62 protein-coding genes and 1 pseudogene (1 of these 63 running past the window's edge) are annotated in these 54818 nt (G+C 67.9%); 51 read left to right on the top strand and 12 right to left on the bottom strand.

Features of this window, described 5'->3' with window-relative positions; translation table 11 throughout:
- Positions 1–948, bottom strand: partial view of a putative bifunctional diguanylate cyclase/phosphodiesterase gene (locus EOD42_RS19580; RefSeq protein ID WP_127789272.1) — the beginning only. Its footprint begins 1518 nt before the window's first position; the window shows 948 of its 2466 coding nt (coding positions 1–948); the start codon lies at positions 946–948; its stop codon lies beyond the left edge, outside the window.
- A gap of 332 nt (positions 949–1280) precedes the next feature.
- Here EOD42_RS19580 and rplK point away from each other — a divergent pair, with 332 nt between their 5' ends.
- The 36 genes from rplK (at position 1281) to rplQ (ending at position 28812) form a co-directional block, all read left to right on the top strand.
- Positions 1281–1715 carry a 50S ribosomal protein L11 gene (rplK, locus tag EOD42_RS19575; RefSeq protein ID WP_127789271.1) on the top strand — a complete coding sequence of 145 codons (435 nt, stop codon included), beginning with the start codon at positions 1281–1283 and terminating at the stop codon, positions 1713–1715.
- A 4-nt stretch (positions 1716–1719) separates the two neighbouring features.
- Entirely contained in the window at positions 1720–2418 is a 699-nt protein-coding gene (gene rplA / locus EOD42_RS19570) for a 50S ribosomal protein L1 (protein ID WP_127789270.1), read from the top strand.
- Between the two features lie 300 nt (positions 2419–2718).
- Entirely contained in the window at positions 2719–3234 is a 516-nt protein-coding gene (rplJ, locus tag EOD42_RS19565) for a 50S ribosomal protein L10 (RefSeq protein ID WP_127789269.1), read from the top strand.
- Positions 3235–3324: 90 nt separating this feature from the next.
- On the top strand, positions 3325–3705 hold the full coding sequence (gene rplL / locus EOD42_RS19560; RefSeq protein WP_127789268.1) for a 50S ribosomal protein L7/L12: 381 nt from the start codon (positions 3325–3327) through the stop codon (positions 3703–3705).
- A 155-nt stretch (positions 3706–3860) separates the two neighbouring features.
- Positions 3861–8048: a DNA-directed RNA polymerase subunit beta gene (gene rpoB / locus EOD42_RS19555; protein WP_127789267.1), complete on the top strand. Its 4188-nt coding sequence runs from the start codon at positions 3861–3863 to the stop codon at positions 8046–8048.
- A gap of 94 nt (positions 8049–8142) precedes the next feature.
- Entirely contained in the window at positions 8143–12411 is a 4269-nt protein-coding gene (gene rpoC / locus EOD42_RS19550) for a DNA-directed RNA polymerase subunit beta' (protein ID WP_127789266.1), read from the top strand.
- Positions 12412–12722: 311 nt separating this feature from the next.
- Entirely contained in the window at positions 12723–13094 is a 372-nt protein-coding gene (rpsL, locus tag EOD42_RS19545; protein WP_127789265.1) for a 30S ribosomal protein S12, read from the top strand.
- Positions 13095–13106: 12 nt separating this feature from the next.
- On the top strand, positions 13107–13583 hold the full coding sequence (gene rpsG, locus EOD42_RS19540) for a 30S ribosomal protein S7 (protein WP_127789264.1): 477 nt from the start codon (positions 13107–13109) through the stop codon (positions 13581–13583).
- 26 nt (positions 13584–13609) lie between these two features.
- Positions 13610–14797: an elongation factor Tu gene (gene tuf, locus EOD42_RS19535; RefSeq protein WP_127787070.1), complete on the top strand. Its 1188-nt coding sequence runs from the start codon at positions 13610–13612 to the stop codon at positions 14795–14797.
- A 13-nt stretch (positions 14798–14810) separates the two neighbouring features.
- Positions 14811–15119 (top strand): 30S ribosomal protein S10, encoded by a 309-nt coding sequence (rpsJ, locus tag EOD42_RS19530; RefSeq protein ID WP_127789263.1) that lies wholly within the window; start codon positions 14811–14813, stop codon positions 15117–15119.
- Positions 15120–15132: 13 nt separating this feature from the next.
- The gene (rplC, locus tag EOD42_RS19525) at positions 15133–15816 is read left to right on the top strand and encodes a 50S ribosomal protein L3 (protein WP_127789262.1); all 684 of its coding nucleotides are present in this window, start codon (positions 15133–15135) and stop codon (positions 15814–15816) included.
- Positions 15817–15826: 10 nt separating this feature from the next.
- Entirely contained in the window at positions 15827–16441 is a 615-nt protein-coding gene (gene rplD, locus EOD42_RS19520; RefSeq protein ID WP_127789261.1) for a 50S ribosomal protein L4, read from the top strand.
- 32 nt (positions 16442–16473) lie between these two features.
- Entirely contained in the window at positions 16474–16770 is a 297-nt protein-coding gene (locus tag EOD42_RS19515; protein ID WP_206020412.1) for a 50S ribosomal protein L23, read from the top strand.
- Between the two features lie 4 nt (positions 16771–16774).
- On the top strand, positions 16775–17608 hold the full coding sequence (gene rplB / locus EOD42_RS19510; protein ID WP_127789259.1) for a 50S ribosomal protein L2: 834 nt from the start codon (positions 16775–16777) through the stop codon (positions 17606–17608).
- 5 nt (positions 17609–17613) lie between these two features.
- Positions 17614–17892 carry a 30S ribosomal protein S19 gene (gene rpsS / locus EOD42_RS19505; RefSeq protein WP_127789258.1) on the top strand — a complete coding sequence of 93 codons (279 nt, stop codon included), beginning with the start codon at positions 17614–17616 and terminating at the stop codon, positions 17890–17892.
- Between the two features lies 1 nt (position 17893).
- Complete coding sequence (gene rplV, locus EOD42_RS19500) at positions 17894–18283, top strand: 50S ribosomal protein L22 (protein WP_127789257.1); 390 nt, start codon at positions 17894–17896, stop codon at positions 18281–18283.
- A gap of 3 nt (positions 18284–18286) precedes the next feature.
- The gene (rpsC, locus tag EOD42_RS19495; protein ID WP_127789256.1) at positions 18287–18964 is read left to right on the top strand and encodes a 30S ribosomal protein S3; all 678 of its coding nucleotides are present in this window, start codon (positions 18287–18289) and stop codon (positions 18962–18964) included.
- A gap of 12 nt (positions 18965–18976) precedes the next feature.
- Entirely contained in the window at positions 18977–19399 is a 423-nt protein-coding gene (gene rplP / locus EOD42_RS19490; protein WP_127789255.1) for a 50S ribosomal protein L16, read from the top strand.
- 4 nt (positions 19400–19403) lie between these two features.
- Positions 19404–19610: a 50S ribosomal protein L29 gene (gene rpmC, locus EOD42_RS19485; protein ID WP_127789254.1), complete on the top strand. Its 207-nt coding sequence runs from the start codon at positions 19404–19406 to the stop codon at positions 19608–19610.
- A 19-nt stretch (positions 19611–19629) separates the two neighbouring features.
- Positions 19630–19923: a 30S ribosomal protein S17 gene (gene rpsQ, locus EOD42_RS19480; RefSeq protein ID WP_127789253.1), complete on the top strand. Its 294-nt coding sequence runs from the start codon at positions 19630–19632 to the stop codon at positions 19921–19923.
- Entirely contained in the window at positions 19920–20288 is a 369-nt protein-coding gene (gene rplN, locus EOD42_RS19475) for a 50S ribosomal protein L14 (RefSeq protein WP_127789252.1), read from the top strand. Before rpsQ ends, rplN begins: the two co-directional genes overlap by 4 nt.
- A gap of 2 nt (positions 20289–20290) precedes the next feature.
- Positions 20291–20611, top strand: coding sequence for a 50S ribosomal protein L24 (gene rplX, locus EOD42_RS19470; RefSeq protein ID WP_127789251.1), 321 nt, complete (start codon positions 20291–20293; stop codon positions 20609–20611).
- Complete coding sequence (rplE, locus tag EOD42_RS19465) at positions 20608–21276, top strand: 50S ribosomal protein L5 (RefSeq protein ID WP_127789250.1); 669 nt, start codon at positions 20608–20610, stop codon at positions 21274–21276. Before rplX ends, rplE begins: the two co-directional genes overlap by 4 nt.
- 57 nt (positions 21277–21333) lie before the next feature.
- On the top strand, positions 21334–21639 hold the full coding sequence (gene rpsN, locus EOD42_RS19460; RefSeq protein ID WP_127789249.1) for a 30S ribosomal protein S14: 306 nt from the start codon (positions 21334–21336) through the stop codon (positions 21637–21639).
- A gap of 11 nt (positions 21640–21650) precedes the next feature.
- Complete coding sequence (rpsH, locus tag EOD42_RS19455; protein WP_127789248.1) at positions 21651–22049, top strand: 30S ribosomal protein S8; 399 nt, start codon at positions 21651–21653, stop codon at positions 22047–22049.
- Between the two features lie 13 nt (positions 22050–22062).
- Positions 22063–22596 (top strand): 50S ribosomal protein L6, encoded by a 534-nt coding sequence (gene rplF / locus EOD42_RS19450; RefSeq protein ID WP_127789247.1) that lies wholly within the window; start codon positions 22063–22065, stop codon positions 22594–22596.
- Positions 22596–22958 carry a 50S ribosomal protein L18 gene (rplR, locus tag EOD42_RS19445; protein ID WP_127789246.1) on the top strand — a complete coding sequence of 121 codons (363 nt, stop codon included), beginning with the start codon at positions 22596–22598 and terminating at the stop codon, positions 22956–22958. Before rplF ends, rplR begins: the two co-directional genes overlap by 1 nt.
- An 11-nt stretch (positions 22959–22969) precedes the next feature.
- On the top strand, positions 22970–23605 hold the full coding sequence (gene rpsE, locus EOD42_RS19440) for a 30S ribosomal protein S5 (RefSeq protein WP_127789245.1): 636 nt from the start codon (positions 22970–22972) through the stop codon (positions 23603–23605).
- On the top strand, positions 23598–23786 hold the full coding sequence (gene rpmD / locus EOD42_RS19435) for a 50S ribosomal protein L30 (protein ID WP_127789244.1): 189 nt from the start codon (positions 23598–23600) through the stop codon (positions 23784–23786). Before rpsE ends, rpmD begins: the two co-directional genes overlap by 8 nt.
- Before the next feature lies 1 nt (position 23787).
- On the top strand, positions 23788–24270 hold the full coding sequence (rplO, locus tag EOD42_RS19430; RefSeq protein ID WP_127789243.1) for a 50S ribosomal protein L15: 483 nt from the start codon (positions 23788–23790) through the stop codon (positions 24268–24270).
- 101 nt (positions 24271–24371) lie between these two features.
- On the top strand, positions 24372–25727 hold the full coding sequence (gene secY, locus EOD42_RS19425; RefSeq protein ID WP_127789242.1) for a preprotein translocase subunit SecY: 1356 nt from the start codon (positions 24372–24374) through the stop codon (positions 25725–25727).
- Entirely contained in the window at positions 25727–26374 is a 648-nt protein-coding gene (locus tag EOD42_RS19420) for an adenylate kinase (protein WP_127789241.1), read from the top strand. Before secY ends, EOD42_RS19420 begins: the two co-directional genes overlap by 1 nt.
- 151 nt (positions 26375–26525) lie before the next feature.
- Positions 26526–26903, top strand: a complete 378-nt coding sequence (rpsM, locus tag EOD42_RS19415; RefSeq protein ID WP_127789240.1) for a 30S ribosomal protein S13 — start codon at positions 26526–26528, stop codon at positions 26901–26903.
- Position 26904: 1 nt separating this feature from the next.
- Positions 26905–27300, top strand: coding sequence for a 30S ribosomal protein S11 (gene rpsK / locus EOD42_RS19410; RefSeq protein ID WP_127789239.1), 396 nt, complete (start codon positions 26905–26907; stop codon positions 27298–27300).
- A gap of 56 nt (positions 27301–27356) precedes the next feature.
- On the top strand, positions 27357–28373 hold the full coding sequence (locus EOD42_RS19405) for a DNA-directed RNA polymerase subunit alpha (protein ID WP_127789238.1): 1017 nt from the start codon (positions 27357–27359) through the stop codon (positions 28371–28373).
- Positions 28374–28392: 19 nt separating this feature from the next.
- Positions 28393–28812: a 50S ribosomal protein L17 gene (rplQ, locus tag EOD42_RS19400; RefSeq protein WP_127789237.1), complete on the top strand. Its 420-nt coding sequence runs from the start codon at positions 28393–28395 to the stop codon at positions 28810–28812.
- 58 nt (positions 28813–28870) lie between these two features.
- Here rplQ and EOD42_RS19395 read toward each other — a convergent pair whose 3' ends face one another.
- Complete coding sequence (locus EOD42_RS19395) at positions 28871–29854, bottom strand: LLM class flavin-dependent oxidoreductase (protein ID WP_127789236.1); 984 nt, start codon at positions 29852–29854, stop codon at positions 28871–28873.
- Positions 29855–30100: 246 nt separating this feature from the next.
- Here EOD42_RS19395 and EOD42_RS19390 point away from each other — a divergent pair, with 246 nt between their 5' ends.
- Positions 30101–31291, top strand: a complete 1191-nt coding sequence (locus EOD42_RS19390) for an HlyD family secretion protein (protein WP_127789235.1) — start codon at positions 30101–30103, stop codon at positions 31289–31291.
- A gap of 6 nt (positions 31292–31297) precedes the next feature.
- Complete coding sequence (locus tag EOD42_RS19385; protein ID WP_127789234.1) at positions 31298–33256, top strand: glycosyltransferase; 1959 nt, start codon at positions 31298–31300, stop codon at positions 33254–33256.
- Between the two features lie 259 nt (positions 33257–33515).
- Here the strand turns inward: EOD42_RS19385 and EOD42_RS19380 are convergent, their stop codons facing one another.
- Both EOD42_RS19380 and trxB read right to left on the bottom strand, forming a co-directional pair.
- Entirely contained in the window at positions 33516–34412 is an 897-nt protein-coding gene (locus EOD42_RS19380; protein WP_127789233.1) for a LysR family transcriptional regulator, read from the bottom strand.
- Positions 34412–35380 (bottom strand): thioredoxin-disulfide reductase, encoded by a 969-nt coding sequence (trxB, locus tag EOD42_RS19375; protein ID WP_127789232.1) that lies wholly within the window; start codon positions 35378–35380, stop codon positions 34412–34414. Before trxB ends, EOD42_RS19380 begins: the two co-directional genes overlap by 1 nt.
- A gap of 203 nt (positions 35381–35583) precedes the next feature.
- Here trxB and EOD42_RS19370 point away from each other — a divergent pair, with 203 nt between their 5' ends.
- Positions 35584–36072 (top strand): Lrp/AsnC family transcriptional regulator, encoded by a 489-nt coding sequence (locus tag EOD42_RS19370; RefSeq protein ID WP_127789231.1) that lies wholly within the window; start codon positions 35584–35586, stop codon positions 36070–36072.
- Positions 36073–36087: 15 nt separating this feature from the next.
- Here the strand turns inward: EOD42_RS19370 and EOD42_RS19365 are convergent, their stop codons facing one another.
- From EOD42_RS19365 to efp, 3 genes are all read right to left on the bottom strand, one after another.
- Entirely contained in the window at positions 36088–36654 is a 567-nt protein-coding gene (locus tag EOD42_RS19365; protein WP_127789230.1) for a hypothetical protein, read from the bottom strand.
- On the bottom strand, positions 36654–37508 hold the full coding sequence (locus tag EOD42_RS19360; RefSeq protein ID WP_206020411.1) for an inositol monophosphatase family protein: 855 nt from the start codon (positions 37506–37508) through the stop codon (positions 36654–36656). Before EOD42_RS19360 ends, EOD42_RS19365 begins: the two co-directional genes overlap by 1 nt.
- A 173-nt stretch (positions 37509–37681) precedes the next feature.
- Positions 37682–38251, bottom strand: a complete 570-nt coding sequence (efp, locus tag EOD42_RS19355) for an elongation factor P (RefSeq protein WP_127789229.1) — start codon at positions 38249–38251, stop codon at positions 37682–37684.
- A gap of 305 nt (positions 38252–38556) precedes the next feature.
- On the opposite strand from efp, the gene EOD42_RS19350 reads away from it, so the two are divergent.
- The 6 genes from EOD42_RS19350 to EOD42_RS19325 all read left to right on the top strand — a co-directional run bounded on the left by EOD42_RS19350 (position 38557) and on the right by EOD42_RS19325 (position 44247).
- Positions 38557–40026: a DUF4214 domain-containing protein gene (locus tag EOD42_RS19350; protein ID WP_127789228.1), complete on the top strand. Its 1470-nt coding sequence runs from the start codon at positions 38557–38559 to the stop codon at positions 40024–40026.
- Between the two features lie 42 nt (positions 40027–40068).
- Complete coding sequence (locus EOD42_RS19345; RefSeq protein ID WP_240655220.1) at positions 40069–41166, top strand: glycosyltransferase family 4 protein; 1098 nt, start codon at positions 40069–40071, stop codon at positions 41164–41166.
- 26 nt (positions 41167–41192) lie between these two features.
- Complete coding sequence (locus EOD42_RS19340) at positions 41193–41723, top strand: sigma-70 family RNA polymerase sigma factor (protein WP_127789226.1); 531 nt, start codon at positions 41193–41195, stop codon at positions 41721–41723.
- Positions 41720–42382: an anti-sigma factor gene (locus EOD42_RS19335; protein ID WP_127789225.1), complete on the top strand. Its 663-nt coding sequence runs from the start codon at positions 41720–41722 to the stop codon at positions 42380–42382. Before EOD42_RS19340 ends, EOD42_RS19335 begins: the two co-directional genes overlap by 4 nt.
- A gap of 92 nt (positions 42383–42474) precedes the next feature.
- A complete protein-coding gene (locus EOD42_RS19330) occupies positions 42475–43245 on the top strand; it encodes a DUF4394 domain-containing protein (RefSeq protein ID WP_127789224.1) in 771 nt (256 codons plus the stop codon).
- Between the two features lie 108 nt (positions 43246–43353).
- Entirely contained in the window at positions 43354–44247 is an 894-nt protein-coding gene (locus tag EOD42_RS19325; protein ID WP_240655219.1) for a glycosyltransferase family 9 protein, read from the top strand.
- Positions 44248–44318: 71 nt separating this feature from the next.
- Here the strand turns inward: EOD42_RS19325 and EOD42_RS19320 are convergent, their stop codons facing one another.
- The 5 genes from EOD42_RS19320 to EOD42_RS19300 form a co-directional block, all read right to left on the bottom strand.
- A complete protein-coding gene (locus EOD42_RS19320; protein ID WP_127789222.1) occupies positions 44319–45632 on the bottom strand; it encodes an MFS family transporter in 1314 nt (437 codons plus the stop codon).
- Positions 45633–45743: 111 nt separating this feature from the next.
- The gene (locus tag EOD42_RS19315) at positions 45744–46535 is read right to left on the bottom strand and encodes an ABC transporter permease subunit (RefSeq protein ID WP_240655218.1); all 792 of its coding nucleotides are present in this window, start codon (positions 46533–46535) and stop codon (positions 45744–45746) included.
- Positions 46514–47344 (bottom strand): ABC transporter permease, encoded by an 831-nt coding sequence (locus EOD42_RS26545; protein WP_276318161.1) that lies wholly within the window; start codon positions 47342–47344, stop codon positions 46514–46516. The genes EOD42_RS19315 and EOD42_RS26545 overlap by 22 nt, the downstream gene beginning before the upstream one ends.
- Positions 47341–48273 carry an ABC transporter ATP-binding protein gene (locus EOD42_RS19305; RefSeq protein ID WP_127789221.1) on the bottom strand — a complete coding sequence of 311 codons (933 nt, stop codon included), beginning with the start codon at positions 48271–48273 and terminating at the stop codon, positions 47341–47343. The genes EOD42_RS26545 and EOD42_RS19305 overlap by 4 nt, the downstream gene beginning before the upstream one ends.
- Positions 48270–49358: an extracellular solute-binding protein gene (locus EOD42_RS19300; RefSeq protein ID WP_127789220.1), complete on the bottom strand. Its 1089-nt coding sequence runs from the start codon at positions 49356–49358 to the stop codon at positions 48270–48272. Before EOD42_RS19300 ends, EOD42_RS19305 begins: the two co-directional genes overlap by 4 nt.
- 215 nt (positions 49359–49573) lie before the next feature.
- On the opposite strand from EOD42_RS19300, the gene EOD42_RS19295 reads away from it, so the two are divergent.
- From EOD42_RS19295 to EOD42_RS19270, 6 genes and pseudogenes are all read left to right on the top strand, one after another.
- Positions 49574–50236, top strand: a complete 663-nt coding sequence (locus EOD42_RS19295; protein ID WP_127789219.1) for a hypothetical protein — start codon at positions 49574–49576, stop codon at positions 50234–50236.
- 39 nt (positions 50237–50275) lie between these two features.
- Positions 50276–52843: a glycosyl hydrolase family 28-related protein gene (locus EOD42_RS19290; RefSeq protein ID WP_127789218.1), complete on the top strand. Its 2568-nt coding sequence runs from the start codon at positions 50276–50278 to the stop codon at positions 52841–52843.
- Between the two features lie 29 nt (positions 52844–52872).
- Positions 52873–53187 carry a hypothetical protein gene (locus EOD42_RS19285; RefSeq protein ID WP_127789217.1) on the top strand — a complete coding sequence of 105 codons (315 nt, stop codon included), beginning with the start codon at positions 52873–52875 and terminating at the stop codon, positions 53185–53187.
- Positions 53188–53209: 22 nt separating this feature from the next.
- Entirely contained in the window at positions 53210–53584 is a 375-nt protein-coding gene (locus tag EOD42_RS19280) for a phage tail fiber protein (RefSeq protein ID WP_127789216.1), read from the top strand.
- Between the two features lie 3 nt (positions 53585–53587).
- Complete coding sequence (locus EOD42_RS19275; RefSeq protein WP_127789215.1) at positions 53588–54130, top strand: DUF1194 domain-containing protein; 543 nt, start codon at positions 53588–53590, stop codon at positions 54128–54130.
- A 144-nt stretch (positions 54131–54274) separates the two neighbouring features.
- Positions 54275–54818 (top strand): annotated as a pseudogene (locus EOD42_RS19270) (hypothetical protein); the annotation flags it as partial.

Below are 54818 nucleotides of genomic sequence, written 5' to 3'. Positions count from 1 at the left end.
CAGCACGGACAGCACGATGGCGCCGACGGCCAGGTTGCCGGGGCGGTCCACATCCGCCTGGGGCCACAGCAGCAGCACGCCCAGGTCGCTGCCGGGAATGTTCAGGTGGCGATAGAGCGTGATGAAGCGGTTGCCGGCCAGGACCATGGGGCGCGCCTCGGTCTCGGACGGGCCGCGCCACTGGCGGAACAGCGAATCGGGATTGACGGTGATGGTGCCGGCGACCAGCCCATCCGACGAGACGAGAAGCAGGTCACGGCGGGACAGCTTGGCCAGGTCGCTGACGAACTGCGCGTTCACGCGCCGTACCAGGGAAATCCAGCCAACATGCTCGCTGTCGGACATCACGGGCGCATTGCCCGCCAGCAGGAAGCTGCCCGGCGCGCGGGGGTCGTCGATGACGCGCGTGAAGGCCTGGGCGTCGGGCTCCCCGGCGGTGGTCATCGGGCCGATCAGATCCTCGCGGAAGCGCCCGCGGGCGGCATCGCCCATGGTGCTGGCCAGCACGGAGCCATCGACCCTGATGGCCTCCACCTCCTCGATCATGCTGCCCACGCTCTGCAGGCTGCGCCGGGTGCGGTCGATCATCTCCAGCGCCGGCTGGTCCTCACCGCCGGCCAGCGCCCTGCCCATCGAGCTGCGGTCGGCCGCGGCCGCCGCGTACAAGGCAAGGGAATCGGCCATGTCATGCAGCAGGGCGACGGCGCCGTCGGCATCGTGGCTGAGGTTGAGCCGGGCTTCCTGCAAGGCGTTGCGCTGCACGAAGCCGGCGCTGAGGGTGCCGGCCATGAGCGCGGCCAGCAGCGGCGGCAGCAGCCCGCCGACCAGCAGGGCGGTACGGAGCCTGACGGAGGGCAGCCATGCACCGAGCCCGCGCTTTGCCGCAGGCTGGCTGGACCGGGCGACATCTGGCTCGGCCGACATGTCCCTCGGGTCGGGCGGGCTCATGAAGCAGGCTCCGGCTATGGCTGGCGCCCCTGAAGTATAGGCCTGGGGTCTAGCGCCCAGTTAAACCTTTTGCGATCAAAGTGCGCCGCAAAAGATTCCGTGATAATCATGGGCGGATTTCCAGCTTCCCGTCACGCGGCATGACGCGACAGGGGTGGACAGCCCCTCCGAAAGGGTCTAGAGCGGCGCCCCGCCGGGAATGCACCCGGCGCCCCATCAGTGGCATTCACTGGGGAACGCGGGAGACGAGGCCGGGTCCGTCAGGATCTGGCCCATGTCGCATGGACCGCGGGCCTCGAGGATTTTGTCCCGGGTTACGTTGAGGATAGATCATGGCCAAAAAGATTATTGGCTACATCAAGCTGCAGATCCCCGCGGGCAAGGCGAATCCGTCCCCGCCGGTCGGCCCGGCGCTGGGTCAGCGCGGCCTGAACATCATGCAGTTCGTGAAGGAATTCAACGCGGCGACGCAGCAGATGGAGCCGGGCACCCCGACCCCCGTCGTCATCACCGCGTTCTCCGACCGTACCTTCTCCTTCGTCACGAAGACGCCGCCGAACACCTACTTCCTGCTGAAGGCCGCGAAGATCGACAAGGGCAGCACCACCCCGGGCAAGGGCCCGAATGTGGGCCGCGTGACCAAGTCTCAGCTGGCGGAAATCGCCAAGGTGAAGATGAAGGACATGAACTGCACGACGATCGAGTCCGCCGTGCGCCAGCTGGCCGGGTCCGCCCGCGCCATGGGCGTCACCGTGGTGGAGGGCTGAGACCATGGCGAAGCTGACGAAGCGCGCGAAGGCCCTGGCGGCCACTGTCGAAGAGAACAAGCTGTACGGCCTCGATGAGGCGATCGCGCTGGTGAAGGCCAATGCGAAGGCGAAGTTCGACGAGACGATCGAGATCTCGATGAACCTGGGCGTCGACCCCCGCCATGCGGACCAGATGGTGCGCGGCGTGGTCGGCCTGCCGAACGGCACCGGCAAGACCGTGCGCGTGGGCGTGTTCGCCCGCGGCCCGAAGGCCGAGGAAGCCAAGGCTGCCGGTGCCGACGTGGTCGGCGCCGAGGAGCTGGCGGCCGCCGTGCAGGAAGGCAAGATCGACTTCGATCGCTGCATCGCGACCCCGGACATGATGGCCCTGGTCGGCCGTCTGGGTAAGATCCTGGGCCCGCGCAACCTGATGCCGAACCCCCGCCTGGGCACCGTGACCATGGACGTCAAGGGCGCCGTGACGGCGGCCAAGGCCGGCCAGGTCGAGTTCCGCGCCGAGAAGGCCGGTATCGTGCACGCCGGCATCGGCAAGGCTTCCTTCGACGCCGCCAAGCTGGTCGAGAACGCGAAGTCCTTCGTGGACGCGATCCAGAAGGCCCGCCCGGCGGGTGCCAAGGGCACCTACGTCAAGAAGGTGGCGGTCTCCTCCACCCAGGGCGCTGGCGTGAAGGTCGACGTGTCGACCATCGGCGCGGCCTGAAACAAGATGCGTGCCACCTGAACAGGGTGGCCGAGCAGGGGGCCGGCTCGCCGGCCTCCGAACCTGTCTGAGAACGCATGCGGGGCATGGCCCCTTGATGGATGGACACCCATCCGCAGGCGGGAGGCGGGGCGCCAAGGTATGCCGGTACTGCCGGCTTGGCTTGGGTTCCGGCTTTTACTGAGACAGGCGAACCATGGGCCGTGGTGGGAAACCAACGCGGCCCGCGTGTGAACCGGCCGGTTCATCGCGGTTTGCCGAAAGGCGGCGCGGTGCCCCGGCCACCATCGGAGACGACACGTGGATAGGACGGAAAAGCGTAACTTCGTTACGTCGCTCGCCGCGATCTTCGCGGACACGTCCTTCGTTCTGGTGGCTCGCAATGACGGTCTGACGGTTCAGGCCGTCGACAAGTTGCGGCGCCAGATGAAGGACGCGGGCGCGACGTACAAGGTCGCGAAGAACCGCCTGGCCGTGCGCGCACTTGATGGCACCCGCTTCCAGGCCATTTCTCCCCTGCTGAAGGGCCCGACCGCGCTTGCGTGGTCCGCGGACCCGGTGGCGGTGGCGAAGACGGCCGTGGAGTTCGCCAAGGGGAACGACAAGTTCGTGATCCTCGGCGGGGCACTCGGCACCCAGAGCCTGACGCTTGATGGCGTCAAGGCCCTCGCCGAACTGCCTTCGCTGGATACGCTGCGCGCGCAGCTGGTTGGTCTCATCCAGACCCCGGCTTCTCGCATCGCCTCGGTGCTTCAGGCACCTGGCGGGCAGCTGGCGCGGGTGTTCAAGGCTTACGCCGACAAGGACGCCGCATAGTCCGGAACTACTCTTGCACCCGGTTGAGGGCGATCTTCGCCGGCCGGGTTGTCAAAACCAAGTCAAGCCCTTATCTCAAGGAATACGAAAATGGCCGATCTCGTTAAGCTGGTGGACGAGCTGTCCAGCCTGACCGTTCTCGAAGCTGCCGAGCTGTCCAAGCTGCTCGAAGAGAAGTGGGGCGTTTCCGCCGCCGCTCCCGTGGCCGTGGCTGCTGCCCCGGCTGCTGGTGGCGCTGCCGCCCCGGCTGCCGAAGCGCAGACCGAGTTCACCGTCATCCTGGCCGACGCTGGCGACAAGAAGATCAACGTCATCAAGGAAGTCCGCGCCATCACGGGCCTGGGCCTGAAGGAAGCCAAGGACCTGGTCGAGGGCGCGCCCAAGACCATCAAGGAGTCGGTGTCCAAGGACGAAGCCGACAAGATCAAGAAGGTGCTGGAAGAGAACGGCGCCAAGGTCGAGGTCAAGTGATCTCGTGGCCCGGCCTTCGGGCCGGGCCGCAGTATTTACTACGGGGAGCGGGCGAGGACCACGGGGTCCTCGTCCCTCTCTGCGTTTCAGGGGGCCTTCGGGCCTGATAGGTCATCAGCCCTACCGGGCTGGTCATTTGAGGAAGCTGGACAGGCATGAACGCTATCTCCAAGCCGTTCAAGGGCAGCAAGCGCATCCGTCGTAGCTTTGGGCGTCTGCCCGAAGTGGCGCCGATGCCCAACCTGATCGATGTGCAGCGCTCCTCCTATGCGCAGTTCCTGCAGATGGATACGCCGCCGGACAAGCGCACGCCGACCGGCCTGCAGGAAGTGTTCAAATCCGTTTTCCCCATCGATGACTTCGGTGGCCGCGGCCGGCTGGAATTCGTCCAGTACGAGCTGGAGGAGCCGAAGTATGACGTGGAAGAGTGCATTCAGCGCGGCCTGACCTTCGCGGCGCCCCTGAAGCTGCGCCTGCGTCTGATCGTGTGGGATATCGACGAGGACACCGGCAGCCGCTCCGTCCGCGATATCAAGGAGCAGGACGTCTACATGGGCGACATGCCCCTGATGACGGACAACGGCACCTTCATCGTGAACGGCACCGAGCGCGTCATTGTCTCCCAGATGCACCGCAGCCCGGGCGTGTTCTTCGACCACGACAAGGGCAAGACGCACAGCAGCGGCAAGTACCTGTTCGCCGCGCGCGTCATCCCCTATCGCGGTTCCTGGCTGGACTTCGAGTTCGACGCCAAGGACATCTGCTACGTCCGCATCGACCGCAAGCGCAAGCTGCCGGCCTCCACCCTGCTGCTGGCGCTGGACAGCGCCGCGACCGAGGCGAAGCGCGCCGACGCCGCCGCCCAGGGCCGTGAGCTGGAGCCGGGCGAGATCCGCGGCATGGACGCCGAGGAAATCCTGAACGCCTTCTACGGCCAGGTGACCTTCACGCGCAGCCCGAAGGGCTGGGCCCGCCCCTATGACCCCGAGGCGTTCCGCGGCCTGAAGCTGATGGAAGCGCTGGTCGACGCCAAGACGGGCGCCATCGTGGCCGAGAAGGACGCGAAGCTGACCCCGCGCGCCGCCCGCAAGATCGCCGAGGGCGGCACCACCGAGGTGCTGGTCGGCCGTGCGGACCTGCTGGGCCGCTTCATGGCCGAGGACCTGGTGAACTACGAGACCGGCGAGATCTGGGCCGAGGCCGGCGAGGAGCTCACCGAAGCCCGCCTGACCTCGATCGAGGATGCCGGCATCGACAGCCTGCCGACGCTGGCCATCGACCAGTCCGTCGGCCCCTGGCTGCGCAACACGCTGATGGTGGACAAGAACACCGGCCGCGACGACGCGCTGATGGACATCTATCGCGTGATGCGCCCGGGTGAGCCGCCGACGCCGGAGACGGCCGAGACGCTGTTCAAGGGCCTGTTCTTCGATCTGGAGCGCTACGACCTGTCCTCGGTCGGCCGCGTGAAGATGAACATGCGTCTGGGCTTCAGCAACGACGAGGTGGCCGACACCATCCGCACGCTGCGCAAGGACGACATCATCACCACCCTGCGCATCCTTCTTGAGCTGAAGGACGGCAAGGGCTCGGTCGACGACATCGACAACCTCGGCAACCGCCGCGTGCGTTCGGTCGGCGAGCTGATGGAAAATCAGTACCGCCTGGGCCTGCTGCGCATGGAGCGCGCGATCAAGGAGCGCATGGGGTCGGTCGATATCGACACCGTGATGCCGCATGACCTGATCAACGCGAAGCCTGCCGCGGCCGCCGTGCGTGAGTTCTTCGGCTCCTCGCAGCTGTCCCAGTTCATGGACCAGACCAACCCGCTGTCCGAAGTGACGCACAAGCGCCGCCTCTCGGCGCTTGGCCCGGGCGGTCTGACGCGTGAGCGCGCGGGCTTCGAGGTTCGTGACGTTCACCCGACCCACTATGGCCGCATCTGCCCGATCGAGACGCCGGAAGGCCCGAACATCGGTCTGATCAACAGCCTGGCCACCTTCGCCCGCGTGAACAAGTACGGCTTCATCGAGACGCCGTACCGCCTGGTGAAGGACGGCAAGATCGTCGGCGAGCCGCGCTACCTCTCCGCCATGGAGGAGGAGAAGCTGATCGTCGCCCAGGCCGATGCCGAGGTCGACGCCGCGACCGGTGAGTTCAAGTCCGAGCTGGTCTCGGTGCGTCAGTCTGGCGACTTCCGCCTGGTGCCGCCCGAGCAGGTGACGGCCATCGACGTCTCGCCGAAGCAGCTGGTCTCCGTCGCCGCCGCGCTGATCCCGTTCCTTGAGAACGACGACGCCAACCGCGCGCTAATGGGCTCCAACATGCAGCGCCAGGCGGTGCCGCTGGTGAAGTCCGACGCGCCGCTGGTCGGCACGGGCATGGAAGCGGCCGTGGCGCAGGACTCCGGCGCCGCGATCTCGGCCAAGCGCGAGGGCGTGGTCGACCAGATCGACGGCGCGCGCATTGTGGTGCGGGCGACGGGCGGTGACGGCCAGACCATCGGCGTGGACATCTATCGCCTGCGCAAGTTCCAGCGCTCCAACCAGTCCACCTGCATCAACCAGCGCCCGCTGGTGAAGGTGGGTGACCGCGTCTCCGCCGGCGACATCATCGCCGACGGCCCGAGCACGGAGCTGGGCGAGCTGGCGCTGGGCCGGAACGTGCTCGTCGCGTTCATGCCTTGGAACGGCTACAACTTCGAGGACTCCATCCTCATCAGCGAGCGTATCGCCCGCGACGACGTCTTCACCTCGATCCACATCGAGGAGTTCGAGGTCAGCGCCCGCGACACCAAGCTGGGCCAGGAGGAAATCACCCGCGACATCCCCAACGTCGGTGAGGAAGCCCTGCGCAACCTCGACGAGGCGGGCATCGTCTATGTGGGTGCCGAGGTGCAGCCGGGCGACATCCTGGTCGGCAAGGTGACGCCGAAGGGCGAAAGCCCGATGACCCCGGAAGAGAAGCTGCTGCGCGCCATCTTCGGCGAGAAGGCTTCCGACGTCCGCGACAGCTCGCTCCGTCTGCCCCCGGGCACCACGGGCACCATCGTGGATGTGCGCGTGTTCAACCGCCGCGGCGTCGACAAGGACGAGCGCGCCATGGCGATCGAGCGCGCCGAGGTCGAGCGTCTGGCCAAGGACCGCGACGACGAGAAGGGCATCCTGGAGCGCAACTTCTTCGGCCGTCTGCGTGAGCGCCTGATCAACCGGAAGGCTTCCGGCGGCTTCAAGGCGATCAAGCCCGGCACGCCCCTGACCGACGATGTGCTGGAGCAGTTCGCCCCGGCCACCTGGCGCCAGATCGGCGTGCAGGACGACGCGGTGATGGCCGAGATCGAGGCCATGAAGCGCGAGTTCGACGCCGCGGTCGAGAAGCTGCAGAAGCGCTTCGAGAGCAAGGTCGAGAAGCTGCAGCGCGGCGACGAGCTGCCGCCCGGCGTGATGAAGCAGGTCAAGGTGTTCGTGGCGGTGAAGCGCAAGCTGCAGCCGGGCGACAAGATGGCCGGCCGTCACGGCAACAAGGGTGTCGTCTCTCGCGTGGTCCCGCTGGAGGACATGCCGTTCCTTGAGGACGGCACCCAGATGGACCTGGTGCTGAACCCGCTGGGCGTGCCCTCGCGCATGAACATCGGTCAGATCCTTGAGACGCACCTGGGCTGGGCCTGCGCGACCCTCGGCCGTCATGTCGGTGAGCTGGTGGAGGAATACCGCCGCCACTCCGGCGTGCGCGAGGAACTGCTGGCCAAGCTGAAGGACGTCTACGGCGAGGAGATCTTCGAGCGCGACATCGCGCCGATGAGCGAGGATCAGCTGTTCGAGCTGGGCGATAACCTGAAGAAGGGCATCCCCATCGCGACGCCGGTGTTCGACGGTGCCCGCATCAGCGACATCGAGGGCATGCTGGGCAAGGCCGGGCTGCACAGCTCGGGCCAGATGCAGCTGATCGATGGCCGCACGGGTGAGCCGTTCGAGCGCAAGACCACGGTCGGCTACATCTACATGCTGAAGCTGCACCACCTGGTCGACGACAAGATCCACGCCCGCTCGATCGGCCCCTACTCGCTCGTCACGCAGCAGCCGCTGGGTGGTAAGGCGCAGTTCGGTGGCCAGCGCTTCGGCGAAATGGAGGTCTGGGCCCTGGAGGCCTATGGTGCCGCCTATACGCTGCAGGAAATGCTCACGGTGAAGTCGGACGACGTGGCCGGCCGCACGAAGGTCTACGAGGCCATCGTCCGCGACCAGGACAGCTTCGAGGCCGGCATCCCCGAAAGCTTCAACGTGCTGGTCAAGGAACTGAAGAGCCTGGGCCTGAACGTCGAGCTCGAGACCGGCAACGAGTGATTCCTGACAGGCCGGCGCATCGGATGCGCCGGCCGCGACTACCCTTTTCACCGCCCCGGGTTGTTCCCCAGGGCAGGATGGAGCTGAGAGCGCCATGAATGAACTGATGAAGATTCTGGGCCAGACGGGCCAGTCGGTTAGCTTCGATCAGATCAAGATCACCATCGCCTCTCCCGAGCAGGTGCGCAGCTGGTCCTACGGCGAGATCAAGAAGCCCGAGACCATCAACTACCGCACCTTCAAGCCGGAACGTGACGGCCTGTTCTGCGCGCGCATCTTTGGTCCGATCAAGGACTACGAGTGCCTGTGCGGCAAGTACAAGCGCATGAAGTTCCGCGGCATCGTCTGCGAGAAGTGCGGCGTCGAGGTCACGCTGGCCAAGGTGCGCCGTGAGCGCATGGGCCACATTGAGCTCGCCTCGCCCGTGGCGCACATCTGGTTCCTGAAGTCCCTGCCGTCCCGCGTCGGCCTGATGGTCGACATGACGCTGAAGGACCTGGAGAAGGTCCTGTACTTCGAGTCCTATGTGGTGCTCGAGCCGGGCCTGACCGACCTCAAGCTGCATCAGCTGGTTAGCGAGGACCAGTACCAGAACAAGCTGGACGAGTTCGGCGAGGACGCCTTCACGGTCGGCATCGGCGCCGAGGCGGTGAAGCAGATCCTGACCGGCTGCGACCTGGACAAGGACGCGGTGCGCCTGCGCGCCGAGCTGAAGGAGACCACCTCCGAGGCCAAGCGCAAGAAGCTCGTGAAGCGCCTGAAGCTGATCGAGGCCTTCCTCGAGAGCGGTTCGCGCCCCGAGTGGATGATCATGGACGTCGTGCCCGTGATCCCGCCCGAGCTGCGCCCGCTGGTGCCGCTGGACGGTGGCCGCTTCGCGACCTCTGACCTGAACGACCTGTATCGTCGCGTCATCAACCGCAACAACCGTCTGAAGCGGCTGATCGAGCTGCGCGCGCCGGACATCATCGTGCGCAACGAAAAGCGCATGCTGCAGGAAGCCGTCGACGCGCTGTTCGACAACGGCCGCCGCGGCCGCGCCATCACGGGTGCCAACAAGCGCCCGCTGAAGTCGCTGTCCGACATGCTGAAGGGCAAGCAGGGCCGCTTCCGTCAGAACCTGCTCGGCAAGCGCGTCGACTACTCCGGCCGCTCGGTCATCGTGGTCGGCCCCGAGATGAAGCTGCACCAGTGTGGCCTGCCGAAGAAGATGGCGCTCGAGCTGTTCAAGCCGTTCATCTACTCCAAGCTCGAGAAGTACGGTCACGCCACCACCATCAAGGCCGCGAAGCGGATGGTGGAAAAGGAGCGTCCCGAGGTGTGGGACATCCTGGAGGAAGTGATCCGCGAGCATCCCGTGATGCTGAACCGCGCGCCGACGCTGCACCGCCTGGGCATCCAGGCCTTCGAGCCGACGCTGGTCGAAGGCAAGGCGATCCAGCTGCACCCGCTGGTCTGCACCGCCTTCAACGCGGACTTCGACGGTGACCAGATGGCCGTGCACGTCCCGCTGAGCCTTGAGGCCCAGCTGGAAGCGCGTGTGCTGATGATGTCGACCAACAACATCCTCAGCCCCGCGAACGGCAAGCCGATCATCGTGCCGTCCCAGGACATCGTGCTGGGCCTGTACTTCCTCAGCCTCGACACGCCCGAGTTCAACGTGGCCAAGACCCGCATCGAAGAAGTGAAGGCGCTCGTCGCCTCCGCGACCGAGAAGGGCGGCAAGGGCCTGTCCGAGGACGAGATCGAGGCGCTGAACTACCGCCCGCAGATCTATCGCGGCATGGGTGAGGTGGAGCAGGCGCTGGCCGCCGGCGTCATCCGCGTCCACAGCGCGATCCTGGCGCGCGTGCCGGCCCCGCGCATGGTGGGTGATGCCACCATGGACACGGTGCTGACCACGCCGGGCCGCCTGATGATGGGCAACCTGCTGCCCAAGGATCCCCGCACGCCCTACAGCCTGGTCAACCGCCTGCTGACCAAGAAGAACGTCTCCGACGTCATCGACACCGTCTACCGCCATTGCGGCCAGAAGGAATCGGTGATCTTCGCTGACCGCCTGATGGGCCTGGGCTTCCGCCAGGCGGCGCGTGCCGGCATCTCCTTCGGCAAGGACGACATGGTGATCCCGCCCGAGAAGGCGGAGCTGATCGCCAAGACCAAGTCCGAGGTGAAGGAGTTCGAGCAGCAGTACCTCGACGGCCTGATCACCTCCGGTGAGCGCTACAACAAGGTGGTCGACGCCTGGTCGCGCTGCACCGACGCCGTGGCCTCGGCCATGATGAAGGAGATCTCCCGTCAGGAGGTCGGCAAGACGACGAACTCCATCTGGATGATGTCGCATTCCGGTGCGCGTGGTTCGCCGACGCAGATGCGTCAGCTGGCCGGCATGCGCGGCCTGATGGCCAAGCCCTCCGGCGAGATCATCGAGCAGCCGATCATCTCGAACTTCAAGGAAGGCCTGACCGTGCTGGAGTACTTCAACTCCACCCACGGTGCCCGTAAGGGCCTGGCCGACACGGCGCTCAAGACGGCGAACTCGGGTTACCTGACCCGCCGTCTGGTGGACGTGGCGCAGGACAGCATCATCGTCATCCCCGATTGCGGCACGGAAAAGGGCATCACCGTCCGCGCCGTGATGGATGGCGGCGAGGTCGTGAGCCCGCTGTCCGAGCGTATCCTGGGCCGCACCATGCAGCGCGACGTGATCGACCCGGCGACGGGCGAGGTGCTGCTGGCCCAGGGCGAGCTGGTCGAGGAAGCCGATGCCGAGCGCATCGAGAAGGCCGGCGTGGAGGAGACCTACATCCGCTCCGTGCTGACCTGCGACGCGCGTACCGGTGTCTGCGCCAAGTGCTATGGCCGTGACCTGGCGCGCGGCACGCCCGTCAACGCCGGTGAGGCCGTGGGCGTGATCGCGGCCCAGTCGATCGGTGAGCCCGGCACGCAGCTGACGATGCGCACCTTCCACATCGGTGGCGCCGCGCAGCGTGGTGCCGAGCAGTCGGCCGTGGAGGCGACCGCGGATGCCGCGGCACGCATCTACAACCTGAACATCGTGGTGAACTCCTCGGGCACCCCGGTGGTCATGAGCCGTAACTGCGAAATCGCGCTGGTCGACGCCAACAACCGTGAGCGTGCCCGCTTCCGCGTGCCCTACGGCGCGAAGATGCTGATCAAGGAAGGCGACCAGGTCACGCGCGGCCAGAAGCTGGCCGAATGGGACCCGTTCACCCTTCCGATCCTCACGGAAACCTCCGGTACCGTGGAATACGCCGACCTGATCGAAGGCGTGACCATGGTGGAGCGCACCGACGACGTGACCGGCATGTCCAGCAAGGTGGTGGTGGACTACAAGTCCAACGCCAAGGGCGCCGATCTGCGCCCGCGCCTGCTGCTGAAGGACAGCAACGGCAGCCTGCTGAAGCGCGTGACGGGTGGCGACGCCATCTACTTCCTCACGCCCGACACGGTGCTGTCGGCCGACAACGGCATGCAGGTCTCGGCCGGTGACGTGGTGGCCCGCCTGCCGCGCGAATCGTCCAAGACCCGCGACATCACGGGCGGTCTGCCGCGCGTGGCGGAGCTGTTCGAGGCCCGTCGTCCGAAGGATGCCGCGATCATCAGCGAGATCGATGGCCGCGTCGAATTCGGCAAGGACTACAAGGCCAAGCGCCGCATCATCGTGAAGGCCGACGCCCAGGGCGACGAGCCGGGGATCGAGCGCGAGTACCTGGTGCCCAAGGGCAAGCACGTGTCCGTGCAGGAAGGCGACTACGTCAAGGCGGGTGACCCGCTGGTGGACGGCCCCCGCGTTCCGCACGACATCCTGCGGGTTCTGGGCGTCGAGGCTCTCGCGAACTACCTCGTGAACGAGATCCAGGACGTCTATCGACTCCAGGGCGTGAAGATCAACGACAAGCACATCGAGGTGATCGTTCGCCAGATGCTGCAGAAGGTCGAGATCCTGGATCCGGGCGACACCACCTACCTGATCGGGGAGCAGGTGGACCGCATCGAGTTCGAGATCGAGAACGAGAAGCGGATCTTCGCCAAGGAACGTCCTGCCCGCGCCGAGCCGGTGCTGCAGGGCATCACCAAGGCGTCGCTGCAGACGCAGTCCTTCATCTCTGCCGCGTCGTTCCAGGAGACGACCCGCGTGCTGACCGAGGCCGCCACGGCGGGCAAGGTCGACGTGCTGCAGGGCCTGAAGGAGAACGTGATCGTGGGCCGTCTGATCCCCGCCGGCACGGGTTCGGTGATGAACCGCCTGCGTGCCCTCGCGGCCCAGCGCGACAAGGGCCAGCTGCCGGCGTCGCAGGGGGCGATTCCCGCCCCCGAATCGCCCGCCGCAGCGGAGTGAGGGGAGGGGCTCCGGCCCCTTTTTCCCGTGTATTTTCAATGGGGCGGTGCAGCATTGCAAAGGCTGCACCGCCCCATTCCGTTTTATGAGGAGGCTTCGCTTGACTCATGGGCCCGGTGCCCGTAGTTAGCGGCCCTCGGCCGGGCTGGATCGAAAGATTTGGGCCCGGGGTGTTTTTCAATCGCTGCGCTGCCGGCGCCGCCTCCCGATGGTTGGGGGGCTGAGGCCGGTAGCGGGTCGAATGCCCCGCTGGGTGCGCAGAAGCGCGACCGGGCGGGGTGATCGGCTTTCTGGAGACCTGAAGGGGCGTCATGCCGACGATCAACCAGCTCATCGCGGGTTCGCGAGAGCCCCGCGCCAGCCGGAACAAGGTTCCCGCGCTGCAGGGCTGCCCGCAGAAGCGCGGCGTGTGCACGCGCGTTTACACCACGACGCCGAAGAAGCCGAACTCGGCTCTTCGTAAGGTCGCGAAGGTGCGCCTGACCAATGGCTTCGAGGTGGTGAGCTACATCCCCGGCGAGGGCCACAACCTTCAGGAACACTCCGTGGTGCTGATCCGCGGCGGCCGCGTGAAGGACCTTCCGGGCGTCCGTTACCACATCCTCCGCGGCGTGCTCGACACGCAGGGCCTGCCGAAGCGTCGCAAGCGGCGTTCGCTGTACGGCGCCAAGCGGCCGAAGTAAGGAGTTCCAGCGATGTCGCGTCGCCATAGCGCCGAGAAGCGCGAAGTTCTGCCGGACCCGAAGTTCGGTGATATCGTCCTCAGCCGTTTCATGAACGTGCTGATGTATGACGGTAAGAAGTCCACCGCCGAAGGGATCGTGTACAGCGCCCTCGACGGTATCAAGAAGCGTCTCGGCCAGAACGCCGATCCGCTGCGCCTGTTCCATGAGGCGCTGGATAACGTGAAGCCTGCCGTCGAAGTGCGTTCGCGCCGCGTCGGTGGTGCCACTTACCAGGTTCCCGTCGAAGTCCGCACGGATCGCCGCCAGGCTCTGGCCATCCGCTGGATCATCGACAGCGCCCGGAAGCGTGGCGAGAACACGATGGAAGAGCGCCTCTCGGCGGAACTGCTGGACGCGGCGAACAACCGCGGCACGGCCGTGAAGAAGCGCGAAGACACGCACCGGATGGCGGAGGCGAACAAGGCCTTCAGCCACTATCGCTGGTAAGACACGAGAGCTGACGGAACAGAACGATGGCTAAGGCTAAATTCGAGCGGAACAAGCCGCACTGCAACATCGGCACGATCGGCCACGTGGACCATGGCAAGACGTCGCTGACGGCGGCGATCACCAAGGTGCTGGCGAAGTCCGGTGGTGCGTCCTTCACGGCGTATGACCAGATCGACAAGGCGCCGGAAGAGCGCGCCCGCGGCATCACGATCTCGACGGCGCACGTCGAGTACGAGACCGCGAACCGCCACTACGCGCACGTCGACTGCCCCGGCCACGCCGACTACGTGAAGAACATGATCACGGGCGCGGCGCAGATGGACGGCGCGATCCTGGTGGTGTCCGCGGCCGACGGCCCGATGCCCCAGACGCGTGAGCACATCCTGCTGGCCCGCCAGGTCGGCGTGCCCGCGCTGGTGGTGTTCCTGAACAAGATGGACATGGCGGACCCCGACCTGGTCGAGCTGGTGGAGATGGAGGTGCGCGAGCTCCTGTCGTCCTACAAGTTCCCGGGCGACGACATCCCCGTGATCAAGGGTTCCGCCCTGTGCGCCCTGGAAGACAAGCAGCCGGAAATCGGCGAGCAGGCGATCCTGGAGCTGATGGCGGCGGTTGACGCCTACATCCCGCAGCCGGAGCGTCCGAAGGACCGTCCGTTCCTGATGCCGATCGAGGACGTGTTCTCGATCTCCGGCCGTGGCACCGTGGTGACCGGTCGCGTCGAGCGCGGCATCATCCGCGTGGGCGAGGAAGTCGAGATCGTGGGCCTGAAGGACACGGTGAAGACGACGGTGACCGGCGTTGAGATGTTCCGCAAGCTGCTGGACAGCGGCGAGGCGGGCGACAACATCGGTGCGCTGCTGCGCGGCACGAAGCGTGAAGACGTGGAGCGCGGCCAGGTTCTGGCGGCGCCGGGTTCGATCACGCCGCACACGCAGTTCAAGGCCGAGGCGTACATCCTGACGAAGGAAGAGGGCGGCCGCCATACGCCGTTCTTCACCAACTACCGTCCGCAGTTCTACTTCCGCACGACTGACGTGACGGGCGTGGTGACGCTGCCGGAAGGCGTCGAGATGGTGATGCCGGGTGACAACGTGTCGATGGACGTGCAGCTGATCGCGCCGATCGCGATGGATGAGGGCCTGCGCTTCGCGATCCGCGAAGGTGGCCGCACCGTCGGCGCCGGCGTGGTGGCCTCCATCGCGAAGTAAGGCCACGACGCAAATGGACAGCCAGAATATCCGCATTCGCCTCAAGGCGTTCGATCACCGCGTGCTGGATGGCAGCACGCGGGAGATCGTGAACACCGCGAAGCGGACCGGTGCGCAGGTGCGCGGGCCCATCCCGCTGCCCACGCAGATCGAGCGGTTCACCGTGAACCGTTCTCCGCACGTGGACAAGAAGAGCCGCGAACAGTTCGAGATCCGGACTCATCGCCGTCTTCTGGACATCGTCGACCCCACCCCGCAGACCGTGGACGCGCTGATGAAGCTCGACCTGGCCTCCGGTGTGGACGTCGAGATCAAGATCTGAGGGACGAGACGCCATGGCCCACTACGGCCGAACTGGGCTGATCGCCCGCAAGCTGGGGATGACCCGGCTTTTCCAGGAAGACGGCACGACGGTGCCCGTCACGGTCCTGCACGTTGATGACGTCCGCGTCATCGCGCAGCGCACGGCCGAGACGGATGGCTACGAGGCCCTGCAGTTGGGCATCGGCAACGCCAAGCCGAAGAACGTCTCCAAGCCCAACAAGGGCCACTTCGCCAAGGCTGGTGCCGAGGCGCCGATGAAGCTCGTGGAATTCCGCGTGGCCAGCGATGCGCTGGTGGCGGCGGGCACGAAGCTGACCGCGGCGCACTTCGTCTCCGGGCAGCGCGTGGACGTTGTCGGCATCACCAAGGGCAAGAGCTTTGCCGGCGCCATGAAGCGCTGGAACTTCTCGGGCCTGGAAGCGACGCACGGCGTGTCCATCAGCCATCGTTCGCATGGTTCGACCGGTAACCGTCAGGATCCGGGCAAGACCTTCAAGAACAAGAAGATGGCCGGTCACCTCGGTGTCGAGCGTGTGACCACCCAGAACCTGACGGTTGCTGGCGTGGACGCGGAGAAGGGCCTTCTGCTCATCAAGGGTGCCATTCCGGGCGCCAAGGGTGGCTACGTGCTGGTGAGCGACGCTGTGAAGCGCGCCCGTCCGGCCGAGGCGCCCTACCCGGCGGCGGTGGCCTGAGGATACGACGATGCAAGTGAAGGTCATCACCCTCGACAACGCCCCCGCGGGCGAGATCGAACTGCCGGACGAGCTGTTCGCAGCCGCTCCGCGCGCCGACATCCTGGCGCGCGTGGTGCACTGGCAGCTGGCCAAGCGCCGTGCCGGCACCCACAAGGCCAAGGGCATGGGCGAGGTCTCCGGGACCACCAAGAAGCCCTACAAGCAGAAGGGCACGGGTAACGCCCGTCAGGGCTCGCTGCGCGCTCCGCAGTACCGCACCGGTGGCGTCGTCCACGGTCCGGTGGTGCGCGACCACGGCTACTCGCTGAACAAGAAGGTGCGCCGTCTCGGCCTCATCTCCGCGCTCAGCCAGAAGCAGGCCGAAGGCAAGCTCGTGGTGCTGGACGAGGCCGGTGCCATCGCCAAGACCGCCGAAATGGCGAAGAAGGCGAAGGCCCTGGGCTGGAAGTCCGCTCTCGTGGTGGACGCCGCGGTGAACCCCGAGTTCGACCGCGCCCTGCGCAACATCCCCGGCATGCAGGCCCTGCCGACCATCGGCGCGAATGTCTATGACATTCTGAAGCACGATGTTCTGGCCGTGACGCGCGCCGGCGTTGAAGCCCTGAAGGAGCGCCTGGCATGAGCACCGTCTCCAAGCCTGCAGCCCCCGCGCCGCTGTCGCGGGAGAAGCAGTACCTGACGATCCTCGCCCCGGTGATCACGGAGAAGGCCACGGCCCTCTCCGAGAAGAACCAGGTGGTGTTCAAGGTCGCGATGGACGCTGACAAGCGCTCGATCAAGCAGGCTGTCGAAGGCCTGTTCGGCGTGTCCGTCACCGCGGTGAACACGATCGTCGTCAAGGGCAAGTCGAAGCGCTTCAAGGGTCGCCCCGGCCAGCGTTCCGACTGGAAGAAGGCTGTGGTGTCCCTGGCCGAAGGCCAGAGCATCGACCTGACCACGGGACTGGCGTAAAACCATGGCGTTGAAGCATTTTAATCCGGTCACGCCGAGCCTCCGCGGCACGGTTCTGATCAGCCGGGCTGAGCTCTACAAGGGCAAGCCGGTCAAGACGCTCACCGAGGGCCAGCACAGCCACGGTGGCCGCAACAACACGGGTCGCACCGTGGTGCGGTTCCGTGGCGGCGGGCACAAGCAGGCCTACCGCGTGGTGGACTTCAAGCGCCGCAAGTTCGGCGTGTCCGCGACGGTTGAGCGTCTGGAGTATGACCCGAACCGCACGTCCTTCATCGCACTGGTGAAGTACGCCGACGGTGAGCTGTCCTACATCATCGCGCCGCAGCGCCTGAAGGTGGGTGACGTCGTCATCGCCGACGAGCGCGTGGACATCAAGCCGGGCAATGCCGCGCCGCTGGGCAACATCCCCGTGGGCACGATCGTGCACAACATCGAGCTGAAGCCCGGTGCGGGTGCGAAGCTCGTGCGCTCTGCCGGCACCTTCGCCCAGCTCGTGGGCAAGGACAGCGGTTTCGCCCAGCTGAAGCTCTCCTCCGGTGAGCTGCGCCTGGTGCGTGGCGAGTGCATGGCCAGCATCGGTGCGGTGTCCAACCCGGACAACAGCAACCAGCAGATCGGCAAGGCCGGCCGTAAGCGTTGGATGGGCTTCCGCCCGCACAACCGCGGCGTGACCATGAACCCCGTCGACCACCCGCATGGTGGTGGTGAGGGCCGTACCTCTGGTGGCCGTCACCCGGTTACCCCGTGGGGCAAGCCGACCAAGGGTGCGAAGACCCGTAACAACAAGCGGACCGACGGGCTCATTGTTCGCCGCCGCAACGCGACGAAGGGCTGAGGGCGATGCCGCGCAGCGTATGGAAGGGGCCGTTTGTCGACGGCTACCTGCTGAAGAAGGCGGAGGCCGCCCGGGCCTCCACCCGCAACGAGGTGATTCGCATCTGGACGCGTCGCAGCACGGTGCTGCCGCAGTTCGTCGGTCTCACCTTCGGTGTCTACAACGGCAAGAAGTTCCTGCCGGTGCAGGTGACCGAGAACATGGTCGGACACAAGTTCGGCGAGTTCTCGCCCACCCGTACCTTCGGTGGGCACTCGGCGGACAAGAAGGCGAAGCGGGGCTAAAATGAGCAAGCCGCAGCATCCCCGGGGTCTCCCCGACAACGAGGCGGAAGCGATCACCCGCAACATCCGGGTCAGCCCTCGCAAGCTGAACCTGGTGGCGCAGATGATCCGCGGCCTGCCCGCGCAGAATGCCGTCGCCACGCTGACCTTCAGCAAGCGCCGCATCGCGCAGACCGTGAAGAAGACGCTCGAGAGCGCCATCGCGAACGCGGAAAACAACCACCAGCTGGACGTTGACCGTCTGGTGGTGGCCCGCGCCGAGGTCGGCCGGGCGATGGTGATGAAGCGCTTCCACGCGCGCGGCCGCGGCCGTGCGTCGACTGTGGAGAAGTGGTTCAGCCATCTGAAGATCGTGGTCGCCGAGCAGGCGGTCAAGCAGGAGGCCGCGTAACCTATGGGTCACAAAGTCAATCCGATCGGCCTCAGGCTCGGTATCAACCGTACCTGGGACAGCCGTTGGTTCGCCGGCCGGGACTATTCCTCCCTGCTGCACTCTGACGTGAAGCTTCGCGAGACGCTGCACACCCGCCTGAAGGGCGCCGGCGTGTCGAAGATCGTGATCGAGCGTCCGGCGAAGAAGCCCCGAGTGACGATCCACGCTGCCCGTCCGGGCGTCGTGATCGGCAAGAAGGGTGCGGACATCGAGGTTCTGCGCAAGGACCTGGCGAAGCTCGCCGGGGCCGAGGTTTCGCTGAACATCCTCGAGATCCGTAAGCCCGAGCTGGACGCGACCCTGGTCGCCGAGAGCATCGCGCAGCAGCTGGAGCGCCGCGTGGCCTTCCGTCGCGCCATGAAGCGCGCCGTGCAGTCCGCGATGCGCCTGGGTGCGCTCGGCATCCGGATCAACTGCTCCGGCCGTCTGGGCGGTGCGGAAATCGCCCGCATGGAATGGTACCGTGAGGGCCGCGTGCCTCTGCACACGCTCCGCGCGGACATCGATTACGGGATCGGCACCGCGAAGACCACCTACGGCACCTGCGGTGTCAAGGTGTGGATCTTCAAGGGTGAGATCATGGCGCATGACCCGCTGGCGCAGGATAAGCGCGCCGCGGAGCAGGCCCCGCAGCGCTGAGGGATGTGAACAATGCTTCAGCCGAAGCGTACGACGTATCGCAAGGCCCATAAGGGCCGCATCAAGGGCGTGGCGAAGGGCGGGTTCTCCCTGTCCTTCGGGGGCTTCGGCCTCAAGGCCCTGGAGCCTGAGCGCGTGACCGCGCGGCAGATCGAGGCGGCTCGCCGCGCGATCACCCGCGCCATGAAGCGCCAGGGTCGCGTGTGGATCCGGATCTTCCCGGACCTGCCCGTCTCCACCAAGCCCGCCGAAGTCCGCATGGGCTCCGGTAAGGGTGCGCCGGAGTACTGGGTGGCCCGCGTGAAGCCCGGCCGCATCATGTTCGAGATCGACGGCGTGAGCCCCGAGACGGCGCGTGAAGCGCTGGACCTCGGCGCCGCCAAGCTGCCGATCAAGACGAAGATCGTGGCGCGTCTGGGCGCCGCAGAGGCGTAAGAAAATGACCAAGGCAACTGACCTGCGTGTCAAGAGCACGGATGAGCTGGCAGCCATGCTGCTGGATCTGCGGAAGGAGCAGTTCAATCTGCGCTTCCAGCGTGCTACTGGCCAGCTCGAAGGTACGGGTCGCATCAAGGCGGTGCGGCGCGATATCGCTCGTGTGAAGACTCTCCAGGCCGAGCGCTCCCGCGCGGCCGCCAAAGCCTAAGGAAGAGGAGACCCCGGCTATGCCGAAGCGCGTCCTCACCGGGCGGGTAGTGAGCGACAAGACCGACAAGACGATCACCGTCTTGGTCGAGCGTCGCGTCATGCATCCGCTCTACAAGAAGTTCATCCGGCGCTCCAAGAAGTACGCCGCGCATGATGACGCCAACCTGGCCAAGGAAGGCGACCTCGTGACGATCGAGGAGTGCCGTCCCATCAGCAAGCGCAAGAGCTGGCTGCTGATCGCGCGCAACGGCGATGCCGTTGAGCGTCCGGCCGGTTTCGAGCTGCCTGCGACTGAAGGGGCTGCCGCATGATTTCCGTCGAGTCCAATCTGGAGGTCGCCGACAACTCCGGCGCCCGCCGCGTTCAGTGCATCAAGGTGCTGGGCGGTTCCAAGCGGAAGGTGGCTTCGGTCGGCGACATCATCGTCGTGGCCGTGCAGGAAGCGATTCCCCGCGGTAAGGTGAAGAAGGGTGAAGTGCAGCGCGCCGTGATCGTGCGCACGGCCTATCCCGTTCGCCGCGCCGATGGCAGCGCCATCCGCTTCGACAAGAACGCCGCCGTCCTGCTGAACAAGCAGAACGAGCCGATCGGCACGCGTATCTTTGGCCCGGTGGTCCGTGAACTTCGTGCGAAGAAGTTCATGAAGATCATCAGCCTGGCGCCGGAGGTGCTGTAACCATGGCCGCCAAGATCAAGAAGGGCGACAAGGTTCAGGTCCTGACGGGTCGCGACAAGGGCAAGCGCGGCGAAGTGCTGCGCGTGTTCCCGGAAGAGAACCGTGCGCTGGTCCAGGGCATCCACATCGCGAAGCGTCATCAGAAGCCCGCGGGCATGGCGCAGCCGGGTGGCATCATCCAGAAAGAGGCTCCCATCGACCTCTCCAACCTGGCGCTGATCGACCCGAAGTCGGACAAGCCCGTGCGGGTTGGTTTCAAGGTCCTGGAAGACGGCCGCAAGGTCCGCGTCTCCAAGGCCTCGGGTGAGGTGCTCGACGCATGAGCGGGACGAAGAAGGGGGCCGCTCCGGCGGCCAAGGGCGGCAAGCCCGGCGCGCCGACCGAAGGTGGTCGCGGTCAGTACAACGTTCCGGCGGCGCCTGGCGCTGCGGCCGCGAGCGTTGGCGAGACCCGTCTGGCCAAGGTCTACCGCGAGCAGATCCGCGAGAAGCTGACGACCGAATTCGGGTTCAAGAACCCGATGGAAGTGCCGAAGCTGACGAAGATCGTGATCAACATGGGCGTTGGCGAAGCCGCCGGCGACCAGAAGAAGCTGGACGCCGCCGTGGCCGACCTGGCCCTGATCGCTGGTCAGAAGCCGGTCCGCACGCGCGCCAAGAAGGCCATCGCGGGTTTCAAGATCCGTGAAGGCCAGGCGATCGGCACCAAGGTCACGCTGCGCCACTCGCGCATGTACGAATTCCTGGACCGCCTGGTCACCATCGCGCTGCCGCGCGTTCGTGACTTCCGCGGCATCCCGGGCAACCGTGGTTTCGATGGTCGGGGTAACTACACCTTCGGCCTGAAGGAACAGATCGTGTTCCCCGAGATCGCCTACGACAAGGTGGATCAGGTTCGCGGCATGGACATCACGTTCGTGACGACGGCCAAGACCGATAAGGAAGCGAAGGCGCTGCTGACGCACTTCGAGCTTCCTTTCCAGAAGTAAGTTTTTTGGAAAACCTCCCCGCTTCGGCGGGGAAAGGTTCCGGAGGATAGAACCGAAATGGCGAAGACTTCGTCCATCGAGAAGAACAACCGGCGCGCCCAGCTCGCCGCGACGCACGCCAAGAAGCGTGCGGCGCTGAAGTCTGTGGTGATGGATCGCGAACTGCCCATCGAGGACCGCTTTGAGGCCTCGCTGAAGCTCGCGCAGCTGCCGCGCAACGGGGCGAAGGTGCGTGTGCGCCTGCGCTGCGAAGTGACGGGCCGGCCGCGCGGCAACTACCGCAAGTTCAAGCTCTGCCGCAACATGCTGCGCGAAATGGCGAACACCGGGCAGCTGCCCGGTGTCGTTAAGGCGAGCTGGTAAGGAATAGTCGCATGTCCATGTCCGATCCGCTCGGGGATATGCTCACCCGCATCCGTAACGCTCAGCATGCGCGCCAGTCGCGTTGCGTGGCTCCGGCCAGCCAGCTGAAGGCGGATGTGCTCGATGTTCTGAAGCGCGAAGGCTATATCCGGGCCTGGCGCAAGACGGACGTCCGCACCGGTGTGTCCCAGCTCGACATCGAGCTGAAGTACGCCGAGGGTGAGCCCGCCATCAAGGAGATTGCGCGCGTGTCGAAGCCCGGCCGCCGCGTCTATTCGAAGATCAAGGAGCTGCCGAAGTTCTACAACGGCCTCGGCATCCAGATCCTGTCCACGCCCAAGGGCGTGATGAGCGACGTCGAAGCGCGCGCTGCCAATGTTGGCGGCGAAGTGCTCGCGCGCGTGTTCTGAGGGAGGGGTAAGCATGTCGCGCGTCGGCAAATACCCCGTGCCTGTCCCGGCTGGCGTTACCGTGGCCCTGCAGGGCCGCACGCTGGTGGCGAAGGGCAAGCTCGGCGAACTCACGCTCCCGCTCACCGACGAGGTGGATGTGGAGATCGCTCCCGGCTCCGTGGCCGTGAAGCCCAAGGGCGACGACCGTCGCAGCCGCACCCTGTGGGGCACGACCCGCAGCCTGGTGAACGGCATGGTGACGGGCGTTTCCGCCGGCTTCTCCAAGTCGATGGAAATCAACGGCACGGGTTACCGCGCCGCTGTCCAGGGCAATGATCTGGTGCTGAACCTCGGTTACAGCCATGAGATCCGTTACCCGGTGCCGAAGGGCATCAAGATCACCTGCGAGAAGCCGACCGCCATCAAGGTGGAAGGCATCGACAAGCAGCAGGTTGGTCAGGTTGCCGCCGAGATCCGTGGCTTCCGCGGCCCCGAGCCCTATAAGGGCAAGGGCGTGAAGTACGACAACGAGACCATCCTCCGGAAGGAGGGTAAGAAGAAGTAATGGCCCAGAAGCTCTCTCTGGAAGATCGCCGCCGCCAGCGCCTCCGCTATCAGCTCAAGCTGAAGAGCGGTGGCCGCCCGCGCCTGTCGGTGTATCGCTCCGGCAAGCACATCTATGCGCAGGTCATCGACGACAAGGCCGGCCACACCGTGGCCGCCGCCTCCTCGATCGAGAAGGACATGCGCGGTTCGCTGAAGACCGGCGCGGACAAGGACGCGGCGACCGCCGTGGGCAAGCTCGTCGCCGAGCGCGCCCTGGCTGCCGGTGTCACCGCGGTCGTGTTCGACCGTGGGCCCTACCTGTATCATGGCCGCGTCAAGGCGCTGGCGGAGGCTGCCCGTGAGGGCGGTCTCTCCTTCTAAGGAACACCGACATGGCACGTGAACCGCGCAGTGGCGGCGAGCCGGGCGATCAGGAGAACCGGCGTGGTCGGGGTCGTGGCCGCGGCCGCGATGAGAACCGTCAGCCTGAGCGTCAGGAAGGCGATGACCTGAAGGACAAGCTGGTCACGATCAACCGCGTCGCCAAGGTGGTGAAGGGTGGCCGTCGCTTCTCCTTCGCCGCTCTGGTGGTCGTGGGTGACCAGAAGGGCCGTGTGGGCTGGGGTGCGGGCAAGGCCCGCGAGGTGCCGGAAGCCATCCGCAAGGCGACGGAGCGTGCGAAGCGCACGATGATCCGCGTGCCGATGCGTGAGGGCCGGACCCTGCATCATGATGTGATCGGCGATTTCGGTGCCGGCCGCGTCATCCTGCGCGCCGCCCCGCAGGGTACCGGCATCATTGCCGGTGGCCCGATGCGCGCGGTGTTCGAGAGCCTGGGCATCGGCGACGTCGTCGCCAAGTGCACCGGCACGACGAACCCGCACAACATGGTCAAGGCCACTTTTGCCGCGCTCGAGCGCGTCACTTCCCCTCGCGCTGTGGCGACCCGCCGCGGCAAGAAGGTGAGCGACATCCTCGGCGGCGCCGGCAAGAAGGGCGAAGAGGGTGCGGAGGCCGTCAATGGCTGAAGAGACCGGTAAGGTGAAGGTGCGGCAGGTGGGTTCCCCCATCGGCCGCAAGCCCGGCCAGCGCGAGACGCTGATCGGCCTCGGCCTGAACAAGATGAACCGCGTGAGCGAACTCGAGGACACCCCCGCCGTGCGTGGGATGATCCGCAAGGTCGCGCACCTGGTGAAGGTGGAGAGCTGACATGAAGCTCAACGAGATCCGCGACAACGAGGGTGCGCGCAACAAGTTCAAGCGCATCGGTCGTGGCATCGGTTCCGGCAAGGGCAAGACCGGTGGCCGCGGCGTGAAGGGTCAGAAGGCCCGCACCGGCGTGTCGCTGAACGGCTTCGAGGGCGGTCAGCTCCCGATCTACCGTCGTCTGCCCAAGCGCGGCTTCGTGAACCCGTTCCGCAAGGAATACGCGCCGCTGAACCTCGGCGCGCTGGACAAGGCGATCGAAGAGGGCCGTCTGCCCGCCGACCAGGCGCTGACGGAAGACCATCTGCGCGCTTCCGGCATCGTGCGCACGGGGGCCAAGCTGGCCGGCGTGCGTCTGCTGGGCCAGGGCCAGATCACCCGTGCGGTGAACATCACGGTCTCCGGCGCTTCGGCGACGGCCGTGGCGGCCATCCAGGCCGCTGGTGGCACCGTGACCGTGATCGGCGCGGAAGCTACCGAAGCTTGATGTCTGCCCCCCGCGCTTTTTCGCGGTGGGTGGTGTAATAGGGGCGGCGCCCGGGATTCTCTCGGGCGCCGTAACTTTGCGGATTAGGGAAGTGGGGACGCATGGCGTCAGCGGCTGAACAACTGGCGGGCAGTCTGAACCTGGGCGTTCTGGCCAAGGCGACGGAGCTGAAGAACCGCATCTGGTTCACGCTCGGTGCGCTCATCGTTTACCGAATCGGCAGCTACATCCCGGTCCCCGGCGTGGACGCGGCCGTGATGGGTGAGATGCTGGGCCAGCATGGCGGCGGCATCCTGGGCATGTTCGACATGTTCACCGGCGGCGCGCTGGGCCGCATGACGGTGTTCGCCCTGAACATCATGCCCTACATCTCCGCCAGCATCATCATTCAGCTTCTGACCACCGCCATCCCGTCCTGGGAGTCCCTCAAGAAAGAGGGCGAGTCGGGCCGGAAGAAGCTGAACCAGTACACGCGCTATCTGACGCTCGTGATCGCCATTGTGCAGGCCTACGGCATCGCTGTGGGACTCGAGGGCATCCGGGGCAATACGGGCTCGGCCGTGGCCGATCCTGGCGTGTTCTTCCGATTTTCCTGCGTGGTCTCGCTGGTCGGCGGCACCATGTTCCTGATGTGGCTGGGTGAGCAGATCACCTCGCGCGGTGTGGGCAACGGCACCTCGCTGATCATCTTCGCGGGTATCGTCGCGAATCTGCCCTCCGCGCTGGTCAGCACGCTGGAGCTGGGCCGCACCGGCGCGCTCTCGACCTTCTTCATCATCTTCTTCCTGGCGGCGGCGCTGGCCGTGATCGCGCTGGTGGTCTTCGTGGAGCGCGCGCAGCGCCGCATCCCGGTCCAGTACCCCAAGCGCCAGGTCGGCAACCGCATGTTCGGTGGCGAGGCCACCCATCTGCCGCTGAAGATCAACACCGCCGGCGTGATCCCGCCGATCTTCGCCTCCTCGCTGCTGCTGCTGCCGGCGACCATCGCGGGCTTCTCCCAGCAGGCCACGGCCGACACCTGGCTGGAGTGGATCGCCGCCCAGCTCGCGCACGGCCGCCCGGCCTATATGCTGCTGTACATGGCGCTGATCATCTTCTTCGCCTTCTTCTACACGGCCGTCGTGTTCAACCCGCAGGAGACCGCGGAGAACCTGAAGAAGAACGGCGGCTTCGTCCCCGGCATCCGGCCTGGTGCGAATACGGCGGAGTATTTCGACCGCGTGCTGACGCGCCTGACCGTGATCGGTGCGATCTATCTCTGCGTGGTCTGCCTCATCCCGGAGATCCTGATCTCCAACTACGGCGTGCCCTTCTACTTCGGCGGCACCTCGTTGCTGATCCTGGTGACGGTGACCATGGATACGGTCGCCCAGGTGCAGTCGCACCTCTTCCAGCACCAGTACGAAGGCCTCATCAAGAAGGCGCGGCTTGGCGGCCGCGGACAGGGGAAGCGTTGATGAACCTCATTCTCATGGGCCCGCCGGGCGCGGGGAAGGGTACCCAGGCCAAGCGGCTTGAGGAGACCTTCGGCATCGTCCAGATCTCGACCGGCGACATGCTGCGCGCCGAGGTCAAGGCGGGCACCCCCATCGGCCTGGAAGCCAAGGCGATCATGGAGCGTGGTGAGCTGGTGCCCGACGCCATCATCACCGCCATGCTGGCCAAGCGCGTCGAGCAGCCGGATGCCGCCAAGGGTTTCATCCTGGACGGCTTCCCGCGCACCGTGCCGCAGGCCGAGTCGCTGGATGCCATGCTCAAGGAGAAGGGCATCCAGATCGATCACGTGATCGAGCTGAAGGTCGATGATGCGGCGCTGGTCGAGCGCATCTCGGGCCGTTTCACCTGTGCGAAGTGCGGCGAGGGGTATCACGATACCTTCAAGCCCACGGCCAAGCCCGGCGTCTGTGACGCCTGCGGCAGCACCGAGTTTACCCGCCGGGCGGACGACAAGGCTGAGACCGTCGCCGCCCGCCTGGCGGCCTATCACCGGCAGACAGCCCCCTTGCTTCCGTTCTACGGCGCGCAGGGCAAGCTGAAGGCCGTCGACGGCATGGCAGAAATGAACCAGGTCACCGAGGAACTCTCGGCCCTGCTCAGGAACTGACATGCAGTTGACTCTTTTCCCCCACGGGTGTAGTGCGCCGCCTTCCTCCGGCAGCGATGCTCTGGCGTCGTTTCGTCGCGTGAACCCGTTTACTCATGGTTGGTGCCGTGCCCACGGCCACCGCCGCCCGAACTGAGACAGGAGCAGGACAGTGGCGCGTATTGCCGGCGTGAATATCCCCACGAATAAGCGGGTCGAGATTTCACTGCGCTACATCTACGGAATCGGTCCGAAGAACGCGAAGGACATTTGCGAGTCTCTGGAGATCGCTTCCGAGAAGCGCGTGAATCAGCTGACCGACGACGAGATCCTGAAGATCCGTGAGCTGATCGACCGTGACTACCGCGTTGAGGGTGACCTCCGCCGTGAAGTCGCGATGAACATCAAGCGTCTGATGGACATGGCCTGCTACCGCGGCCTGCGTCATCGCCGCGGCCTGCCGGTCCGCGGTCAGCGCACCCACACGAACGCCCGCACCCGCAAGGGCAAGGCCGTGGCCGTTGCCGGCAAGAAGAAGGTGACCAAGTAATATGGCGCGCCCCGCAACCTCCTCCCGCCCTCGCAAGAAGGAGCGGAAGAACATCTCCTCTGGCGTCGCGCATGTGCTGGCCACGTTCAACAACACGATCGTGACCATCACCGACGCCCAGGGCAACGCGATCTCCTGGTCCTCCTCGGGCACGCAGGGCTTCAAGGGTTCTCGCAAGAGCACCCCGTACGCCGCCCAGATGGCCGCCGAGGACGCGGGCCGGAAGGCGCGCGAGCATGGCATGGAGACGCTCGAGATCATGGTGAGCGGCCCCGGTTCGGGCCGTGAGAGCGCGCTGCGCGCCCTGCAGTCCGTGGGCTTCTACGTGACCGCCATCCGTGACGTGACGCCCATCCCGCACAACGGTTGCCGTCCCCGCAAGCGCCGCCGCGTCTGACCATCACTGGTCAGGCTTGGCCGCTACAGGCCGCGCAACCTTTCGGAGATACCGCAGTGCTGGACCGCAATTGGCGCTCCCTGATCCGGCCGGAACGGCTGGACGTGGAGCCGGGGCAGGACCCCACCCGTACCGCCACCATCATCGCCGAGCCGCTCGAGCGCGGCTTCGGCATGACGCTGGGCAACGCGCTGCGTCGCGTGCTGCTGTCCTCCCTGCAGGGCGCGGCCGTGACCGGCATCCGCATCGACGGCGTGCTGCATGAGTTCAGCAGCATCCCCGGCGTGCGTGAGGACGTGACCGACATCGTCCTCAATGTGAAGCAGCTGGCCATCCGCATGCAGGTGGACGGCCCGAAGCGCATCACGCTCACGGCCAAGGGCCCGGGCGAGGTGACGGCTGCGCAGATCCAGACCACCGCCGACATCGAGGTCGCGAACCCCGAGCTGGTGCTGTGCACGCTGGATGAGGGCGCGACGCTCAACATCGAGTTCACGGTCCAGGGCGGCCGCGGCTACGTGCCGGCCTCCCAGAACCGCCCCGAGGATGCGCCGATCGGCTACATCCCGGTGGACGCGATCTACTCCCCGGTGCGCCGCGTGGCCTACCGCGTGGAGCCCACCCGCGTCGGCCAGCAGACGGACTATGACCGTCTGGTGCTGGACGTGGAGACGAACGGCACGGTGGCGCCGGATGACGCGGTGGCTGTGGCTGCCCGCATCCTGCAGGACCAGCTGCAGCTGTTCATCAACTTCGACGAGCCGCGTGAGCGCGAGACGGCGAAGGTCGAGGACGACCTGCCGTTCAACCGCAACCTGCTGCGCAAGGTTGATGAGCTGGAGCTGTCGGTCCGCAGCGCGAACTGCCTGAAGAACGACAACATCGTCTACATCGGCGACCTGGTTCAGAAGACGGAGCAGGAAATGCTCCGGACCCCGAACTTCGGCCGCAAGTCCCTGAACGAGATCAAGGAAGTTCTCGCGTCGATGGGTCTGGGCCTCGGCATGTCCGTGGCCGGCTGGCCCCCCGAGAACATCGAAGACCTCGCCCGAAAGATCGAAGAGCCCTTCTGACGGGCCTAAGGAGAGTATTATGCGTCACGGTATGGGCAACCGGAAGCTGAGCGTCACCTCGGAGCACCGCATCGCGATGTTCCGCAACATGGCGACCAGCCTTCTGAAGCACGAGCAGATCACCACGACTCTGCCGAAGGCCAAGGAACTGCGTCCCTACGTCGAGCGGATCATCACGCTGGGCAAGCGCGGTGGGCTGCACGCTCGCCGTCAGGCTTACGCGCAGATCCGCGACCAGGCGATCGTCGAGAAGCTGTTCACCACCATTGCGGACCGCTACAAGGCCCGCAACGGCGGCTACACCCGCGTGCTGAAGGCCGGTGTCCGCTACGGTGACGCCGCTTCCATGGCGGTGATCGAGCTGGTGGAGCGCGACGTGGCCGCCAAGGGCCAGGACAGCGGTCCGAAGCCGGAGGCCGCGGAAGCGGAAGCGGCGTAAGCCGCTGCGCCTGTGCGCGTGATCAGGGCGGCGGGGAAACCCGGCCGCCCTTTTTGCGTCAGGTGGCCAGTTGCGCCAGCAGCTCGAAGGAGCGCTTGCGGGCCTGGTGGTCCCAGATCTGGGCGGTCACCATCATTTCATCGGCGCCTGTCCGCTCGGCCAGTTCCCGCATGCCCTGGCGCACCGTATCCGGGCTACCGACCACGGAGCATGAGAGCGCGTTCTCCAGCATCGAGCGCGCATAGGGATCCAGCCCTTCCTCATAGCCCTCTCTAGGGGGCGGCAACTTCCCGGGCTGGCCCGTGCGCAGCCGCACGAAGGCTTGCTGAAGGGAGCTGAACAGCAGGCGTGCCTCGGCATCGGTGTCGGCCGCGAAGACATTCACCCCGATCATCACGCGCGGGGCGTCCAGATGGGCAGAGGGGCGGAAGCGCTGCCGGTACAGGCCTATCGCCTGGTGCATCTGCGTGGGCGCGAAATGGCTGGCGAAGGCATAGGGGAGCCCGAAGGCTGCGGCCAGCTGTGCGCCATAGGTGCTTGAGCCCAGGATCCACACGGGAACCTTCAGGCCGGCGCCCGGCACGGCCCGCACCGCCTGCTCCGGCTTGGCCTCGTCGAAATAGGCCATCACCTCCATCACGTCGCGCGGGAAGTCGTCTACATCGCCGGCCAGGTTGCGCCGCATGGCCTGGGCGGTGCGCTGGTCGGTACCGGGGGCTCGGCCCAACCCCAGCTCGATCCGCCCGGGGTGCAGGGCGGCCAGCGTGCCGAACTGCTCCGCCACCATCAACGGGGCATGGTTGGGCAGCATGATGCCGCCGGCGCCCAGTGTGATGCTGCTTGTGCCGGCCGCCACATGGGCGAGCGCGACGGCGGTGGCCGCGCTGGCGATGCCGGGCATGTTGTGGTGCTCCGCCATCCAGTAGCGGCGATAGCCCAGTGCCTCGGCATGGCGGGCCAGGTCCAGCGAATTGTGCAGGGCCTGCCCGGCATCGCTGCCTTCGGGCACGGGTGAGAGGTCGAGGATCGAGAGAGGAAGCATTCTGGGCATATGGGCGGGATCACCGGCCTGTGAAGCCATGCCGTGGAAGCGAAAATTTCGCCCCTTGGGCGGTGTCGCGCCACTAAAATTAGTGGTCACGTAAGATCGCGGTGTTATCGTCGATATCCAATAGTATCCAGATGCTAGTATTGACCTTTGGTTGATTGTCTAAATTTGGGGAAAATCCCCAATTTTCCACAAAGGTATCTATCGCGATTTTGTGATGGGGATCGAGCCATGGATGTAATGCCCGACCGCCTTGTGAAGCCCCTGAAGGTCGAGGCCCCGGCGGCCTCGCCGCCGCGCCAGGGTGTTACCGGGCGGCTGCTGCGCATCCTGTTCGCCGCCGGCGTCTTCGGCACCACCGCCTATTTCATCCATGACCGCTTCTTCGTCGTCAGCGCCCGGACCGCGGTGCTGGTCGGGGGCAGCACCACGCTGCGCGCGCCCATCGACGGCCAGCTTCACATGGCCGCCCATCAGCCGGGCGCTTTGATGGAGGAAGGGACGCTTCTCGGCCGCGTCGTGAAGGAGCGTGTGGACACGCGCCGTCTGGCGGAGCTGCAGGCCGGGGTGGCTGCCCTCGAAGGGGATGTCCGCGCGCTGGAGGCACGGGCCCAGGGCACGCGGGCCCTCGCCGGCGCGGCTTCCCGCACGGCGGAGGCCTTCCGGCGGACCCGCATGGACCAGATCAGGGCGCGCGTGGCCGAGAGCGCGGCCCAGGTGGCCGCCGCCGAGGCCAAGCTGCGCGAGGCGACCGCCGCGGCCTCACGCGGGCAGCAGCTGGTCCGCCAGGGCTTTGCCACCCAGGCCTCGATGGATGTGCTCGCGCGGGACCTCCAGGTCGCGCAGGACCAGCTGCGGGCCGCGCAGGAGCAGCGCAACGCCCAGCTGGCGGAACAGCGCGGCGCCGAGAACGGCATCTTCGCCACCGACAACGCCACCGATCGCTCCATCTCCCAGCAGACCGAGGACCGTCTCGCGCTGAGCCTGGTGGAGGTCGAGGCATTGTTGGCCGAGCGTCAGGCGCGGCTGGCGGCCCTTCGGGGCCAGGAGGCCGCGGAGGCCCGCCTGGTGGCCCTGAACCAGCAGGCGGAGCTGCGCGTCAACGGGCGGGCCACCATCGCCCGGCTGCTGGCGCGCCCCGGCGAATATCTGCGCGCCGGCCAGGATATCGCGCGGCTGACCGATTGCGGCGCCACCACCCTGACCGCCGAGCTGGAGGAGCGCGACTATCGCGCCGTGCGGCTGGGGCAGCCGGCCTGGTTCCAGCCCGCCGGCAGCAGCGAGCGGCTTGAGGCGCGCGTGATCCAGCTGACCCCGATCAGCCTGGCGCCCGGTGAGGCCCGGACGCGCCCGCAGGCCATTCTGCGCATGGTGCAGGAAACCGACACCTGCGAGACGGGGCGCATGGGGACCGTGCGCTTCACGGAGTAGCCCTGCATGGACGCCATGGGCTCCCTGGTTCTGCCTTGTCTGCTGGTGCTGTGCCTGGCGGCGGTACTGCCCTGGGTGCCCTCGGACAACCCGCATGCGCGGTTCATCGGCTCCATGCTGACCATCGTGCTGCTGCTGCGCTACCTCTACTGGCGCACCACCGAGACCTTGCCCACGCCGAGCCTGGAGCCGCTGGTGCTGCTGGCCTGGGCTTTCTACGCGATCGAGCTGCTGGGCAGCCTCGCGGGGCTGATCCTGCTGCATGTGCTGTCGCGCACGCTGGACCGCTCGGCGGAGGCGACCAACCATCCGGTGGAAGGCCACCCCGGCGGGCCGCCGCTGATCGACGTGCTGATCCCCACCTACAATGAGCAGGAGGAGATCCTCTACCGCACCGTGGTGAACGCCCTGGCGCAGGATTATCCGCGCTTCCGGGTCTGGGTGCTGGATGACGGCCGGCGGCCCTGGCTTGCCCAGATGTGCGAGAGGCTCGGCGCCGGCTACCGCACCCGGGGGGACAACAGCCACGGCAAGGCGGGCAACATGAACGCCACCTTCCAGCACCTGATGACCCTGCCGGAACCGCCGGACGTGATCGCGGTGCTGGATGCCGACTTCATCGCGACCCCGCCCTTCCTGCGCCGCGCCGCGGCGCTGCTGCATGACCCCAAGACGGCACTGGTGCAGACGCCGCAGCATTTCTTCAACCCGGACCCCATCCAGCTGAACCTGGGTGAGCCCGCCCGGGTGCCCGATGAACAGCGCTTCTTCTTCGACGTGCTGCTGGCCGCCAAGGATGCGCATGGCACCGCCTTCTCCTGCGGCACCTCCTCGCTGGTGCGGGCGGAATGCCTGGCCCGCATCGGCGGCTTCCCGACGGAAAGCGTGACCGAGGACATCCTGCTCTCGGTCAAGCTCAGCGGCCTCGGCTATCGCACCGCCTATCTGAATGAGCCGCTGACGGCCGGGCTGGCGCCCGAGGGGCTGCAGGAATACCTGACCCAGCGCGGCCGCTGGTGCCTGGGCACCATGCAGCTGGTGCGCACCCCCTGGGGGCCGCTGAGCCGGGGCCCCACACCCTGGCTGATGCGCCTGCACACGCTGGACACGGTGCTGTTCTGGACCGTGACGCCGGTGCTGCGCATCCTCTGCATCCTGGTACCGCTGCTCTACTGGTGGACGGGGCTCGTCGTCATCCAGGCGGATATCGCCGGGCTGGTCGGCTATCTCGGGCCCTATTGGCTGTGCTGCGTCATCTTCCTGGGCTGGACCAGCCGGGGCACCAATGTGCCCATCCTGGCGGATGCCATGTCGCTGCTGGTCACGCGTGAGGCCTTGCGGGCCAGCGCCGTGGGCCTGTTCGGCTCCCGCAATCAGAAGTTCAAGGTGACGGCCAAGGGCGCCACGCGCGACCGCCAGATGGTGCAATGGAGCCTGGCGGGCCCCTTCATGCTGCTGGCGGGGCTGACATTGGGCGGCATCCTGCTGCGCGTGGTCACGGGGCCCATCGACAACACGCCCCCCGGCATCGAGGCCATGACGCTGTTCTGGAGCCTCTACAACATCATCATGCTCTGCGTGGCCGCGCTGATGTGCGTGGAGGCGCCGCGCTATCGCAAGGAGGAACGCTTCATCGCCATGGAGCCCGCCTGGGCGACCATCGCCGGCAAGCCGATGGCGGTGACCATCGAGAACCTGTCGCTGCAGGGCTGCCGGTTCTCGGCCTGGAACCTGCCCCGGATGCAGGTGGGCGACAGGCTTGAGATGGCCATCGCCGATGTCGGCACCGTCCTGGCCGAGATCCGCGGCATTGCCCCCGCCACCTATCAGGTGCTGCTGCACCCCGATGCCCCGCAGCGGGCCGCCCTGGTGCGAAAGCTGTTCTCCGGGCGATACCGGCAGTCGGTCTCCACCCTGGGACCGTTGGAGTTCGCCGGCATCCTGTGGCGCCGTGCCTTCCGCTGACTGGAAAAAAAGAAGCCCGCCTGACCCCTAGGGGCGGCGGGCGAAGTCATACAGGGAGGCTTCACGTCTGGGAGACGAAGGATCCGAAGACCCTATCGACCTCAAAGGCCGATAACCTCCTTGTAATGCCAACCGTTTGCATGCGGTTGTGACAAGGCATGGCGCCTGCCATGCATTTCACGCATTGCGATGCAAAAAGCAGCGAGGCCCGGGGCGTCTCCACCCCGGGCCTCGCTCAAAAACGCCGATGACCGCCCGATCAGGCGTGATGCAGCTGGGCCAGTTCAGCCATCAGGAAGTCGCGGAACACGGCAACGCGCTTCGAGTTCCGCATTTCCTCAGGATACACGAAATAGGCGCTGACCTTGGGCGTCTTCAGCTCCGGCAACACCTGCACCAGCCCTTCCAGGTCCGGGCCGACATAGTCGGGCAGGGCGGCGAGGCCCAGGCCCGCATGCACGGCGCGGATGATGCCGGTCAGGCTGTTGATCTCGACCGCGGGGCGGCGCGGGCCACCCGGGCGGCGACCGACCTCGGCCAGCCAGTTGATGCCGTCGATCGGCGGGCGGTAGTCGCCCCAGATCAGGATGCGGTGGGCGTCCAGATCCTCGGGGCGCTGCGGCACACCGTGCTGCTTGAGGTATTCGGGCGACCCGAAGATCTGCCAGTTGAAGCTGGCGATCTGGCGCTGGATCAGGTCCGGCTGCTTCGGCGCATGCAGGCGGATGGCCACATCGGCCTCACGCATCGCAAGGTCGAGGTCCGCGTCATCCAGCAGCACGGAGATGTTCACCTCCGGGTGCGCGTTCAGGAACTTGTGCAGGCGCGGCGCCAGCCAGGCGCTGCCGAAGCCCGCCGTGGTCGTCACCTTCAGCCGGCCGGCGGCTTTCTCGCGGCCCTCGGTCAGCATGGCCTCGGTCATCGCGAGCTTCGCGAAGACATCCCGCACGGTGCGGTTCAGCGTCTCACCCGACTCGGTCAGGATGAGGCCGCGCGCGTGCCGATGGAACAGCGGCACGGAGAGCGATTCCTCAAGCGCCTGGATCTGCCGCGAGACGGCGGATTGGCTGAGGTTCAGGCTTTCACCCGCATGGGTGAAGGAGCCGGCTTCGGCGACGGCATGGAAGACGCGAAGCTTATCCCAGTCGAGCGGCATCAGGCGGCCTGTCTTTCCCCACTATGCGCCGCGGCCAGGAAGCGTTCAGCATCCAGCGCGGCCATGCACCCCGTTCCCGCAGCGGTCACGGCCTGACGATAGATCTTGTCCTGCACATCCCCGGCAGCGAAGACACCCGGCACGGAGGTACGGGTGCTGCCCGCTTCCGTGACGATGTAGCCTTCCGAATCCATCGCGATCTGCCCCTTGAACACGGCGGTTGCCGGATCATGCCCGATCGCGACGAACAATCCATCAACAGAAAGCTCTGAAAACGTGCCATTCACGGTATCGCGCAGTTTCAGGGCCCGAAGGGCAGGGCGCGCGGCGTCCGTGGGAAGGGCTTCGGCCACTTCCGTGTTCCATTTCACCGACACATTGGGCAGCGCCAGCAGGCGCTGCTGCAGGATCTTCTCGCTGCGCAGCGAGTCGCGGCGATGGATGAGCGTGACGTGCTCGGCCAGGTTGGCCAGGTACAGGGCTTCCTCGGTCGCGGTGTTGCCCCCGCCCACTACCGCCACCTTGCGGCCGCGGAAGAAGAAGCCGTCACAGGTGGCGCAGGCCGAGACACCGAAGCCCGACAGCTGCTGCTCACCCGGAATGCCCAGCCAGCGCGCCTGGGCGCCGGTCGCGATCACGATGGTCTCGGCCACGAACAGGTCGCCGCTGTCGCTCTCGCAGCGGAAGGGGCGCTGGCTGAAATCCACCTTGGTGATGATGTCATAGTGCATCACCGTGCCCATGTGCTCGGCCTGGGCGCGCATCTGCTCCATCAGCCAGGGGCCCTGCACGGCCTCGGCGAAGCCCGGGTAATTCTCCACATCCGTGGTGATGGTCAGCTGCCCGCCGGGCTGCAGCCCCGCCACCAGCATGGGTTTCAGCCCCGCGCGCGCGGCGTAGATGGCCGCCGTATAGCCGGCAGGCCCTGCGCCAATGACGAGAAGCGGGGTGTGGTGGGTGGTGGACACGGATGGGTCACTCGGCCGAAGGGTGGGCGGGAAGGGTGGGATCAATGAAACAGGATAAATCGCTGTCCATCATCAATATTCTTCCTGCATGCCCGCCCTGCAAGGATTCTGGAAGCCGAATCGGCCGATCACCTTGAACCGAAGCGCATTTGAAAGGATATTGCGCCCGGATGCGCCCGAGCGCAACGAAATATGGCTGGATAATGGCGGACGCACCAGAACCCGAACTTGACGACGTAGACCTCAACATCCTCGCGGAATTGCAGCGGGATGGGCGCATCACCAATGTGGAATTGGCGCGCCGCGTGGGTCTTTCCGCCCCGCCCTGCCTGCGCCGCATGCGCCGGCTGGAGGAAGTGGGCATCATCCGCGGCTATCACGCCGACGTGGCGCCCGAGCCGCTGGGCTATGAGATCACCTTCTTCGCCCTGGTGGGACTCGACAGCCAGAAACAGGCGGTGCTCGATGGTTTCGAGGCCGATGTGACCGCCTGGCCCGAGGTGCGTGAGTGCCACATGATCCGTGGCGGCGGGGATTTCCTGCTGCGCCTGGTAGCGCGCGACACGGCGCATGAGAACCAGCTGACCAGCCGCCTGACCGGCGCGCCCATGGTCAGCCGCGTGCAGACCCTGCAGACCATCCGCACCGCCAAGCAGTGCGCCGGCGTCCCCGTGGGACCAGAAGGCGGCTGAACGCCGCGCGCCGCCTCAGCGCGGCGCGGGCACGCCCGGCGGATAGATATCCACCGCATCCAGCGGCGGGCTGCGCATGCCCAAGGGGCGCACGTCGATGCGCGTCGCGGCCAGGCCGCCACCCAGCATGATCTCCTTGGCCGACAGGCCGCGCGCCAACGCCAGCCGTCGCAGGAAGGAGTTCTCCTGCCCCGTATCCGTCACCTGGGCCAGAATGCTGACCCGGCCTTGGGTGGTTTCCGACAGCCGCCTGGCCAGCGCCGCCAGAGCGGTGCGGTAGCCCTGCGGGATGCTGTCGGCCTGGGGCGGCATCTGCATGCGCCAGCCGCCGCCGGGCAGCGCGAAGAAACCGGCGGGCAGGGGAATGGGCGGCAGGGCAGGGCGCGGCGGCGGCGCGGGGGGCGCGGGCGGCGGGGCGGGTGTCGTTGGAAGGGCGGGCGGCGGCGGTGGTGCCGCGGCCGCCGGCCGGTTGGCCGGGCGCCGCTGGGGGCGCCGCTGCTGCCGGTCCGGATTCTGCTCCTGGGCCAGACCGGGCAGGGGAACCAGCCCGGTCAGCGCCAGCAGCAGCGCGCGGCGGCGCATTACTCGGCGTCGCCCTTGCCGCGGCTCGCCTTGCGGCCGGACTGCGCGGCGGCGATGCCCTCGGACACGACCTGGCGCAGCTTGCCCTGCAGGTTCGGGTTGCCGGCCACCACATGGCCTTCCGCATAGGCGTCGCCGCCCTCGGGGTCGGTCACGAAGCCGCCGGCCTCACGCACCATCAGCAGGCCTGCCGAGATGTCCCACTTGTTCAGGCCGAGTTCCCAGTAGCCGTCGTAACGGCCGGCCGCGACCCAGGCGAGGTCGAGCGCCGCAGCGCCGAAGCGCCGCACGCCCGCCACCTGCGGCATCAGCCGGGACAGGATGGCCACGAACTCGGGCTTGCGCGGGGTGGCCGCGAAGGGAATGCCCGTGGCGAAGACCGCCTCGCGCATGTCACGACGCGACGACACGCGCAGGCGCTTGTCGTTCAGGAACACGCCCGCGCCCTTCTCGGACCAGAACAGCTCGTCGGAGGCGGGGTTGTAGATCACGCCCGCCACGATCTCGCTCTCGGTCTCGCTCAGGCGGTGTTCCACGCCGATCGAGATGGCCCAGTGCGGGATGCCGTGCAGGAAGTTGGTGGTGCCGTCCAGCGGGTCGATGACCCAGCGGTATTCCCAGCCTTCCTGGCTCTGCTCTCCGCCTTCCTCACCGAGGAAGCCGAAATGCGGCCGCGCGCGGGAAAGTTCCTCGCGCAGGGTTTCCTCCGCGCGCAGATCCGCCTGGGAGACGAAGTCGCCCGGCCCCTTCACGGAGACCTGCAGCTGCTCCACCTCGCCGAAATCGCGCAGCAGGCGGCGGCCGGCCTTGCGGGCGGCGCCGACCATCACGTTCAGCAGCGCGGACAGGCGCATGCCCTGGTTGGCGGACCGGCTGGCCGCGCGCGGGGCAATGGTGACCGGGGCCTCGCGGTTCTCGCGCGGCTTACGGGCGGTGCCGAGAGGCGCACGGGGTGCGGCCTTCTCCTCGGGCCCCGGGCGCTTCGCCGGGGGCCGCTTGAGGCTCAGCTTGCCGGGCTTCTCGTCGCTCACCCCTTGGCGCGCTCCATGTAGGACGCGTCCTCGGTGCGGACCACGATGCGCTCACCCGCCGTGATGAAGGGGGGCACCATGGTCTTCACGCCGTTGGACAGCACCGCGGGCTTGTAGGAGGAGGAGGCCGTCTGGCCCTTCACCACCGGGTCGGCTTCCACGATCTCCAGCACCACCGTGTCCGGCAGGTCCATGGAAACGGGCTCGCCCTCGATCAGGCGCACGTTCACGGTCATGTTCTCGACCAGGAACGGCAGGCGGTCGCCCAGGATGTCCTTGTGGACGGTGGTCTGCTCGAAGGTCTCGGGATCCATCAGCACCAGGTTCTCGCCATCGGCGTAGGAGTAGGTGAACTCCTTGTCCTCGGTCGTCAGGCGCTCAACCGTGTCGGCCGTGCGCCAGCGCTGGTCCTTCTTGGCGCCGGTCTTGATGTTGCGCATGTCCACCTGGATGATGGCATTGCCCTTGCCAGGGATCATGATGTTCTGGCGGAGGATGGTGTAGCGCTGGCCTTCGAACTCGATGACCATGCCGGCACGCATCTGGTTGGCTTGCATCTTAGCCATGGCGGCACCTGCTTCTCGATGGTGGGAATACGGGCTGAAAATCTGAAACAGCGGCGCGTGCCTACACGCCCGGTGGGTTCAGGGCAACCCATCTTGGTGGGCGGCAGCCCTGCGTTGCCCTTCGGGTCCCTCGTTTAAGGGACGGGAAACTGCACCGCAGCAAACTGGCCATCCCTCCACAAGAAGTGCGGTTGCGGATGCCGAGCGTGCAAGTGACGGGCAGTGTGCCCGCCTCCATCGATGAGAATACCCGTTACATGGGCTGGGTGACCGGTCTCCATTACAACGGGGACCCTGGCTTAGTCATGTTCATGGACGTCGTGGGCTCGGGCGATCTCTACTTCGATGTGGGGTTCGACCGGAGCACGGGCAGCATCTCGCTCTTCAACATCGCCTCCCCCGATTATGAGGGGCTGGTGGCGGCCGGGCGGTCCACCACCCTGTCGCTGCAGCTGCGCGTCCATTACGCCGATGGCAGCTGGGGGGTGAGCGACACGACCTGGCAGGTGGCGGTCAACAACCTGGACGACACGCCCCCGCAGGGCCTCCGCTTCGCGACCGGCGGCAGCGTGGCGCCCGGCGCCTCCGGGGCCGTCATCGGCACGCTGGCCGTCACGGACCCCGACACCGCGGGGGGCTTCACCTATACCATCGCCGATGCCGACGCCTGGATGTACGAGATCGTCAACGGCACGCTGAAGCTGAAGCAGGGCGTGGCGCTCTCCCTGAGCGACGGCCCCTATCGCGCCATCTTCGTCGAGGTATCGGACGGCCATCAGTCCAGCGCCTTCCGCCTCGACATCAAGCTGGAATCGCCGGCCGGCGAGCCCGCCACCCTCGATGTCCTCGATACATGGGAGCACCGCTTCGGCTTCTCCTGGAAGGATTCAAGCACCGTCTGGGCAGCGCGCGGCGTGTTCGAGCTGGAGCGGATGGAGTTCTACGGCACCGAGCTGGTCGAGCTGGTGATGAAGGACGGCAACAACCTCTGGATCAGCGGGGCGCAGAAGATCCAGTTCCTGAATGGCACCATCGACCTGCGCACCGACAGCACGGCCTTTCACGTGGACGCCTTTTTCCATGCCATCCTGGGCCGACACGCCGAAAGTTCCGCCCTGGAATACTACAGCAGGCTGCTCGACAGCGGGCAGTGGAGCTACAGCACGTTCAGCAACGTGCTGGTCGGCAGCTACGAATTCAGCCTCAAGGGTGCCGCCAGCAACGAGCAGTTCGTCCGGGTCCTCTACCAGAACAGCGCCGGTGAGGTGAATGAAGGCGGCGTCGGCTACTGGAAGGGCCAGCTGGATGCGGGCGTGCCGCGCTGGCAGGTCGCGCAGTCCTTCGCGGAGTGGGACACCAACATCAACGCCACCCGGGCCTCTCGTCCCTATGGCGAATATGTCACCCAGCACTGGAGCAAGGAGGTCATCGCCCTCTACGAGGCCGCGCTCGACCGCCTGCCGGACCGCCCGACCTTCGACTACTGGATCTCCGTGCTCGAACGCGGGGAGATGTCGCTGTCCCACATCACGGAGCTGTTCGCGAACAGCTACGAGGCGCAGCTCCGCTACAACGGCTACAGCAGCTACGATTTCGTCACGGACATGTTCTCCCGCGTGCTGGGAAGGCCCGCCGACAACCCCAGCCGCGACTACTGGGTCTATATGCTTGACCACGGCTATCTGCAGAAGAAGGACGTGATCGCCGCTTTCGGCCTGTGCGAGGAGAATTTCCTGCAGATCACCGAAGTCCCGCCCGGCTCCCCCTTCACCTGAGCGGGGCTTGCCCCTTGCCCCGCGCGCGGGCACATGCCGGTCATGAGCTTCACGGTGCTGCAGGTTCTGCCCGCCCTTCAATCCGGGGGCGTGGAGCGCGGCGCGCTGGAGATCGCGGAAGCGATCCTGGCCGCCGGCGGGCGCGCCCTGGTGGCCAGTGCCGGGGGGCGGCTGGTGCCCGCGCTGGAGGCGATGGGCGCCACCCACATCACCCTGCCGCTGGACGCGAAGTGGCGCATCGCCGGCAACGCCACGCTGCTGGCCCGCGTCATCCGCGAGCACAGCGTCGATATCGTGCACGCCCGCTCCCGCGCGCCCGCCTGGTCCGCGCTGCTGGCCGCGCGCCGCACCGGCGCGCGCTTCGTCACCACCTGGCACGGCACCTACTCGGAAAACTTCCCGGGCAAGCGCCTCTACAATTCCGTCATGGCGCGGGGTGAGCGGGTGATCGCCATCTCCCGCTTCATCGAGGGCCATGTGCTGGCCCGCCACCCCTGGGTGGCGCAGCGCCTGCGGCTGGTGCCGCGCGGTGCGGATACCGCCCTGTTCGACCCTGCGGCGGTGCCGCCGGACCGGGTGGCCGCGATGCGCGCGGGCTGGGGCGGCGAGGGCCCCTTCGTGCTGCTGCCCGCACGCCTCAGCCGCTGGAAGGGGCAGTCCGTGCTGATCGAGGCGCTGGGCCGGTTGGGCCGGCCCGCCACCGCCGTCCTGCTCGGCGATGGCCGCGCGGCCTACCGGGAGGAACTGGTGGCGCAGGCCGCCGCCGCCGGGGCCGATGTGGTGTTTCCCGGCCATGTCTCCGATATGCCCGCGGCGCTGCTGGCCGCCGATCTGGTGGTCCATGCCAGTACCCAGGCCGAGGCCTTCGGCCGCAGCGTGATCGAGGGCCAGGCCATGGGCCGCATCGTGCTGGCGGCCGATCTGGGCGGCCCGCGTGAGACGGTAGAGGATGGGCGCACCGGTTTCCTGACGCCCGCGGGCGACGCGCCGGCGCTTGCCGCCGCCCTGCGCCGCGCGCTGGACATGCCGCCCGAGGCGCGCGCCGCCATGGGCCGCGCCGCGCGGGAGGCAGTCGTCACCCGCTTCTCCAAGACGGCCATGCAGAACGCGACGCTGGCGGTCTACCGGGAGCTGCTTTAGCGTCGCCCCCATGCTGGTCCACGCCAATGACTGACGCCGCCCTTCTGCTTGCCCGCATCGCGGGCGGCGACCGCAATGCGCTTCAGGCGCTGTACCAGGCGCAGTCCGTGCGGTTGTTCGGCGTGGCCATGGCCATCCTGCGGGACCGGGAGGCCGCCTCGGACGCGCTGCATGATGGGTTCGTGAACATCGCCCGGCGCGCCGGCATGTTCGACCCGGCCCTTGGCCGGGCGGAGGCATGGCTCGCGACCGTCATCCGCTATGCCGCGCTGGACATCGCCCGCCGCCGGGGGCGCGAGATCCCGACCGACGACGCCACGCTGGGCGAAACGCCCGCCGACGCCACGCAGCTCGACACGCTGGCCGCCGATGAGGACGGAGCGCGGCTGCGGGCCTGCCTGGAGGGGCTGCCGGAGAAGAACCGCCAGGGCATCCTGCTGGCCTTCGTGAACGGCCTGTCGCACCCCCAGATCGCGGCACGCCTCGAACTGCCGATCGGCACGGTGAAAAGCTGGATCCGCCGCGGCCTGCTCTCCCTGCGGGAGTGCCTGACATGACGCCCGAGGAAAGGGACGCGCTGGCCGCCGAATACGTGCTGGGCACGCTGGAGGCGCGAGAGGCCGAGGCGCTGCGCGATGCGATGGCCACCGATGCGGCGCTGGCCGAGGCGGTCTCGGCGTGGGAGCGCCGCCTGGCCCCGCTGTCCGCGCTCGCGCAGCCGGAGGCGCCCCCGCCGGGGCTGTGGGCCCGTATCGAGCAATCGCTGAACCCCGCGCCCATGCGCCGGCAGTGGCGCTTCCCCTGGCCCGTCCTCGGGCTCGGCGCCAGCGCGGTCGCGGCAGGGCTCGCGGCCTTCATCGTGCTGCGCGCGCCGCCGCCGCCCGCCATGATGACGGTGCTGCTGACCAGCCGCGAGCAGCCGGCCTGGCTGGTCGAGGCACGCGGCGACACCATCCACCTGGCCGCGCTGAACCGGCAGCAGGTGGAGCCCGGCCGCGTGGCCCAGCTCTGGGCGCTGCCGCAGGGGGCGACGGCGCCCACCTCGCTGGGCCTGGTGCCGGAGGGTGGGCGCTTCAGCGTGACGCCCGCCAGCATCCGCCCCAGCCCCGGCATGCTGATCGAGATCACGCTGGAGCCGCCGGGCGGCTCCCCCACCGGCCGGCCCACCGGCCCCATCCTGTTCATCGGCCGCCTGAGCCCGGCGAGCGGAACGTGATTATTTTTCAGGTGGCTGCATCCGGCGGAATGGCCGGGCCGTAACGCTGGCAACGGGGCGCCGACGCCCCGTCCCAACGGAGACGGAACACCATGACGCCTACCCTTCGCCTCGCCCTGCTCGGCGCGGTCGCCATGATCGCCGCCGCCCGCGCCGAGGCCGCCACGCTGGTGGCGCTCACGGCCGACAACAAGCTGATCCGCATCGACAGCGAGACCCGCCGCGCCAGCGCCCCCGTCGCCATTCGTGGCGCCAGCGGCGAGGTGGTCGGCATCGACCAGCGCCCGCAGGATGGCCGTCTCTATGGCATCACCAGCAGCGGGCAGATCGTGACGATCGACCCCGCCACCGGCCGCGCCACCCGCGTCAGCCAGCTCAACGTCGCCTTCCAGGCGGCGGGCCACGCGATCTTCGACTTCAACCCGGTGGCCAACCGCGTGCGCATCATGGGCCTGGACGGCCAGAACCTGCGCGTGAATGTCGAGACCGGCGAGGCCGCGACCGACGGCCGCCTGCGCAACGCCGAGGGCACGGCCATGCCGCGCGTCGTCGCGGGCGCCTACACCAACAGCGTGCAGGGCGCGACCGCGACCCAGCTGCTGACGATCGACCCCTCGGCCGGTGCGCTGAACCTGCAGAACCCGCCGAATGACGGCGTGCAGGCTGCGCGCGGCCGGCTCTCGGCACAGCTTCCGGCCACTGTCGCCTTCGACATCCTGAGCGACGGCACCGCCAATACGGGATACGTCATGGCCGGAAGCACGCTGCACGGGATCGACCTGCAGAGCGGTGCCCTGACGCCGCGCGGCGAGGTCCGCCTGCCGCGCGGCACTTCGGTGATCGACATCGCCGCGATGCGCTGAGACGCATCCACTCAGGAGGCGGGCAGCAATGCCCGCCTCACTGCTGTGCCCCCCGGCATGCCGGCGCGGGGGAGTGCGGCGCAGGCCGGCTTGCGGCACAATGGCCTCGTGAACATCCTCGTCATCAAGCTCGGCGCGCTCGGCGATTTCGTGCAGGGCTTCGGCCCCTATGCCGCCATCCGCGCAGCGCATCCGGGCGCCCGTATCACCCTGCTGACCACACCGCCCTTCGCCGGCCTGGCCCGCGCCGCCCCCTGGTTCGATGAGGTGTGGGACGACGGCCGCCCCGCCTGGACCAATGTGCAGGCCGTGTGGCGCCTGGCGCGCCGGCTTCGGGCAGGGCGCTTCGACCGGGTCTATGATCTGCAGACCTCACCGCGCAGTTCCCGTTACCGCCTGTTCGTCGGGCGGCGGGCGGAATGGTCGGGCGTGGCGCGCGGCGCCTCGCACCCGCATGCGAACCCTGATCGCGGCCGCATGCACACGGTCGACAACCAGCGCGAACAACTGGTGATGGCGGGCATCACGCATTTCCCGGCGCCGGAGCTGGATTGGCTGGATGCCGACCTGTCGGCGTTCGCCCTGCCGGAGCGTTTCGCGCTGCTGTTGCCCGGTGCCTCACCCACCCGGCCCGGCAAGCGCTGGCCCGTCGAACGCTATGCCGCGCTGGCCCGGGCCCTGCCGATGCCCAGCGTCGTCTGCGGCGGCAAGGCGGAGGCGGAGCTCGGTGGCTTCATGGCCGCCGAGGCCGGCGCCCTGGACCTGACCGGCCGCACCAGCCTGTTCCAGCTGGCGGCGATCGCCCGGCGGGCGGTGCTGGCGGTGGGCAATGACAGCGGCCCGACCCATGTGGCCGCCGCCGCCGGCTGCCGTACCCTGGCCCTGTTCGGCGATGAGAGCGAACCCAGCCGCTGCGCCCCGCGCGGCCCGAAGGCGGATTTTCTGCGCCACCTGCCGCTGAACGAACTGAGCGCCGAGGAAGTGCTGGCGGCGCTGGCATGAAAAAGGCGCCTCGCTGAACCAGCCGAGGCGCCCTTCCTGGGTCTCAAACGGGGGGCAATGCCCCCGCCGCGTCAACGCGGTTCGTGGTGCATGTGCCCCAGCTTGCGCGGATCCCGCATCGCGATGACCGAGACCAGCGCGACAAGGGCCATGATCGCGACATACCAGTAGAAGCCCGCCTCATGGCCCTCGGCCTTGAAGCGCAGGCCCACATATTCGGCGCTGCCGCCGAACACCGCATTGGCGATGGCATAGCAGAGGCCCACGCCCAGGGCGCGCACCTCGGCGGGGAACAGCTCCGCCTTCACCACGCCGCTGATCGAGGTGTAGAGGCTGACGACCGCCAGGGCGACCAGCACCAGGATTACGGTCATCGCGGGGTTGCCGCCGCTGCCGGCGATGGCGTTCATCATCGGGATGGTGCCGATGGCGCCCAGCACGCCGAAGATGATCAGCTGCGCGCGGCGGCCGATCCGGTCGGACAGCGCGCCGAAGACCGGCTGCATGCACATGTAGACGAACAGGATCGCCGTCATCAGCAGGCTGGCGGTGGCGGCCGGATATCCCACGCTGTTGACCAGGAACTTCTGCATGTAGGTCGTGAAGGTATAGAAGGCGAGGCTGCCGCCCGCCGTCAGGCCCAGCGTGACCAGCACCGCGCGCGGGTGCTGCAGCAGCGCCTTCAGCGTGCCGGCCTCCTTCTTGGCCAGGTCGGACTTGCTGCTGGTCTCATGCAGGTTGCGGCGCAGGAACAGCGCGACCAGCGCGGCCGCCGCCCCGATGAAGAACGGAATGCGCCAGGCCCAGCTGCGCAGCGCCGTCTCGCCCAGCGTCTGCTCCAGCGTGACCACCACCAGCACGGCCAGCAGCTGCCCGCCGATCAGCGTGACGTACTGGAAGGAGGAGAAGAAGCCGCGATGGCGGGAGGTGGCGACCTCGCTCATGTACGTCGCGGAGGTGCCGTATTCGCCGCCGACCGAGATGCCCTGGAACATGCGCGCCAGCAGCAGCAGGGCAGGGGCGGCGATGCCGATGGTCTCGTAGCCGGGCAGCAGGCCGATCACGAGGGAGCCGCCGCACATCATCAGCACCGACAGCAGCATGGCGAAGCGCCGGCCCTTTCGGTCGGCCAGCATGCCGAAGAACCAGCCGCCGATCGGGCGCATCAGGAAGCCCGCGGCGAACACGCCGGCCGCCGAGAGCTGCTGCACCAGCGCATCCCCGCGCGGGAAGAAGGCATGGGCGAAATACAGGGAAAAGAAGGAGTAGGCGTAGAAATCGTACCACTCGACCAGATTGCCGGAGGAACCAGCGACGATGGCCATGACCCGTTTTCGGGTGTCGTGCGGATCGGTGCCTGGGGTCAGGCCGCTATCGTTGCTCATCGTGTTCTCCGGAAACAAATCGTGGCGCGATTGTGGCACCTTGAACGCACGGGCACGCCATAGGGCGGCCGCAGCGCAGCAATGCAGCCTCCGGGACACTGAAAAGCTTCGTTACTTTCCCCCGCGCCACCAGCAGAACAGTCCGCCCAGCGGCACCGCGACGGCCAGCAGGATGAAGGCCAGCGCGTTGGCTTCCGGCGTCGGGCCCATCCGCAGCTGGCTGAACAGCAGCACGGGCAGGGTGGTGGCCCCGGGCCCGCCGGTGAAGCTGGCCAGCACGACGTCATCGAGGGACAGCAGAAAGGCGAGCCCCCACCCGCCGGCCAGCGAGGGCAGGATCAGAGGCAGCGTGACGGTGCGGAAGATGGCGAGCGGGGAGGCGCCCAGATCGGCGGCCGCATCCTCCAGCACGCGACCCAGCGCGGCGAGCCTCGCCTGTACCAGCACCCCCACATAGGCGGCGCCGAGGGAGGCATGGGCCAGCAGCACGGTCGCCACGCCGCGCCCCTGCGGCCAGCCGGTGAACTGCTCCAGAACGACGAACAGCAGCAGCAGGGACAGGCCGGTCACGACCTCCGGCAACACCAGCGGCGCGGCGGCCAATGCCCCGAACAGAGGGCGGCCCGCGAAGCGCCCCTGCCTGGCCAGCACCCAGCCCAGCACGCCGCCGGCCAGCACGGCCAGGGTGGCCGCGCCGGCGGCGACCGAGAGGGACAGGAAGGCCGCCTCCAGCAGGCGCTCATTCCGCGCCAGCGCCTGGAACCAGCGCAGCGAGAATCCGCCCCACAGGAAGGGCTGCCGCGCATCGGAAAAGGCGAAGCCCGCCAGCAGCGCCACCGGTGCCCACAGAAAGACCAGCCCCAGCGCCAGCACCAGCCGCGTCATCGTGGCGCCCTCTGCCACAGCAGGATCGGCAGGATCAGCACCCCCAGCAGCGCCATGGAGGCCGCCGCCGCCAGCGGCCAGTCGCGGGAGGAGAAGAACTCCTGCCAGATGGCGCGCCCGGCCAGCAGCGCCTCGGGCGGGCCGAGCAGCTCGGGGATGACGAATTCACCGGCCGCCGGGATGAACACCAGCAGGAAACCCGCCAGCCCCGCCCGCGCCGTGACCGGCAGGGTGACGGTGCGGAAGATGGTCAGCCGCCCGGCGCCGAGATCCGCCGCCGCCTGTTCCAGCGCCGGGTCCCGCGCCGACAGCGCCGCCAGCACCGGCATGAACGCGAAGGGCAGGTAGCCATGGATCATGCCCGCCAGCATTGCGCCCTCGGAATACAGCATGGGCAGCGGGTCCGTGATCAGGCCGAGGCCGATCAGTGCCTGGTTCACCAGCCCGCTGTCGCGCAGCAGCCCCACCCAGCCCGCCATGCGCAGCACGAAGCCCACGGTGAAGGGCAGCAGCACCAGCCCCAGCACCGCCATGCGCCGGCGCGGCGGCACCCGCAGCAACCCCAGCGCCATCGGATAGGACAGCGCCACGCAGCCCAGCGCCGACACGCCCGCCAGCCATAGCGAGCGCCACAGCGCCCAGAGGAAATGCCCGTCCTCGGTCAGCACCGACCAGGCCTCGGCCTCGCCCATGCCCTCGCCGGCCAGCAGCGGGATGCGATAGGGCGGCAGCCCGTCCACCGGCACGCCCAGCGACATGGCCGCCACCACCAGCAGCGGCGCGCCGACCAACAGCGCCAGCCACAAGGCGGCGATGGCGCGGATCACGAGAGCGGGGCCAGGGCGGTGGCGGGCCAGCCGAGCATCACGGCGTTACCTTCCATGGGCGCAGGGCCCGGGGTGCTGACACGCAGCACCCGGCCGTCCCCGGTCAGGCATTCCAGCATCCAGCTCTCGCCCCGGAACTGGCGCGACAGCACCTGGGCCGGCAATTCGCCGCCCAGGCGGATATCCTCCGGCCGCAGCGCGTATTCGCGCCCGCCCTCGGTCAGGATGTTCGCGGCACCCAGGAACTCGGCGACGAAGCGGGTGGCGGGGCGGGCATAGACCTCGGCAGGCGGGCCCTGCTGCACGATGCGCCCGCCCTCCAGCAGCACGATCCGGTCCGACAGCGCCAGCGCCTCCGCCTGGTCATGCGTGACCAGGACGAAGCTGGTGCCCGTCTCGCGCTGCAGGCGGCGCAGCTCGGCGCCGGTGGCGGCGCGCAGCCCGGCATCGAGCGCGGCCAGCGGCTCGTCCAGCAGCAGAAGGGGAGGGCGCCGGGCCAGCGCGCGCGCCAATGCCACGCGCTGCTGCTGCCCGCCCGAGAGTTGCGCCGGCCGCCGCGCGCCATAGCCCGCCATGCCGACCAGCCGCAGCAATTCCTCGACCCGTCCCGCGTCATACTGCCCGGCACGGCGCAGGCCATAGGCCACGTTCTCATGCACCGACAGATGCGGGAACAGCGCATAGGACTGGAACATCATGGCGCAGGGCCGCGCCTGGGGCGGCAGCCCCGCCATGTCGCGGCCCTCGATCGCGATGCGACCGGCATCCGGCGCCTCGAACCCCGCGACCAGCCGCAGGATGGTGGACTTGCCCGACCCGGAGCGCCCGAGCAGGGAGACGAATTCCCCCTGCGCCACCGCGAGGCTCACGCCCTCCAGCGCCGGCACATCGCCGAAGCGCTTGAACAACCCCTCGACGAGAAGGCTCAACGCCCGGCCTTGAAGCGGGACCACATGCGGGCGCGGGCGCGCTCGGTGGCGGGTGGGGGCGTGCCGGGCACGAAGGCATTCGCCAGCGCCGCCGCATCCGGGTGGATGTTGGGGTCATTCGCCACATCCGGCCGCAGACGCTGCCGCGCCGCCGGCACGGCGGAGGGGTAGCGCACCTGGTTGGTGACACCCGCCATCACGTCGGGCTGCAGCAGGAAGTTGATGAAGGCCTCGGCGGCCTCCGGGTTCGGGGCATCGGCGGGGATGGCCAGCATGTCGAACCACAGATGCGCGCCCTCACGCGGGGCGGCATAGGTGATCTCGACGCTGCGGTTCGCCTCCCGCGCGCGGGCGGCAGCCTGGATCACGTCGCCGGAATAGGTGAGGGCGAGGCAGATCTCGCCGCTGGCCAGCGCATCCACGATGGCGGCGGAACCCGGGATGCTGCGCAGATGCGGGCGGATGGCGCGCAGCGCGGCCTCGGCGGCGGCCAGGTCCGCGGCATCGGTGCTGTCGGGGTCCTTGCCGAGGAAGCGCAGCACGGAGGGGATGACGTCGATCGCGCTGTCCATCACCGCGATGCCGCATCGCGCCAGGCGCCGGGCGTTCTCCGGGTTCAGCAGCAGGGCCAGGCTGTCCATCGGCGCGTCGGGGGCCAGCGCACGGATGCGGTCGGGCCGCATGCCCAGCCCCACCGTGCCCCACAGATAGATCGCGCCATGCCGGTTGCCGGGGTCGACGCCCGCCACGCGCGCCATCAGCGCGGAGTCCAGGTTGCGCAGGTTCGGGATGCGCGCAGGGTCCAGCGGGCGCAGCGCATTGGCCCGCACCAGCCGGGCAAAGCTCGGCTCGCTGGTCGGCACGATGATGTCGAAGCCCGAGCGCCCGGCGGACAGCCGCGCCTCCAGCGTCTCCAGGCTGTCATACACGTCATAGCGCACCCGCGTGCCGCTCTCCCGCTGGAAGCGGTCGATGGCGTAGGGGTCGATGTAGTCGGCCCAGTTGTAGACGTTGAGCACGGGCTGCGCGGCGGCGGGGCCGGCCAGCGGCAACAGGGCGGACAGCATCAGGATCAGGCGGCGCATGGGCGATTTCTCGCATTCCGCGACCGGCTCAGAAAGCCCCAAATGCAGCGGCTTTTTTTCTTGACGTTGATCGGATTTTATTGCTAATACCGCTTCGTCAACGGGCGAGGTGCGCCCGTGCGCAACCCACCCCCTCCGCCCGATCCGCCACACCGCCAGGTTTCGCAACCTGGCGGTGTTTTCGCGCGTGCCCCTCCCGCCTCAGGAGTCCCGCCATGTCCTTTCTCGCCTCCGGCCTCACGCCGCTGATCCAGACCAGCAGCTTCTCCCTGTGGCACTACCGCACGGATGACATCCGCACGGATGTCACGGCTGCCGGGTATTTCAACCCGGTCTCCGCCCAGCTCAAGCCGGGTGACCTGATGATCCTGCAGACGGCCGACGCGCTGGCGCTGCTGCCGCTGCGCTCCGGCCCCGCGACCGGCCCGGGCGTCACGCTCGACGGCGCCGTCTCCCCGCTCGCGCTGCTGCGCAGCGCCGCGCAGAACTTCACCGTGACCCAGGCGGTGGGCGCCGTGGTCAGGACGATTGTCCTGGCGCCGCTCGCGGCCGGCTTCATCACCGGCGGGTCGATCCCTGTCTCCGCCCAGGTGCAGGGGCCGATCAGCCAGGTGCTGGTCTCGGTGCGCGACAGCAGCAACCAGATCATGCCCACGCCGCAGATCGTCACCGTCTCCGGCGGCTATGCCACGGCCGCCATCCCGGTGCCGCCAGTGGGCACCGGCTACCGCATCCGCGTGGAGGACGTGCAGGACCCGGCCATCGCCGCCGTCTCCCGCACTTTCTCGGTCACGCCGCCGCTCGACGGCATCCAGCAGGAGAACCTGAGCGTGATCCTGATGGAGAACGGCTACGCCCTGCTGCGCGACCGCGCCTGATCAGCCCCAAAACGGTACCCCCCAGGCACGGAACCCCCCATGTCCGATCTTCGCATCAGCCAGCTGCCGGCGCTGACGTCGATCGCCGATACCGACGTCTCGGCGATCTCCCAGCTCACCGGCTCCCCCACCACCCGCAAGGCCACCTTCGCCCAGCTGCGCAGCGCCGTGCATGACGGCCGCAGCGTCCATGTCCGTGACTTCGGCGCGGTCGGCAACGGCATCACCGACGATGCGCCGGCCATCCAGGCGGCCATCAACTCGCTGGCCGGCAATGGCGGCGGCACGGTGATGTTCGCGGCCAAGACCTATCGCCTGGCCAGCGCCATCACCATCAGCAGCACCACCGTGCACCTGCGCGGCCAGGGCTTCACCGAGGGCGGCGGCCCCGGCGACGGCACCTGGCTGCGCGTGGACAGCACGAGCTTCACCCCCATCACCTTCACCGGCTCCTCGCGCGGGTCGAAGGTGTCGGACATCGCCTTCACCCAGGCGCACAGCGGCACGTTCAACGCGAGCTGGGCGCCCACGAACTACGACTGGTTCATCAGGGTGGTGGACTGCCTGGGCGGCGTCGATTTCGACAACATCTTCTTCGCGGCCGTGAACAAGGGCATCTACTGCTACAACTCGGGCCGCACCGATTTCCGCCGCATCCGCGGCCAGGTGTTTACCTGCGGCATCGAGATGGACCAGGCGCTGGACGTTCCGCGCTATCACAACATCCATTTCTGGCCGTTCTGGTCCGCCGATACCAACGTGCTGCGCTGGCAGCAGGACAACGGTGACGCGCTGGTGTTCAAGCGCGCGGACGGGCCCTTCATCGACCAGGCCTTCGGCTTCGGCTACCGCTCGCTGTTCCGCTTCACCCAGGGGGCCAGCGGCTACACCACCAAGTTCTACGTGGGCCAGGCCTACGCGGACTTCATCCGCTACGGCATCCTGATCGACACGGCGGGGGTGGACGGCCTCGTCGCCAACTACACCTGCCAGAGCGAGCGCTGGAATGCCTCCGGCGCGCCCTGCACCGACAGCGCGGGTCTGCTGATCAGCGCGCAGAACTGCAAGGTGCAGATCGGCAACATGCGCGTCGATACGGTGGAGGACAGCGCCATCCGCATCGGCGCCTACAACAACCGCGTCGATGTCTTCGCCCTGCGCTGCGTGAACTACAACACCCGCAACAACGGCTCGGCCGCCATCAATGTCGCGAATGCGGCCTCGGGCGGGGTGAACCGGGTGCATCTGGGCACGCCGCCGGTGCTGGAAGGCACCTATGCCGGCATCCTGCAGAACAACGGCACCAACGGCGTGGTGCAGATGCGCGCACCTGCCGGTGGCACGCCGGTGCCGGGGCTGGCCGTCGGGCAGGACAATACCGGCCTGTCGGCACCGACCGGCACCTCGATGGCGCTGTCGGCCAATGGGGCCGAGATCGCCCGCGTCGCGCAGTCGGGCACCGTCACGCTGGGCGGGGCCAGCCCCAACCATGCGCTGGAGGTGACGACCCCCGCCGGCACGGTGAACCGCCTGCGGGTGCAGGGCGGCGCGACCGGCGTGCCCGCCACGCTGCTCTCCGAGGGCAGCGACACCAATGTCGGGATGGTGGTGCAGACCAAGGGCAGCGGCACGCTGTCCCTGCAGACCGGCGACGGTGCGCAGGCCCAGGTGCTGAGCCAGAGCAGCTCGGTCAATGTCATGCAGCTGGTCGGCGGCGCCACGGGCGCGCCCGGCCGGGTCGGATGGCAGGCCGCGGGCTCGGATGCGAACATCAATGCGGTGATCGGCCAGCCCAAGGGCAGCGGCGCCGTGCTGGCGCAGTTCCCCGACAATGCGGTGACGGGCGGCGCCGCCCGCGGCACCTATGCCATCGACCTGCAGACGGACCGCAACAACGCCGCCCAGGTCGCCAGCGGCGACGCCAGCATGGTGCTCGGCGGGCGGCGCAACCTGGCATCGGGCGCGGAATCGCTGGTCGTGGGCGGCTACAGCAATGCGTCGAGCGGCGTCCGTGCCTCCATTCTCGGCGGCTCCAACAACACCGCGACGGACCAGCGAGCAACGATCGGCGGCGGCCATAACAACAACTCGGGCGGTGCCTATTCCTGGGTGCCGGGCGGCAACTCCTCCAATACCCGCAGCCAGATCGGCAAGGGTACCTGGGCCTCCGGCATGATCACCGCCCAGGGCGATGCGCAGGCGGCCGAGAACATCCTGTTCCGCCAGACGACCGACGCGACCACGACGCGGCTGACGGCGGGGGGCGCGGCGCAGGGCTCCACCAACAGCCTGAACCTGCCCGATTTCAGCGTCTATTCCGGCCGCCTGACCGTCATCGCCAAGGCCGCCGGCAGCACGGCCGCGGCCAAATGGCTCGTGGACCTCTCCGCCGTGCGCGGTTCCGGGGCGTCCTCGGTCGCCGTGTTCGAGGGCGCGGCGGCGAGCATGGCGCCCACGGCCAGCAACGGCACCGGCAGCGCCTGGCGCCTGACCATCGCCGCCGACACCAGCAACGGCGGCATCGCCGTCAGCGGCACCGGGGCGGCGGCGACCACCATCAACTGGGTGGCCCGCTACGCCAGCGTCGAAGCCGTGACCGCGAGCTGACCCCTTCACCTTCCAGACAGGAGACCCCCATGGCCCTTTCCCTTCCCATCGAGGTGGACGGCACCGGCGCCACCGCGACCTATTGGCGGCTGACGCATGTGCAGGCCGACTTCCCGGCCTGCGTCGTTGAGGCGCAACTGCACGGCTATCTGGACCATGCCGCGCGCCAGGCCGGCAAGAAGCCTTTGGCCCGGTACAACTACCGCTTCGGCACCGCCGGCCTGTTCGCCGAGGGCGAGCTGAGCATCCCCGCGATCTACAGCGCCGTGCGCACCCTTCCCGACGGTGAGGCGGCGGACGGCAGCGCCCTGCCGTCCCGCTTCGCCGCCGCCACCGACATCTGATCCCCAGACAGGAGCCCCCCGCATGTCCACCCTTTCCGATTTCGCGAAGAACCTGCTCGGCCGTTCCCTCTGCGGCCGCGCCCCCGCGCTGCCCACGGCCGTCTATTGCGCCATGGGCACCGGCGGCACCGATGCCACCGGCATCACCGGTGAGCCGGTGGGCAACGGCTATGCCCGCCAGCGCGTGACCTTCACGGGCACCGGCGTGCAGTCCAATGCCGAGGCCGTTCGCTTCACCTTCACGGGTGCCGTCGGCACGCTGACGCATATCGGCCTGTTCGACGCGGCCGCCGGCGGCAACCCGCTGACCTGGGGCGCGCTGTCGGCCGCCACCTCCGTCACCGGGGCGGGCACCGTCACGGTGAACCCCGGCAGCCTGACCATCACGGCGGGCTGAACCATGGTGGCCACGGCCTGTGCCGTGGCCCTCGTGCTGCTGCTGGACGCCTCGGGCTCGGTCTCCGCCGAGGATTGGCGGCTGCAGCGCGAGGGCACGGCGGATGCCATCGCCTCACAGGCGGTGGCACGGATCGTGGAGCGGGAAGGGGCGGTGGCCATGACGGCCATCGCCTTTTCCGATTCCACCCGCCCGCTCGTGCCCTGGCGCGTGCTGGACAACCCGGCCGCGCTCTCGGCCTTCGCCGGGGAACTGCGTGCCGCCCCGCGCGGGCTTCCGGGCGGCACGGCCGTCGGGCGCGCGCTGGACGGCGCGATGGCTGCCCTCGATTCGGCCCCCTGCGCCGCCGAGCAGGAAGTGATCGACATCGCCACCGATGGCGAGGCCGATGCCCCCGCGACGCGCCATGCGCGTGGGCGCGCCGATGCGCGCGGCGTGCGGATCAATGCCATCGGCATCGGCGGCATCGCCGGAGAGGATCCGGCTGACTGGCTGCGCGAGAATGCCGTGACACCCGGCGGCTTCGCGCTGCGTGCCGCCGGGTGAGATGACTTTGCCGCGGCGATGCGCCGGAAGCTCTCGATGGAACTGGCGCAACGCTGACATCTGAACTCTTTGATACCCGGGAGTGGCTTGCGGTATGCGCGCAGGCGCCCCATTCCATCATCCGATGCAACGACGCCGCGCCGCGTGAGCAGGGCTTCCCGCAAGTCCACCGGTCTGCTGCCGCGCTTCGGCGCGGGTGGCCGCGCCGTGCCGCGCCGGGAGCCCCAGCCGCCGAGTTGGCCCGCCCCCGAGAACCCGCGCCTGCCGCGCCGCCCCGATCGCGACACGCTGCCCTGGTGGCTGGCGGGCTCGCTGGCGGTGCATTCAGGCGTGCTCGCGGTGCTGCTGCTGGACCTGATGCCGCGCCGCGAGGGGCCGGAGAGCCTGCCCGCGCCCGCGATCGAGATGGTGTTCGAGAGCGGCGACCCCACGCCCCAGGCCTCCGGCGCGCCGGAGGGCGAGGCGCCTGAGGCCACCGAGCCGCCGCAGCGCGCCGAATCACCGCCGCCTTCTCCCCCCACCCCCGATTCGCCGCCGGCCCCGCCCGCGCTGGCCGAGGCCCAGCCCGCCCCGCCGCAGCCGGCCCCCCCGCAGCCCGCGCCGCCGCCGCGCGTGCCGCAGCCCCCCCAGCCCCAGCCCCCCCAGCCCCAGCCCCCCCAGCCCCAGCCCCTCCAGCCGCAACCACCGC

This window comes from Rhodovarius crocodyli, assembly GCF_004005855.1.
GTDB classification, from domain to species: Bacteria; Pseudomonadota; Alphaproteobacteria; order Acetobacterales; family Acetobacteraceae; genus Rhodovarius; species Rhodovarius crocodyli.
This window is presented reverse-complemented; position numbering and strand designations above follow the sequence as displayed.

Excerpts from the sequence above, each read along its gene's own strand:
- rplE (WP_127789250.1), top strand. The coding sequence starts at position 20,608 with ATGAGCGGGACGAAGAAGGGGGCCGCTCCGGCGGCCAAGGGCGGCAAG.
- EOD42_RS19320 (WP_127789222.1), bottom strand. The coding sequence starts at position 45,632 with ATGAGCAACGATAGCGGCCTGACCCCAGGCACCGATCCGCACGACACC.
- rplP (WP_127789255.1), top strand. The coding sequence starts at position 18,977 with ATGCTTCAGCCGAAGCGTACGACGTATCGCAAGGCCCATAAGGGCCGC.
- EOD42_RS19300 (WP_127789220.1), bottom strand. The coding sequence starts at position 49,358 with ATGCGCCGCCTGATCCTGATGCTGTCCGCCCTGTTGCCGCTGGCCGGC.
- rplA (WP_127789270.1), top strand. The coding sequence starts at position 1,720 with ATGGCGAAGCTGACGAAGCGCGCGAAGGCCCTGGCGGCCACTGTCGAA.
- rplC (WP_127789262.1), top strand. The coding sequence starts at position 15,133 with ATGGCCCACTACGGCCGAACTGGGCTGATCGCCCGCAAGCTGGGGATG.
- rplQ (WP_127789237.1), top strand. The coding sequence starts at position 28,393 with ATGCGTCACGGTATGGGCAACCGGAAGCTGAGCGTCACCTCGGAGCAC.
- rplR (WP_127789246.1), top strand. The coding sequence starts at position 22,596 with ATGGCCCAGAAGCTCTCTCTGGAAGATCGCCGCCGCCAGCGCCTCCGC.
- rpmC (WP_127789254.1), top strand. The coding sequence starts at position 19,404 with ATGACCAAGGCAACTGACCTGCGTGTCAAGAGCACGGATGAGCTGGCA.
- rpsJ (WP_127789263.1), top strand. The coding sequence starts at position 14,811 with ATGGACAGCCAGAATATCCGCATTCGCCTCAAGGCGTTCGATCACCGC.
- EOD42_RS19280 (WP_127789216.1), top strand. The coding sequence starts at position 53,210 with ATGTCCACCCTTTCCGATTTCGCGAAGAACCTGCTCGGCCGTTCCCTC.
- efp (WP_127789229.1), bottom strand. The coding sequence starts at position 38,251 with ATGGCTAAGATGCAAGCCAACCAGATGCGTGCCGGCATGGTCATCGAG.
- rpsH (WP_127789248.1), top strand. The coding sequence starts at position 21,651 with ATGTCCATGTCCGATCCGCTCGGGGATATGCTCACCCGCATCCGTAAC.
- EOD42_RS19335 (WP_127789225.1), top strand. The coding sequence starts at position 41,720 with ATGACGCCCGAGGAAAGGGACGCGCTGGCCGCCGAATACGTGCTGGGC.
- EOD42_RS19290 (WP_127789218.1), top strand. The coding sequence starts at position 50,276 with ATGTCCGATCTTCGCATCAGCCAGCTGCCGGCGCTGACGTCGATCGCC.
- EOD42_RS19370 (WP_127789231.1), top strand. The coding sequence starts at position 35,584 with ATGGCGGACGCACCAGAACCCGAACTTGACGACGTAGACCTCAACATC.
- rplF (WP_127789247.1), top strand. The coding sequence starts at position 22,063 with ATGTCGCGCGTCGGCAAATACCCCGTGCCTGTCCCGGCTGGCGTTACC.
- EOD42_RS19395 (WP_127789236.1), bottom strand. The coding sequence starts at position 29,854 with ATGCTTCCTCTCTCGATCCTCGACCTCTCACCCGTGCCCGAAGGCAGC.
- rpoB (WP_127789267.1), top strand. The coding sequence starts at position 3,861 with ATGAACGCTATCTCCAAGCCGTTCAAGGGCAGCAAGCGCATCCGTCGT.
- EOD42_RS19345 (WP_240655220.1), top strand. The coding sequence starts at position 40,069 with ATGAGCTTCACGGTGCTGCAGGTTCTGCCCGCCCTTCAATCCGGGGGC.
- EOD42_RS19385 (WP_127789234.1), top strand. The coding sequence starts at position 31,298 with ATGGACGCCATGGGCTCCCTGGTTCTGCCTTGTCTGCTGGTGCTGTGC.
- rpsG (WP_127789264.1), top strand. The coding sequence starts at position 13,107 with ATGTCGCGTCGCCATAGCGCCGAGAAGCGCGAAGTTCTGCCGGACCCG.
- tuf (WP_127787070.1), top strand. The coding sequence starts at position 13,610 with ATGGCTAAGGCTAAATTCGAGCGGAACAAGCCGCACTGCAACATCGGC.
- rplD (WP_127789261.1), top strand. The coding sequence starts at position 15,827 with ATGCAAGTGAAGGTCATCACCCTCGACAACGCCCCCGCGGGCGAGATC.
- rpsC (WP_127789256.1), top strand. The coding sequence starts at position 18,287 with ATGGGTCACAAAGTCAATCCGATCGGCCTCAGGCTCGGTATCAACCGT.
- EOD42_RS19350 (WP_127789228.1), top strand. The coding sequence starts at position 38,557 with ATGTTCATGGACGTCGTGGGCTCGGGCGATCTCTACTTCGATGTGGGG.
- rplN (WP_127789252.1), top strand. The coding sequence starts at position 19,920 with ATGATTTCCGTCGAGTCCAATCTGGAGGTCGCCGACAACTCCGGCGCC.
- rplK (WP_127789271.1), top strand. The coding sequence starts at position 1,281 with ATGGCCAAAAAGATTATTGGCTACATCAAGCTGCAGATCCCCGCGGGC.
- rpsN (WP_127789249.1), top strand. The coding sequence starts at position 21,334 with ATGGCGAAGACTTCGTCCATCGAGAAGAACAACCGGCGCGCCCAGCTC.
- EOD42_RS19365 (WP_127789230.1), bottom strand. The coding sequence starts at position 36,654 with ATGCGCCGCCGCGCGCTGCTGCTGGCGCTGACCGGGCTGGTTCCCCTG.
- EOD42_RS19285 (WP_127789217.1), top strand. The coding sequence starts at position 52,873 with ATGGCCCTTTCCCTTCCCATCGAGGTGGACGGCACCGGCGCCACCGCG.
- rpmD (WP_127789244.1), top strand. The coding sequence starts at position 23,598 with ATGGCTGAAGAGACCGGTAAGGTGAAGGTGCGGCAGGTGGGTTCCCCC.
- secY (WP_127789242.1), top strand. The coding sequence starts at position 24,372 with ATGGCGTCAGCGGCTGAACAACTGGCGGGCAGTCTGAACCTGGGCGTT.
- rplX (WP_127789251.1), top strand. The coding sequence starts at position 20,291 with ATGGCCGCCAAGATCAAGAAGGGCGACAAGGTTCAGGTCCTGACGGGT.
- rplB (WP_127789259.1), top strand. The coding sequence starts at position 16,775 with ATGGCGTTGAAGCATTTTAATCCGGTCACGCCGAGCCTCCGCGGCACG.
- rpsK (WP_127789239.1), top strand. The coding sequence starts at position 26,905 with ATGGCGCGCCCCGCAACCTCCTCCCGCCCTCGCAAGAAGGAGCGGAAG.
- EOD42_RS19420 (WP_127789241.1), top strand. The coding sequence starts at position 25,727 with ATGAACCTCATTCTCATGGGCCCGCCGGGCGCGGGGAAGGGTACCCAG.
- EOD42_RS19360 (WP_206020411.1), bottom strand. The coding sequence starts at position 37,508 with ATGCGCCTGTCCGCGCTGCTGAACGTGATGGTCGGCGCCGCCCGCAAG.
- rplL (WP_127789268.1), top strand. The coding sequence starts at position 3,325 with ATGGCCGATCTCGTTAAGCTGGTGGACGAGCTGTCCAGCCTGACCGTT.
- EOD42_RS19340 (WP_127789226.1), top strand. The coding sequence starts at position 41,193 with ATGACTGACGCCGCCCTTCTGCTTGCCCGCATCGCGGGCGGCGACCGC.
- EOD42_RS19380 (WP_127789233.1), bottom strand. The coding sequence starts at position 34,412 with ATGCCGCTCGACTGGGATAAGCTTCGCGTCTTCCATGCCGTCGCCGAA.
- rpsE (WP_127789245.1), top strand. The coding sequence starts at position 22,970 with ATGGCACGTGAACCGCGCAGTGGCGGCGAGCCGGGCGATCAGGAGAAC.
- rplO (WP_127789243.1), top strand. The coding sequence starts at position 23,788 with ATGAAGCTCAACGAGATCCGCGACAACGAGGGTGCGCGCAACAAGTTC.
- rplV (WP_127789257.1), top strand. The coding sequence starts at position 17,894 with ATGAGCAAGCCGCAGCATCCCCGGGGTCTCCCCGACAACGAGGCGGAA.
- EOD42_RS19295 (WP_127789219.1), top strand. The coding sequence starts at position 49,574 with ATGTCCTTTCTCGCCTCCGGCCTCACGCCGCTGATCCAGACCAGCAGC.
- rpsL (WP_127789265.1), top strand. The coding sequence starts at position 12,723 with ATGCCGACGATCAACCAGCTCATCGCGGGTTCGCGAGAGCCCCGCGCC.
- rpsS (WP_127789258.1), top strand. The coding sequence starts at position 17,614 with ATGCCGCGCAGCGTATGGAAGGGGCCGTTTGTCGACGGCTACCTGCTG.
- rpsQ (WP_127789253.1), top strand. The coding sequence starts at position 19,630 with ATGCCGAAGCGCGTCCTCACCGGGCGGGTAGTGAGCGACAAGACCGAC.
- EOD42_RS19390 (WP_127789235.1), top strand. The coding sequence starts at position 30,101 with ATGCCCGACCGCCTTGTGAAGCCCCTGAAGGTCGAGGCCCCGGCGGCC.
- rpoC (WP_127789266.1), top strand. The coding sequence starts at position 8,143 with ATGAATGAACTGATGAAGATTCTGGGCCAGACGGGCCAGTCGGTTAGC.
- EOD42_RS19275 (WP_127789215.1), top strand. The coding sequence starts at position 53,588 with ATGGTGGCCACGGCCTGTGCCGTGGCCCTCGTGCTGCTGCTGGACGCC.
- EOD42_RS19330 (WP_127789224.1), top strand. The coding sequence starts at position 42,475 with ATGACGCCTACCCTTCGCCTCGCCCTGCTCGGCGCGGTCGCCATGATC.